This window comes from Idiomarina sp. UBA4520 (assembly GCF_002388365.1).
Lineage (GTDB): Bacteria > Pseudomonadota > Gammaproteobacteria > Enterobacterales > Alteromonadaceae > Idiomarina > Idiomarina zobellii.
On the sequence record NZ_DGMK01000011.1, the window covers coordinates 194,955 to 239,590 of the forward strand.

The window sequence follows — 44,636 nt, forward strand, 5'->3', positions numbered from 1 at the left end:
GTCGACTGGCGGTTACCAGGAATGGACGGGCTGACTTTGTGTGAGAAAATAACACAGACCTACGAGGCTGACGTACGACCTAAGCTAACATTAGCAACGGGTTACTACGCAGAGGAGCTCTCAGAAAAAGCCAAGCGTGCCGGCGTAAACGATATTTTATCGAAGCCGTTTACCGCCTCGACGCTTGGGCGCAGTTTAACGTCAACACTGCTCCATCGTGATATTGATGAAGACATGAGCTCTGAGTCAACTGAAGGCGTTCCTGATAACCTCACCGGTGCACCGGTGTTAGTCGTTGAAGACAACGAAATAAATCAGCAAGTTGCCCGAGAGATATTGAGCAGCCATAAGTTTCAGGTGGACATTGCCGAGAATGGCCAACTGGCGGTTGATGCTGTTCGCGAGAAAAAATACGCCATAGTGCTTATGGACATTCAAATGCCGGTAATGGATGGGCTGAAAGCTGCTCAACATATTCGCACTGAGTTTACCTACCAGCAACTGCCGATTCTAGCTATGACGGCTAACGCCATGAGTGGTGACAAAGAGCGCTCTTTAGCCGCCGGCATGCAAGGTCATATACCTAAGCCTATCGATGAAAAAGTGTTACTTAAGGCCATTGCCAAGTGGGCGGTCCCAGGGGACTACTCAGCCGATGACACCAATAATTACGTTGACTCAGCCGAACAGCAGCCAGAGCCTGCACAGAAAGCGCCGATAAAAATACCCCAGGTGAAAGGTATCGACTTTGAATCTGCCCTTGGCCGTCTGCAATACAATGTTGAATTGTACCTGAAGCTGGTAGAACAGCTTTATGAGAGCTACCAAGGCAGCGCAACCAAAGTCTCTGACTTTATTACTCGTGGCCAGCATGATAGTGCTAAGCGTTATTTCCATTCATTAAAAGGCGCTGCAGCTAACTTAGGTTTTACTCAGCTTAGAAATAAAGCCGCTGACTTAGAGGCATTCATGGCAGAAGGCGAAATTGATAAGGTTGCCGACCAAATTACCGAACTGGAAAAGCGTTTGCGTTTCGCTCATCAGGCGGCACAAGATTTAGAAACCATTCAGCAGCACCAATCTTAAAGGCCAATTATGATACGTTATTTCTTTTTAATTCCATTGCTGCTAAGCCTGCTTTGGTTGCTTTACCTTAAGACCAACGGCTGGACGATAAAGCAGGGATACAAAGGGTTTGTTTATATTGCGGTGATAAGTGCAGTCATCGCCGCTTTTTACACGGCGATGATGTTTATTACGGGGAGATAGTGTCTTAACTGTTAAACAAGAGCCAGCAAGACACCTGCAGCAACTGCTGAGCCCAGGACCCCGGCAACGTTTGGCCCCATTGCATGCATCAGCAGGAAGTTCTGCTGATTAGAGTCTAACCCAACCTTATTAACCACTCGCGCTGCCATAGGAACAGCCGAAACACCTGCAGCACCAATAAGCGGGTTGATTGGATCCTTACTAAACTTAGCCATTAATTTCGCCATAAGTACACCGCTTGCCGTACCTATAGAGAATGCCACAGCACCAAGCAGCAAAATACCCAACGTCTGGAAACTTAAGAACTGATCAGCCTGAAGTTTTGAACCTACCGCAAGGCCAAGGAAAATAGTGACAATATTAATAAGCTCGTTCTGAGTCGTTTTGGTTAAACGTTCAACGACTCCAGACTCACGCATTAGGTTACCTAAACAAAACATGCCAACCAACGGCGTTGCCGACGGTAAAAACAGTAGCGTTAAGGTAATAGCAATAAGCGGGAAAAACAGCTTTTCGCGACGCGCTACAGGTCGCAGCTGCTCCATTTTAACCTGACGCTCTTTTTCTGTTGTAAGCAGCTTCATAATTGGCGGCTGAATAATTGGCACCAACGCCATGTAAGAATAAGCTGCAACAGCAATTGCTCCCAGTAAATCCGGCGCTAACTTTGATGCCAAAAATATCGCTGTCGGTCCATCTGCGCCGCCAATAATGGAAATGGCAGCCGCATCTGACATTGAAAACTCAATACCTGGCACAATGTTCAAAGCAATAGCACCAAACAAAGTCGCAAAAATACCAAATTGCGCAGCGCCACCTAAGAACAACATTTTCGGGTTAGCCAATAACGGACCAAAGTCGGTTAATGCACCTACCCCCATAAAAATAAGTAACGGAAATACACCCGTGTCTATTCCCACAGAGTACACGTAATACAGCACACCACCCGGCTCGGTAAAGCCGGCCAGGGGAATATTAGCCAGTATCGCGCCAAAACCTATAGGTAAAAGCAGTAGTGGTTCAAACTTTTTCGCAATAGCTAAGTACAACAATAACCCGCCGACCAGTATCATACTAAACTGACCCAGCGTCATTGCGGAAATACCGGTGGTTTCCCACAAAGTCATTAACTTATCCATGTTAGCCCACCGTTACTAAGCTATCGCCAACTGTTACCGCATCGCCTTCTTTTACATGAATAGCATTGACGGTACCGTCACTTTCCGCCTTGATATCGGTTTCCATTTTCATGGCTTCCATAACCAAAACAACATCTCCGGCTTTAACCTGGCTGCCTTCTTTTGCAACGACTTTGAAAATATTCCCTGCTAATGGCGCTTTTATCGTTGTCCCTTCACCATTACTGGCGGGTTTAGATGCCTGCTGATCGTTACTTGAGCTTTGCGCTTGGACTGAATCAATTTGACCAGAAGGCCCCACTTTCACACTGAACTTTTGACCGTCAACTTCCACATCATAAAGCTCAACACCACCGCTAGACGAGGCCGCAGCAGATTCTTTTCCTGGTGTCTGACCAGAGCTTTCGCTTGGCTCTTCAGGCGCCGGTTCAAAAGCATCCGGATTGTCTCTATTTTTCAGGAATTTCAAACCAATTTGCGGGAATAGAGCATAAGTCAGAACATCATCTTCCACGTTGTCAGCCAGACGAATGTCCTGCTCTTTCGCTGTCTTCTTCAACTCATCGGTAAGAGCATCCATTTCATCATCGATTAAGTCAGCCGGACGACAGGTAATTGGCTCTGCGCCATCGAGCACGCGCTTTTGCAGCTCTTTATTCACTTCTGCAGCAGTCGACCCGTACTCACCTTTAAGAACAGCAGCGGTTTCTTTAGAAATGTTGGCATATCGTTCTCCACTCAATACATTAAGTACCGCCTGTGTACCTACAATTTGCGAAGTCGGTGTTACCAGTGGAATAAAGCCGAGATCTTCCCGAACCTTTGGAATTTCTTCCAGCACTTCATCAAACTTATCGATAGCGCCCTGCTCTTTTAGCTGGCTTTCCATGTTCGTCAGCATACCGCCAGGCACCTGAGCTAACAGAATTCTGGCATCCACGCCTTTCAGCGAGCCCTCGAACTGAGCATACTTCTTACGAACGTCGCGGAAGTATGAAGCAATTTCCGCTAAATCAGGTAAAGACAACCCGGTATCTCTGTCAGTACCTTCCGTCATTGCAACCAGTGTTTCTGTTGGCGAATGACCGTAAGTCATACTCATCGAAGAAATCGCTGTATCGAGCATATCAATGCCCGCATCAATGGCTTTTTGGTAGGTTGCGACACTTAGGCCTGTGGTTGCGTGGCACTGCATAGAAATAGGTAAGTCGGTCTTTTCTTTAAGCGCACTGACTAATTCATAAGCGTCATTCGGACGCAACAGGCCAGCCATGTCTTTAATAAATAATGAGTCACAACCCATGTCTTCAAGTTCTTGCGCCATCTCGACCCATTTATCCAATGTATGTACCGGACTTACGGTGTATGACAAGGTTCCCTGAGCGTGCCCTTCAACATCTTTAGCCGCCTTTATTGCAGTTTTTAAGTTGCGAACGTCGTTCATAGCATCAAAAATACGGAATACATCCACACCATTTTCTTTTGCTCGTTCGACAAAACGGCGAACAACGTCATCGGCGTAATGACGGTAGCCCAACAAATTCTGTCCTCGCAACAGCATTTGCTGACGGGTATTTGGCATTGCCTTGCTTAACTCTCGAATGCGCTCCCATGGATCTTCGCCCAGATAACGAATACAAGAATCAAAAGTGGCGCCCCCCCAGGACTCCATGGACCAATAGCCGACTTTGTCCAGCTTTTCGGCAATAGGTAACATATCGTCTAAGCGCATTCTGGTCGCTAGTAAAGACTGATGAGCATCTCTTAAAACAAGCTCAGTTAACAACAAAGGCTTACTCATTTAAACATCTCCTTATTTTCTGCGGCCGAATGGCTCTGACGGTACTGGTGCACAGCAGCAGTTATTGCTGCAATCACTTTTGGGGACTTCCCGGCGGGAGCGTCAGAACGGGTTTGACTGGGTGCCTCTGGTGCTGGAGTCGGTGTCGGTATTAACCGCTTCATAACGGCCATACACACAACCAATATACACAAAAAGACAATGACAGCGCCCATACCAACGAGCATGAGCTGTGCTGCTTGGGTAAGTAGTTCTTGCAAAAGACACCTCGGAACGACTGCAAATTGTTATAAATTTATTAAATACTATGGTAGCAAGTCGCGCAAGAATTTGCAGCGTCAAATAGTCGGTATTCAACAGCTAAATAAGGGAAATATGAGAATAAATAGCGAAAATAGGATGTATGGAAAAACAAAGAAATGGCGCGCCCGAGAGGAGTCGAACCTCTAACCGCCTGGTTCGTAGCCAGGTACTCTATCCAGTTGAGCTACGGGCGCATTGCCTGAAGTGTTTTGAAGTGAAAATGGCGCGCCCGAGAGGAGTCGAACCTCTAACCGCCTGGTTCGTAGCCAGGTACTCTATCCAGTTGAGCTACGGGCGCAAATTTTTCACTTAACGAATGGCGGAGAGGGAGGGATTCGAACCCTCGATAGGGCTACAAACCCTATACTCCCTTAGCAGGGGAGCGCCTTCAGCCACTCGGCCACCTCTCCAAATCGTTGTGGCGTGAATTCTAGCGATGTTGGCAATAATGTCAATTGGTTTTTTAAAAACAATGGTTCAAGTGTGGGATAATTGACCATCTCGTTGGATTTTTCCGCAAATTATGCGTTACGCATAAAAAAACCGGCGAATGCCGGTTTTTTCTAACTATTCTTTTTCGTCATGTTCATCGTCTTTTTCAGACTGAATGCGCATGTAAATTTCTTCTCGATGGACGGAAACATCCTTCGGGGCATTTACACCAATACGTACCTGGTTCCCTTTTACGCCAAGGACAGTGACCGAAACATCATCACCTATCATCAGTGTTTCACCTACACGGCGAGTCAAAATTAGCATAAATTGCTCCTTCAATACTGTCCCGATGTTACCGCAACGATCGAACATTTCCCTAAATGTGATGTAAGCAGTCTACCAATAATGGCAATGATTACACTATAACGAAACTCATAACCCTAAGTTACGATAGCTGCTGCTCTAACCAAGTTGTTGCCGTAGCCAAGGCTTCATTTAAATGTTCAGGCAGTGAACCCCCGGCTTGCGCCATATCGGGACGACCACCACCCTTGCCGCCGACTACATTAGCGGCCTGGTTGACTAAATCTCCTGCTTTGACTTTAGCGGTTAAATCGCCAGTAACGCCAGCGATTAAACTCACTTTGGAGCCATTGGCAGTTCCAAGTAATACGACACCAGAGCCAATTTGGTTCTTCAGATCATCAACTAATTCTCGCAGTGATTTAGGATCGGCTTGATCTAACTCAGCAACAATAGCTTTAACGCCTGCAATTTCAGCCGCTTGTGAAACCAAACCGCCCCCCGCTTGAGACGCCAGTTTTTTCTGAAGCTGCTCATTTTGGCGCTCTAGCTCACGCTGCTTCTGCAACACCTGCTGAATCTTCTCAATTAAATTATCAGGTTTCGCTTTAATCTCGGCCGCCACCTGATTAAGCATAGCTTGCTGGCCTTGTGTATAGCGAATAGCCGCTTCACCGGTAACCACTTCAATACGGCGCACGCCCGAGGCAATACCACCTTCAGAAGTAATACGGAATAAACCAATGTCACCGGTTGAACGAACGTGAGTACCGCCACATAACTCCATAGAGAAGTCACCCATGCGTACCACACGGACCTGCTCGTCATACTTTTCACCAAATAAGGCCATTGCGCCAGCAGCTTTTGCTTCTTCAATGTCCATTAACTGTGTTTCTAGCGACAAGTTCGCTCGAATTTGCGCATTCACTTCACGCTCAATTTGAGCTATTTGTTCAGCGGAAACAGGTTCAAAGTGTGAAAAGTCAAAACGCATTTTGTCCGCTTCTACCAGCGAGCCTTTCTGAGTAACGTGCTCACCTAACAGATTACGTAATGCAGCGTGCACCAGGTGTGTCGCAGAGTGATTCCGTTTAATATTTTCCCGGCGTTCAGCATCAATCTCAGCTTTCACTGAATCACTTAGCTGAATAGTCGCCGACGCCTTACCGTGATGTCCAATCGCTTTACCAATATATTGAGTATCGGTGACCTCAAAGACGCCGCTATTCGCTACTAATTTACCGGTATCACCAGTCTGGCCGCCGCTTTCTGCGTAAAAAGGAGTTTCGGACAAGACAATAATGCCGCTTTCACCCGCTTCTAAACGTTCAACCGCTTTACCTTCCTTGAAAAGCTCTACGACTTTAGCGTCACCATTAACCTGCTCGTAACCAGTAAATGCCGTTTTCTGCTCTGACTTAATTTGTTCGTTATAGTCCATACCGAACTGAGAGGCTTGCTGAGCTCGCTTGCGCTGTTCAGCCATTGCCTTTTCAAAGCCGGGTTCATCAACCGTTAGCTCTTGTTCGCGAGCTATGTCAGCGGTTAAATCAACCGGGAAACCGTATGTGTCATAAAGCTTAAAGACGACATCACCAGGAATAACAGTGCCATCAAGCTGCTTGATCTCATCGGAGAGAATTGCCAAGCCTCGTTCAAGCGTACGCGCAAACTGCTGTTCTTCACGCTCTAACGCATCTTTTATAATCGACTGTTTTTCTACCAGTTCCGGATACGCTTCGCCCATCTGGTTAACAAGTTCATCAACCAGCTGGAAGAAAAATGTTTCTTTAGCACCCAGTAAGTGACCATGTCGTACCGCACGGCGGATAATACGGCGCAACACATAACCGCGCCCTTCATTCGATGGCATTACGCCATCAGCAATTAAGAAAGAGCATGAACGGATATGGTCAGCAATAACACGCAATGACTTATTGTTAAGGTCGTCAGTACCAATGATTTTAGCCGCTGACTGAATCAGTGCCTGGAATAAGTCAATCTCGTAGTTACTGTGGACATTCTGCATAATGGCAGAAATACGCTCTAACCCCATGCCTGTATCTATTGAAGGGTTTGGCAATGGCTCAAGCGTACCGTCAGCCTGACGGTTGTACTGCATGAAAACCAAATTCCAAATTTCAATATAACGGTCACCGTCTTCTTCCGGTGTGCCCGGAGGACCGCCCCATACTTCAGGGCCATGGTCGTAGAAGACTTCTGAGCATGGCCCACACGGCCCTGTATCACCCATCGACCAGAAGTTATCTTTTTCGCCAATACGTGAAATACGATCTTCCGGTACACCAATATCTTTTGCCCAGATATCGTAAGCTTCGTCGTCTTCTGTAAAGACAGTCACCCACAGCTTTTCAGCCGGTAATTTCAATTCGTTGGTAAGAAAGTCCCACGCATATTCAATAGCTTGCTTTTTAAAGTAGTCACCAAAGCTGAAGTTACCCATCATTTCAAAAAATGTATGGTGTCTAGCCGTATACCCCACGTTTTCCAGGTCATTATGTTTGCCGCCAGCGCGCAGGCAACGCTGAGCAGAAGTTGCCTTGTCGTAACGACGCTTATCGCTCCCCAAAAAAACATCTTTAAACGGCACCATACCGGCATTAGTAAATAATAACGTTGGATCATTACCCGGTATCATTGATGCCGAAGGCACTCTTTCGTGTCCTCGTTTCGCAAAATAACTGAGAAATGTTTCACGAATTTGGGCACTGTTCATGCTCATAGTTTGTCCTACTTTTAGTTTGTCTAGTTTGTCCTGCTTGCTTTGCCAAAAGCCTATGGGTGTAATTGCTTATATACTGTTAGATTATCACGAAGTCGTTGCTCAGCCTAGCTTTCTGGTCGATTGACGCAAGCGAATATTTGTTCCGAATTAAAACCACGCTGTTGCAGAAAGCGTACTTGTTTCATCCACTGCTTTTGATCTGCCGGCGGCTCTTCACCAAAGCGTCGTTCCTTTAAATCGGCACATAAGCTAAACCAGTCTATGTCCATTTCATCCAGTAATCGCTCGACAAGCTCTACCGATAATCCTTTTTGCTGAGTTGCCTGAGCTAAAATTTTCAGCCGACCTTGTTTTTGCGATACCTTTTCACGTATGAAAATTTCGGCAAACCGCTCGTCGCTTTGCCAGCCTTTTTCTTTAAAGTCTTTTAACACTGCGTCAACCATGTCGTTGGGCCAACGCTTTTGAATCAATTTTCGGCGCAACTCCTGATAGCTTTGCTCACGACGCCCTAACAGGCGAAACACCGAGTCTCTCAATGCGCTTTCATCATATTCTTCTGAACTTTCACCCATGACCTATACTCCATAGCTAAGAGTTATGGGAATTCTATACAGGGACACTAATCATGACCAAGAGTTACTTAAAATCAAGCATTCTTTCGGTTTGTCTGTTAGTTCTTACAGCAGGCTTCCACCAAGTCTCACAAGCAACAGAGCAGCGCATTACGGCGACAGGCAACGGCAGCGTCAGTGCCGTGCCGGATTTAATGCGAATTACCTTCTGGATAGAAGAGCGCGGCAATAAACTCAGTTCGCAAAAGACCGTGGTCGACAATACAACTGAACGCTTACTAAACGACTTACTTAAAGAAGATGTTGCAGAAAAAGACATTCAGTCTTACCAGTTGCAAATTTACCCGCAGTACGAACAAGACTCCGACGGTAAAACCAAGCAGAGCGGCTTTATTGTCAGACGAGAGATAAAAGTGACTCTACGCAACCCTGAAAATTATGACAATGTGATTGATTTAGCTTTATCTAGAGGTGTTACCCGGGTTGGACAAATTCAGTTCGAAATTGGTGACCAACAGGCGCTTTATCAACAAGCATTAATTAATGCCTACAAACAAGCCCGGCAAAAAGCCGAACAGTTGGCGAGTACAGCCGGCCTTGATCTCACCGGTACCTTAAGTATTACTGAGCGCTCAATCTCGCGCCCATTTATGATGCAAATGGCAGAAGCCAGTGTACGTTCTGACAAGGTGTCGCTGCCGGGTCAACAAACCATCGAAGCCTCCGTTGAGGCTGTATTTAGTGTCGAAAACATACAAAACAAAGGCAATTAATTGATTGCGTCGGGACGCGAGTCAGGTAGAATAATTAGCAACATTTTATTAACAGAAAAGTAGCAATTGGTTTTTAAGTTGCGATTCATTTACATCGTATTGCTGTTACTGTCGTTGCCGCTCTTTGCACAAGAGTGGCAGCAGCAGCGTATTGACGCAAGCAGCAATCCGGACGAATGGATAACCAAAACCAATCAATGGATAAGCGAATACGATGAAGGTCGCGAATTCGAAAAGCTAGCACTCGCTTATGCCCTGCAATCTGAGGCCTACCGCTATTCCGGCAATGAAACCAAGCTTATTGAAACCGTTAAAGAAGGACTAAGATTCGCTAAATTAGCAGATTCTGAAGTCGCTTCCGCCCTGCTTCGTATCAATCAAACCTGGTATCAACTTCAGCGTGGTCAACTACAGCAAGCTAACGCCAGTGTCATTTATGCTATTGAAAACGCCAAAGCGTCGGGCAATGAAGACTTATTTATTGAAGCGGAGATACTTCACGCTCAAGTCATGCAACATGCCGGAGATATTGCTCAAGCACTAGAAATACTTGAAGAGGTAAACCGTGAAGCTTACAGCGCTATCCCCAAACTTCAGGTAGAGTTTCACGGGCTTATCGGCATTATCTACACCGATGTCGGTGCCTTTGATATCGCTATTGAACACACACTTGAAGCCTTAAAAGTTAGCAAGGAGCATCTTGGCCAGTGGGACACCTCGGTTCTAGAGTATAACCTTGCCAGAATTTATCATCAGGCGGGCCAGCCCAATAAAGCACGGCAACACTTTGAAAAAGCTCTGGAAATAAGCCGCGAAATAGAAGATGAACTCGGTGTCGCTTATGCGATGTTCCGTTTGGGAACATTAGAGCTGGATAATGAGAATTACCAAGCTGCCTTATCTAACTTTGAGCAAGCCTTGCCTCAGTTTCGGTCTGCCGGGGCACATCCCATGGAGGCCGAAACTCGACTCAGCCAGGTTGAAGTTTATTTGGCAACTCAGCAAGTAGAGGTCGCTCAACAAGAGCTTGAAGCCGCTACCTCATTAATCAATACACTTAACGATGACGGCCTGAAACAACGGCTTGAAAGCAAGTGGTCTCGCTATTACGAAAAAACCCAACAGTTTGAAAAGGCGCTAACACATTACAAAAGCTCGGTTGAGAAAATGAAAGCCGTGCAAGAGAACCTTCAGGACAAGCAAGTTCAGGAAGTTATGGTTCGCCTGGAGATTAAAGAGCAGGAAACAACGAACGAGCTTCTCAAAAAAGAAAACCAGATACAGCAACTAGCGTTACAAGAGCAGCAAAACTCTTATTATTTGCTCGTCTTGGCAATCATCACGGTTGCTTTGCTGGTTGTTATTATTTCTGGTTTCCTGCTCCAACAATGGCGAGCGCGTAAAAACTTTGCCGAGCTCGCTCTTAAAGACGATTTAACCCAGGCTCCTAACCGCCGAGCCATTGTGCAACGGTGCAAAAAAGAGTTAGAACAAGCTCAGGAACAAAACCGCAGCCTTGCCTTAGCAGTGGTCGACTTCGATTACTTCAAAAGTATCAACGACGAATTCGGACATGACGCCGGCGATCACGTATTACAAAGGTTTGCGAAGGTCGCCAATGAGTCCCTGCGGGAACAAGACAGTTACGGCCGTTTAGGCGGTGAGGAGTGGTTGCTGCTGTTCTTAGATGCCTCAAAAGAAGATGCCGAGCAGCTTTTCAAGCGACTTCAGGAAGGTTTGAACAGCCAACCGATAGAAGGCATTCCTGCAGACTATCAAATTACTTTTAGTATGGGCTTTACCGAAGCTCTGCCCGATGACTCCTTTGATGAACTCTACAAACGTGCCGATGACGTGCTTTACGACGCTAAAAACTCAGGGCGCCAGCGTTTAGTTATCGCTTAATTCTGCTAGGTTATGACTTATACAATGCAGTCCACCGCCGCCTAATACCAATTCCCGCGCAGGTACACTTAATACGGTTTTATCCGGGAGCACTTCTCGTATTATCGACAAGGCAATAGTGTCTTCCGGCAAGCCAAATTCCGGCACAACCACAAGAGCGTCAGTATGTAACACATTATTATAGCTGCACAGCAACGGAAGCTCTTCCGTTCCGTTTAAACTCGTCTGAAGCTGTTCCAGACTTTCTCGTTCAATCCGTGTCGGTCGCAATGGCTTAGGTAATGGAACGGCTACTTTCTGAATTGAATCAGGCAGCAGTTCAATAAGCTCCGCTAACCGCTTACAGGTTTTATAGTCGGGGTGGTTTTCGTCTTTAGTTAGCGCATAGATAAGAGTATTTTCATTAAGAAATAGCGCCATATTGTCCATATGTCCCTGAGTCTCATCAGCAGTCAGAGCGCCTTCAAAGAAAAACAACGACTCACCCGAAAAGCAGTCGTTTAGCTTATTCTTAATAACTTCTTTCGATAACGAGGGATTACGCTGAATAATGCTGGATAAGCCAACAAGCCATGTACCTTGACCATTATGAGTAAAGGTGCCCCCTTCTGTGACCAAATCACAGACTGATAACGAGCGTTCCAACTTTAACGACAGTTGTGAGGCTAAGGCTCTATCACACTCCACCGCTGACTGAACGCCGCCCCAACCATCAAATTGGAACACGATACCAGACGTCTGCCTCTTCTTTGAAAACCATAACGGCAGCGTGTCTCGTAGCCAAATATCATCGTATCGCTCGACGATAACAGAGCAGCAGTCATACAGCTTCTTTGGCACAGAATCTTGGTAGTTCGGATGAACCAGTAAAGTAACGGGAGTATAGTGACTGACCTGACGCGCCAGCTCAGCAATGACTTTGCGAGCGGGCAATGCATTGTCTCGCCAAACGTCCCGGCGGTAAGGCCAGGCTAAGAGTAAACGCTGGTTATCAGAAAAATCTGCTAACCAGCGCTTGGTAGAGCCTTTCATTATCTGCGACGCTTATCTGTCTTTTTGTATTCGCGGTGCTTTGCCGTCGCTCGGCGTATTTTAGCGAACTTACGCTGCCTGGACTCTTGATTCCGAGGGTCAATAAACGAACGCTCTTCAGGTGGCAGTTTCACCTGCTTTCTCAACGCATTCACTTGCTCCAGCGGCATTTCCGACCAGCCACCTTGCGGTAAGCCTTGCTCAAGAGGAATGTCACCGTAACGCACACGAATCAGTCGGCTCACCTGCACTTCCTGTGACTCCCACAAGCGGCGCACTTCACGGTTACGGCCTTCACTGATGGTTACGTGATACCAACGGTTCATGCCGTCACCACCAGCCGGCTTTATCGAATTAAAGTGCGCGGGGCCGTCTTCCAGCTGCACACCCTTTTTAAGACGACTCATCATTTTATCGTCGACTTCACCGAAAACACGCACTGCGTATTCGCGCTCAACCTGCTGGCTCGGATGCATTAACCGGTTGGCTAATTCGCCGTCGGTGGTAAATAACAACAAGCCTGAGGTATTTACATCAAGTCGACCAACAGCGACCCAACGCGCTCCGCTCATGCGCGGTAAACGGTCGTACACCGTTGGACGTCCTTCAGGATCTTTGCGTGTACACAACTCGCCTTCAGGCTTGTGGTACATCAAGACCCGGCAGATAACTTCTTTTTCAGGCTTTATTTCAACTTCATGACCATCAATGCGAACTTTTGCGTCTGCATCAACTCGCTCGCCCAGCTGCGCCACTTTTCCATTTACACGAATGCGTCCAGCAGCAATTTTGGCTTCAATTTCTCGTCTTGAGCCATGTCCTGAGCGGGCTAATACCTTTTGTAACTTTTCGGTCATTCTTACTGTTCTCTCTCGTTAATCGCTGTCTCAGCGGTACGTTCATCGTCTTCATCAAGCGTGTCGATATCCGGCAATTCGGACAAGTCACTTAAGTTAAAGTCATCTAAAAACTCTTTGGTGCTGGCGTACAGTTGCGGTCGCCCCGGTACTTCTTTATGGCCCACCACCTTTATCCAGTTTCTTTCCTGTAGTGTCTTAATAATATTACTACTGACACTCACACCCCGTATTTGTTCGATTTCACCCCGGGTAATAGGCTGTCTGTAAACAATCAAAGCCAGAGTTTCCAACAGGGCTTGAGAATACTTCTGAGGCTTTTCCTGCCATAACGAAGCGAGGCGCTGCCCAAGTTCCGCCCGTGTTTGAAACCGGTAACCAGAAGCCACCTTCACTAATTCAATACCACGCTCCTGGTAATCGGTTTGCAGTTCTTTCAGTAAGCCTTTAACCATAGTCAAAGAGGCTTCACCTTCGCTCAACAACAGTTGATGAAGCTGCTCTGCCGATAACGGCTGTGGATGGGCAAACAATGCCGCCTCTATTAGCTGTTTAAGCTGTAACTGATTCATCCTGCTGACGGTTTCTCAAACTGATGCGAATATCACTCATGGGTTCAACTTGCGACAATTCTATCATTGATTCCTTCACAAGTTCTAAAATTGCTAAAAAACTGACCACCGCACCTGCACGCCCCTCTGTGCGTTTAAACAACTGACTGAAAGCAACGTATTTTTTCTCAGACAACAATTCAATAACCTGACTCATACGTTGACGGGTCGACAGCTGCTCACGTTGAATATGATGATGGGCATTGAGTTCAACCTGCTGCAACACCCGGCTAAACGCGAGCGTTAAGTCTTCAATAGTCACTTCCGGTGGTGGTGTCGTCACATGCTCGCGCGCATCAGTTGCCACTTCGCTTAATAAAATATCCCGGCCAACCTGTGGTTGTGAATCAATATGCTCGGCACCCTCGCGTATCGCCTCATACTCTTTCAAGCGCCGCACCAGTTCTGCTCTTGGGTCTTCTTCCTCGTCGTCTTCCTGCGGTGGCTTCGGAAGCAGCAAGCGGCTTTTTATTTCCGCTAATATAGCCGCCATTACCAAATAGTCAGCCGCTAGCTCAAGCTTCAGCTCTTTCATCATTTCCACGTATTCGACGTACTGTCGGGTAATGGTGAGAATAGGCATATCGACAATATCGAGCTTTTGCTTGCGAATAAGGTATAAAAGCAAGTCCATAGGACCACTGAAGGTATCTAATATCACTTCCAGCGCGTCGGGCGGAATGTAGAGGTCTTCCGGTTTTTCAATAACCGGCTCTCCACGAACAAATCCCAGTGGTAACGACTGTTGTTCAGCCATTTAAGTCGCCTTAAAAATCAAAAGGTTCCGTCTCACCAGAGCCTTCACGACGTATCACCGGCGCTCCTTCTGACAGATCAACAACCGTAGTCGGTTGTTCGCCTAAGTGACCGCCATCAACAATTAAGTCGACTAATTTCTCAAGCTTATCGCGAATTTCTTCAGGGTCTGACTCAGCCAGTTCGCCATTTCCTAGAATAAGGCTGGTCGACATTAACGGCTCATTAAGCTCTTCTAAAAGCGCCATTGCAATACGGTTGGTTGGTACACGAATGCCGATAGTTTTCCGTTTTGGGTTCAACAGACGCTTCGGCACCTCTTTCGTGCCTTTTAAAATGAAGGTGTAAGGCCCCGGCGTGTTGTTTTTCAGTAACCGGAACGCATCGTTGTCGACGCGGGCAAAAGTTGATAACTCCGAGAGGTCACGGCACATCAACGTAAAGTTGTGTTCTTTATCGATATCACGAATACGGCAAATACGGTCTGCAGCCGCTTTATCGCCTATTTGGCAGCCAATGGCATACCCTGAGTCGGTTGGGTAAACCACAACCCCGCTTTGGCGAATAATTTGTACGGCTTGCTGAATTAAACGCGCCTGAGGATTTTCCGGATGAATTTCAAAAAATTGACTCATAACCTCCCCCAACCTTTTTCTACTGTGACCAATGCTCCCATATTGGCACACAGTCGGCTGGCAGACAAAGGTTTTTACCGAGCTCACGCCAATTGCCGGGGTAATGAAAATCAGACCCCTGAGACGCTTTTAAGCCATATTCCTGACTCATTTTAGCGAGCGCATCACGGTGTCCCGGTGACTGCTGGCTTAAACTGACTTCCATGCCATCAAGACCCCACTCCTTCCCCTCGACCAATAATCGACGCAGCCACTTATTCGACATTTTGTAGGCATGAGGATGTGCCAGTACAGCCTGGCCGCCGGCCTTATGAATAGCTTCAATGGCCTCAGGAATGTCGCACCACTGCGGCGTAACATAAGCGCTGTTGCCCTTTCCAATGTAATGATCGAACGCTTTTTGCGGATGGCTGACAATGCCTTTTTCGACCAGGGTATCGGCTATGTGTTTGCGGGTTGGCATGCCATCAACCTGACATTCCTCAGCAGACAACATGACACCACGCTTTTCCAGCTTTTCTAAAATGGCTGCAAAGCGGTCATAGCGCCGTTGCTGTTGTTGTGCCAACAAACCTTTTAAATGTTCGTTGTCAGGGTCAAAGTTCAAACCAACAATATGAATTTCAAAACTTTCCCAGCGACAGCTAATTTCCACGCCGTTAATAAACTGAAGCGGCAGCTGTTCTTTTTCGACCAACGCTCTTGCTTCAGCTATCCCTTCAACGCTGTCGTGGTCGGTTAACGCCAGTACATCGACGTTGTGCTCGCAGGCACGACGCAAAAGCTCCTCGACAGACAAGGAGCCATCTGAATGCGTGCTGTGACAATGCAGGTCGTATAAAGTCATTAAATCCTTGCTGCCAACTCGGTTCCCTGACGAATAGCGCGCTTCGCATCCAGCTCGGCCGCAACGTCAGCTCCACCAATTAAATGTACTGACTGACCGGCCGCTTCCAGAGCGTCGTGAAGTTCACGCTGAGGCACCTGACCGGCACAAATAACGATATTATCCACTTCCAACAACTGTTTTTCACCATTGCGCTCAATTTCTATGCCTTCCGGCACAATACGGTGGTAGGTGACACCGTTCCACATATTAACCGACTTACTTTTCAGCTCGTTGCGGTGCACCCAGCCGGATGTTTTACCCAAGCCTTTGCCGACTTTGCTCTCTTTACGTTGCAACAACCATACCTGACGCGGGCTTGGCTCTGGTTGCTGGGGTTTCAAGCCGCCACGATCGCTGTAGTCTTTGTCTATACCCCAGCGCTCGGACCACTCTTTTTCATCCAGCGTCAGTGACTTTTCGGTCGTTAAGTATTCAGAGACATCAAAACCAATACCACCGGCACCAATCACAGCCACTTTCTTACCCACAGCTTTGTGGTCGCGCAAAACATCTAAGTAGCCCAGAACATGCGGTAAATCGACACCAGGAATGTCGACCTTGCGAGGACTGACGCCGGTTGCCAGAACCACATCATCGTATTTTTCTGCCAGCAGGCCTTCACAACTTTGCTCTTTACCTAACTTAAGCTGCACACCAGTGTCTTCAATACGGTGTTTGAAGTAACGCAGCGTTTCATAGAATTCTTCTTTACCCGGAATTTGTTTCGCGTAGTTAAACTGACCGCCAATTTCCGCAGCTTTGTCATATAAGTCAACTTGGTGCCCCCTCTCTGCCGCATTGCAGGCAAAAGCTAAGCCCGCAGGCCCTGCGCCAATAACGGCCAGACGCTTTTTCTTATCAGCGGGCTTCATAACCAACTCTTGTTCATAGCAGGCTCTTGGGTTCACCAGACAAGAAGCTCGTTTATTCTCAAAGACATGATCTAAACACGCTTGGTTACAGGCAATGCAGGTATTAATGCGTTCAGACTGACCTTGTTCCGCTTTATTAACAAACTCTGGGTCAGCCAATAATGGCCGTGCCATAGACACCATGTCAGCCTGGTTACTTTCTAAAATATGCTCGGCAATTTCCGGCGTGTTGATACGATTAACAGCAACAACAGGTACCGACAACTCACGGCGCACGCGCTCAGTTATCCAGCTGAAGGCGCCACGTGGCACCGAGGTCACAATGGTTGGAACCCTTGCTTCGTGCCAGCCAATGCCGGTATTAATAATGGTCACGCCCGCCTGCTCCAGTAGCTTACCCAGCTGCAGCACTTCGTCCAGCTGATGTCCGTCTTCCACCAAATCCAGCATCGACAAGCGGAAAATAATAATCGATTTTTCACCCAAAGCGGCTCGCACGGCTTTAACAATTTCCAACGGAAAACGCATACGGTTTTCAAAGCTACCGCCCCAGTCGTCAGTGCGCTTATTGGTTCTTGGGCACAAAAACTGGTTAATCAGATAACCTTCCGAACCCATGATCTCAACACCATCATAACCGGCTTTCTGCGCTAACTTAGCGCCGCGGGCATAGTGTTTAATAGTTTTGAGAATTTGCCGTTCAGACATGGCTTTGGGTTTGAACGGGTTGATAGGCGCTTTTATCGCGCTGGGCGCTAACGAAAACGGATGGTAGCTGTAACGACCAGCGTGCAGAAGTTGCAGACAGATTTTACTGCCATACTTATGAACGGCATCGGTCACCTGGCGATGCTTACCAACATGCCAGGGCTTTGACATTTCACTGCCAAAGGGCGCTAAGCGTCCTCTAAAGTTTGGGCTAATGCCGCCTGTCACAATAAGCCCGACGCCACCTTTAGCACGCTCTTCATAAAAGCTGGCTAATTTACTAAAGCCATTTTTTTCTTCTTCCAGGCCAGTATGCATTGACCCCATCAGCACTCGGTTCTTTAACGTTGTAAAGCCAAGATCCAGGGGTTTTAGTAAATTTGGGTATGAATTTGCCACGCCAACCTCTTATTTTAAACGGGTGTTTAATTTTTCCTAACTGTACTGCGTAAACCCGTTTAACTCAAGATCAGAACGCCATAGCTTCACGCAATAAAAACCGTGAGAGCGCCATGCTGTCCACTTGCAGGCTCGAATTACCGCTTCGTACCTGCTCAACAACCTGATCTAAAATCGGCCAGAGTAATTCTTTCACCTGAGCATCAGGGTCTTGCATTGACTGTAAGTCGGTTAAAGCCAGCCCATCCACGTGAACACTGAGAATCGGTTCGCCTTTATCAAACAAATTAATAGTGACATTGTCCATCACCCATTCATCGACCTGCCAGCGAAGCGGTACCGAGTTTACTTTTTGCACTCTCATGTCACTCATTTGCTTTAAAAACTCATGCAAATTTGAGCGCCCTGTTCCGTAATAGGAAACCGTAAGCTGAGCATCTGACACCGCTATTTTAGAGATATCGACACGACTACTGCCTAACGCCTGCCAGTCTCCGGTCAAAACAAGCTGTTTCGCCAGCAATAACTGATTCTCTGGCTCTGATAATTCGTCAACACGGGTCGCAAGGCGAACTTTATTTGCTGTTAAGCCGTTGGTCAGTGAGTTTACCTGTAGCTCGCTAACCTCTAAATCTGCGTTTAGCTGCTCTGACGCCATAGTTTGTAAGCCATCTTTCATGGCGTCGGACAAGCTTTGAGCAAACACCGAAATGCTGCTCAGTGACAATAAAAGGCCACACCCCGCAGCCACTAGTTTGTTTTTCATCATAGTTAACCTCTAAAGTCCAATCTTTTAAAACCAGACTAAAAACGAGAGTCCAGTCGCAGGAATAAACCCAATAATCGCATAACCTTTGACTCTTTAAAGTAATTATTTGTTAATCTGAAGCGACATTATAAAAAACGGAGAACAATCTCATGCGAAAGAGTCTCGCTCTAATTGCTTCTTTGTCACTAATGGGTTGCTCTGTAGTATCTGCACCTGTTGTTGCCGAAGAGAGTTCAACGAATCATAAACGCATGTTGCCGGTCGACACCGAAGTAGTCACGGAACACAGCGTTGAAATTAAGGGAGAAACCGTCGACTATACAGCGACAGCCGGTACTCAACCAGTATGGGACGACGAAGGTAATCCAATCGCGTCACTATTCTATACCTACTATGAGCGTCAGGATGTCGATAATCGTGAATCTCGCCCTATTGTGTACTCATTCAATGGTGGTCCGGGCTCGGCATCGGTTTGGATGCACATTGCCTACACAGGTCCAAAAGTATTAAACCTGAGCGACGAAGGTTATCCAGTTCAGCCTTATGGCGTGCAGGACAACCCGCACTCTATTCTCGATGTCGCTGACATTGTTTTCATTAACCCGGTGAATACCGGTTACTCGCGCGTTCTGCCAAATGAAGACGGCAAAATGCCTTCGCGTGCAGAGCAAAAAGAAAAGTTCTTCGGCGTTAATGCCGACGTTAAATATCTTGCCGAGTGGATGAACACCTTTACTTCACGCATGAACCGCTGGCAGTCACCTAAGTACCTAATTGGCGAAAGCTATGGTACAACTCGTGTATCGGGTCTTGCACTGGAGCTGCAAAACAGCCAGTGGATGTACCTGAACGGCGTTATTCTGGTGTCACCAACTGATATTGGTATTGACCGCGACGGCCCGGTAAAACAAGCTAACCAGCTGCCTTATTTTGCTGCAGCCGCCTGGTATCACGATGCACTGCCAGACGCTTTGCAAAACAAAGATCTGGAAGAAATGCTACCAGAAGTTGAGCGTTTCGCACTTGAGCAATACCTGCCAGCATTAGCGAAAGGCGCTATGCTGACCGGTGAAGCCCGCGAGCAAATGGCTGAGCGTGTGGCCTATTACTCCGGGTTATCTAAGCAAGCGGTATTAGATAACAACCTAGCGCCGAGCACCTGGTATTTCTGGAAAGAACTCCTGCGTGAGCGTGACCGCACTATTGGCCGCCTTGACTCGCGCTATTTAGGTTTGGATGAAAAACGCTCAGGCGACCGTCCTGACTACAACGCTGAATTAACATCGTGGTTGCACTCGTTCACGCCAGCCATTAACTATTACCTGCGCGAAGAACTCAACTTCGAAACCGACATTAAATACAACATGTTTGGTCCGGTTCACCCGTGGGATCGCTCAAACAACAACACCGGCAAGCAGTTACGTCAGGCGATGGCTCAAAACCCTTACCTGAATGTGCTGATTCAGTCAGGCTACTTTGACGGCGCAACTAACTATTTCGATGCGAAGTACAACATGTGGCACTTAGATCCGAGTACGCAAATGAGCGACCGTATCGACTTTAAAGGCTACCGCAGTGGCCACATGATGTACTTACGTCGTGCCGACCTGGAGAAAGCCAATGACGATTTACGTGAGTTTATTCGTCAGTCTGACTCTAAAGGTCAGCCGGCTGAATATAAGTAACTATTTGCATACACAAGTCAAAACAACTGTTGACAGACTTCCGCACAAGCGTTAGTTTGTCAGCATTAACGCAAATTAAGAGAGCTATACAACTTATGTTTTTACGTACAACAACCCAACATTGGTGGTGGCACTTCCCGAACGAGCGGGTGGTGTAGTTGTGCGTGTAACGTAAATAGCTTCACTTTGAGAAACCCGCTCCTTTGAGCGGGTTTTTTATTGCCGTTTCACTGGAGCAGGTTTAAAAATCAACAAGAGAAAACGAGGTCTGAGGTGGACAACCTGACAACTGAACAAGACGGCAATTTGGAGACACTGAGAGTCTCACTGCCTTATCAAGCAGAGCCGCTGCAGGTTTACCAAAATACCTGCCAAACCAATGGTGCTCATTTATTGCTTGATTCGGCTGACATTGGTACCAAACAACAAGTCAAAAGCTTATTGCTGATTGATGCCGCGTTGCAGCTTACCTGTAACGAGCAACAAGTGACCATTCAGGCGTTGACAGATAATGGTAACGCCCTGCTTCCATGGATTCAGAAAAAACTGGAAAGCTGTGCAACCATTACTGCGCTCGGTAATGGCTTAGTCGCCGATTTCACCCTTGCCGCCCCGTCTCAAGGGGACGTGCCGGTAGATGAAGACTCCCGCTTGCGTCAAATCAGCAACATGGAGCCATTACGCATTCTTCAGCAGCAATTAATGAAAGCAAACGACACAGCTCAAAAGCACCCATTTTCAGTGTTTCTTGGCGGTGCCTTTGCCTATGACTTTGTTGCCAGCTACGAGCCGTTACCACAAGTTGAAGAAGGTGAGAACGACTGCCCTGATTACGTTTTTTACTTAGCTGAAACACTACTCATTATTGATCATCAAGCGCAAACCACCGAACTGCTTGGCAGTGTGTTTGGGGGCAAAGACCATGATAAGCGTTACCAGGCCATGAGTCAGCGTGTTGGTGAACTAGCGGCGCGCTGCCAGTTACCGGCAATAACACCGGAACCACTGCCGGTTGATGTCTCAGTAACCGCAACACCCTCGGCCGACGAGTTTGCTTCCATTGTTACCCAACTGAAAAAGAACATCGTCGCTGGAGATATTTTCCAGGTAGTGCCGTCGCGCCGGTTTAAAATGCCCTGCCCGGAGCCTCTGGCTGCCTACAATCAGTTAAAGAAGAACAATCCGTCGCCTTATATGTTTTTTATGAGTCACCCGGATTTCTGCCTGTTTGGCGCTTCACCTGAGTCCGCACTCAAGTACCAAAAAGATTCGAACCAAGTCGAGCTATATCCTATCGCCGGTACGCGCCCACGCGGCAAAAATGCGGACGGCAGTATTAATCTCGACTTAGACAGCCGTATGGAGTTGGAATTAAGACTCGACCAAAAGGAGCTGGCTGAACATTTAATGCTGGTGGACTTAGCCCGCAACGACCTCGCACGTATTAGTGAAACCGGCAGCCGTTATGTCGCCGATTTACTGCAAGTGGACCGTTACTCGCAAGTCATGCACCTAGTATCACGCGTGGTAGCGAAATTAAGAGACGACTGCGACGCTTTGCACGCTTATCGGGCTTGCATGAATATGGGCACCTTGGTTGGCGCTCCCAAAGTCAGCGCCGCGACATTAATTCGTCAGGTAGAAAAGCAGCGTCGCGGTAGTTACGGCGGAGCCGTTGGTTATCTTGCCGGAAATGGCGACATGGATACCTGCATTGTCATTCGCTCGGCGTTCGTTAAAAACGGCGAAGCCATAGTGCAGGCTGGTGCCGGCGTCGTTCACGATTCAAACCCTGACAGCGAAGTTGCAGAAACAGAAAGTAAAGCCAAAGCCGTTATTTTAGCGATTCAACAGGCGCATTCAGTTCAGGAGGATACGTTTCAACACAGCACGGTTCAACAAGGAGTGCAATCATGACGCAACCAACTCGTATTGTACTCATTGATAACGTCGACTCGTTTTCTTACAACCTGGTCGATGAACTAAGGCAACTGGGTTATCCGCTGGTGGTCTATCGTAATCAGCTGGCTGCTGAAGACGTCATAAGACAATTAGACAATTATCAGGGACAGCAACTGGTGTGTCTGTCTCCGGGGCCGGGTCACCCCGCTAATGCCGGTAATTTAATGGAGATTATTCGCTTTTGCAGCGGTCGTATTCCAATGCTGGGCATTTGTCTGGGCTTTCAGGCATTGGTTGAATACGCGGGTGGCCGAGTCGATACCTGTGGCGAAATCGTTCACGGTAAAACCGCCGTTGTTGACACGATTCAGCATAAAGTATTTACCAAGGCTACTGACAACAACCAATGTGTTGTCGCTCGTTATCATTCGTTAAGTGGTTACGACCTGCCGGACACCGTAAAGGTCATTGGGCAAATTAACGGTCCCGAAGGTGCTATTCCCATGGCGGCAGAGTTTCTTGATAGTCACGGCCATAGCGACGCTATTGGTTTTCAATTCCACCCCGAGTCGTTGCTAACGCCAAAGGGAAAACAATTACTCAGTAACAGCATTCATTATTTATTGGAAGGAGCACAGCCATGAAGGCCATACAAACTCTGATGTCCGGTGAGTCTCTGACACAAGGTCAAACCCGTGAGTTTTTCCAGCGCTTGATTAAAGGCGAGCTCAACGATACTCAAGTCACAGCCGCACTGATTGCCATGAAAATGCGTGGCGAAACGCCGGCTGAACTAGCCGGTGCCGCTGAAGCTATTTTGTCAGCAGCGAAGCCTTTTGTTCGCCCGGATTCAACCGTTATTGACAGCTGTGGTACCGGCGGCGATGGCAGTAACACTATGAATATCTCGACCACCGCCGCTTTGGTAGCAGCCAGCATGGGACTGGCGGTTGCTAAACACGGTAACCGCAGTGTGTCCTCGCGGTCAGGGTCTGCAGACGTTTTAGAGTCGTTAAAACTGCGCGTCAACTTAGACCCGTCTGACGCTTCTTCGCAACTGGCAGATAACGGTTTTTGCTTTCTGTTTGCGCCACACTATCACCCGGGTATTAAACACGCGATGCCGGTAAGACAAACCTTAAAAACACGGACTCTGTTTAATTTAATTGGACCACTGGTTAACCCGGCGCGCCCTGACGCACAGCTTCTGGGCGTGTACAGCGATGAATGGGTACAACCAATGGCTGAAACCCTGCAAAGGTTAGGTGTGAAGCGTGCTATGGTTGTCCACGGCAGTGGTTTGGATGAACTGGCTCTGCATGGACCAACCCGAATCATTGAACTACGTGATGGTGAGCTTAACGAGTATCAGGTAGAGCCCGCTGACTTCGGGGTACCATCGGCACCGCTCAGTGAATTAAAAGGTGGGGACGCTGACTTTAACGCTCGCATACTCGAAGATATTTTGGCCGGTGGAGGCAGTCCTGCACAGCGCCACTCTGTTGCCATGAATGTTGCTGCCCTGCTGTATTTAAGCGGACAATACGACAATATGAAAGCGGCCACAGCGGCGACCCTTGAGCATTTAGATACCGGGCAGGCGCTGTTGCACTTACGCCGTGTTCAGGACGCTCAGGAGACGTATCATGTCTAATGCAATATCACTGCAAAAAAACGTACTAAAAACCATTGTTGATCGCAAAGTTGAGCAAAACAAAGTCCAGTCTGAGCTTATGCCACTGAGTGAGATAAAGCCTCAACTAAGCCGCAGCGACAGAAGCTTATATGAAGCATTGAACGGTGAGCAGGCAGGCTTTATTCTGGAGTGCAAAAAGGCGTCTCCGTCAAAAGGTCTCATTCGTGCCAATTTTGACGCTCCTGAGCTGGCAAAGAGCTACGCACCCTACGCAGCTGCTATTTCGGTTCTCACAGAGCCGGAGTTTTTCCAGGGTCGCTTGGACTACCTGACAGCCGTTCGCCAGCAAGTGACTCAGCCAGTACTGTGCAAAGACTTTTTCATTGACGAAGAGCAGGTTTACCGTGCTCGCTACTTTGGCGCGGACGCCATTTTACTGATGTTGTCAGTGCTTAATGACGAACAATACACCGCGCTTCGCGATATCGCTGATTCACTTAGTATGGATGTTCTGACTGAGGTTGCTAACGAAGAAGAAATGCAGCGAGCGGTTAAATTAGATGCCCGTATTATTGGTATTAACCATCGCGATTTAACCGACTTAAGCATTGACCCGAACCGCAGTGCGGAGTTAGCACCGTTAGCACCGCAGGGTGCGCTGCTAGTCGCGGAATCAGGCTTTTCAACACATGCAGACATTCGCCGGGTTGCTCCTTACGTTAATGGCTTTTTAGTCGGCAGTGCCTTGAGCGCACAACCCAATGTCGATTTAGCCTGTCGCGAGCTGCTTTTTGGGCAAAACAAAGTTTGTGGTTTAACGCGCCCAGAAGATGCCATTAACGCACGCTCACAAGGTGCAGCCTACGGCGGTTTGATATTTGTCGAACATTCGGCTCGTTGCATTACTATCGAGAGCGCTCAGCAAATAACAACTGAAGTCAACGGCCTAAATTATGTTGGTATATTTGCCGACACCGCCTTGCAGAAAGTGATTGAAACCGTTTCTGAGGCAGGGTTGTCAGTGATTCAATTACACGGGCACGAAGACATCGATTACATCGTGCAACTGCGCCAGCAACTGCGTGAACAAGGTCTTAGTGCTGTAAAAATATGGAAGGCACTGGCTATTGAGACACCAACCCAATTACCTGACTTACCCGTCGATGGCTTTGTACTGGACAACCGCAAAGGCGGTAGTGGCCAGACATTTGACTGGTCATTATTAGAAAACTTAACGTCCGGGCAGCGTCAGCGTTGCCTATTGGCAGGCGGTATTGGTCCTGAAAGTATTGATGAGGCAATAACACTTGGCTTTGCCGGTGTCGATATGAACTCTCGTGTGGAATGGACGCCGGGCATTAAAAATAGCCAGAAAGTATCGCAAACATTCATGAAAATTCGCCAGTATGGGCGATTTTCAGATCAACAAGTTTCTAAACGCATTCAACAGGAGGCTGTATGAGTCAGTCATTACCCGCTTATTTTGGCGATTTCGGCGGCCAGTTTGTTCCTGAAATCTTATTACCGGCTCTTGAGCAGCTCGAGCAAGCTTTTATTGACGCGCAGCAAGACGAAGAGTTTCAGGCGGAGTTTCGGGGGTTGCTGAAAAACTACCTTGGCAGACCAACACCGCTGAGCCTATGCCGTAATTTGCCGCTGGAGAGCTCAAACAACACCAAAATTTATTTAAAACGTGAAGACTTACTTCACGGCGGAGCCCACAAAACCAACCAGGTGCTGGGACAGGCATTACTGGCTAAGCGCATGGGTAAAACACGTATTATTGCGGAAACCGGTGCCGGTCAGCACGGTACGGCAACGGCCCTTGCCTGCGCCCTGCTCGATTTAGAGTGCATTATTTACATGGGTAAAAAGGACGCCGAGCGCCAGCAACCCAATGTCTTTCGCATGGAGCTTATGGGGGCAACGGTTATTCCCGTCGATACCGGCAGCGGTACCCTGAAAGATGCAGTTAACGAAGCCTTGCGCGACTGGACGGCCAGCTACCCTAATACTCATTATTTGTTAGGAACAGCGGCGGGTGCACACCCTTTCCCAACCATTGTGCGCGAGTTCCATCGCATGATTGGTGAAGAGGCTAAAGCTCAAATTAAGGAGCAGGCAGGACGTTTACCCGACGAAGTCATTGCCTGCGTTGGTGGTGGCTCCAATGCTATTGGAATGTTTGCGGACTTCATTGACGAAGAAGGTGTTGATTTAGTCGGTGTCGAGCCTGCTGGTAAAGGGGTCGAAACCTCTCATCACGGTGCGACGCTTACCGCCGGCAAACCGGGTATTTTGCACGGTTGCCTGTCGTTCTTAATGCAGGACACCGAAGGCCAAATTGAAGAATCGTATTCGGTTTCAGCCGGCCTCGACTACCCGGGTGTTGGTCCGCAGCACGCACACTTAAAAGCTATTGGTCGCGCGCGCTACGAGTCCGTTACTGATGAGGAAGCGCTGGAGGCATTTAAGCTATTGTCGCGTCATGAAGGCATTATTCCAGCGCTGGAGTCAGCTCATGCATTAGCTTATGCATTAAAACGCGCCGCAGAGCCTGACGCTCCTGAAATTCTGCTTATTAATTTATCGGGGCGTGGTGACAAAGACATTGATCATGTTCGTCGTATTTTTAATGCCCAGGAAAAAGCCTCGGAGGGACAGCAATAATGAGCCGTTACAAAGACTGTTTTGCTAATTTAAAAGCCAATAATCAAGGCGCTTTTGTTCCTTTTGTTACGCTTGGTGACCCAACACCTGAGCAAAGCCTTGAAGTTATAAAGGCACTCATTGACGGTGGCGCTGACGCGCTGGAGTTAGGTTTGCCATTTTCCGATCCTGTCGCCGACGGACCAGTGATTCAGCGTGCCAACTTACGCGCACTGGATGCAGGCACTAACTTTAGTGATATTTTGAAGATTTTAAAAGCTGTTCGCGACTATTCACCACAAATACCCATAGGTTTACTCGTTTATGCGAACTTAATTTACGCCAAGGGTGTTCGTGAGTTTTATCAGCAAATGAAAGATGTTGGTGTCGATTCAGTACTTATTGCGGATGTTCCTACCAAAGAAGCTAAGCGATTTGCGGAAATTGCAAAAGACATTGGTATAGACGCTGTGTTCATTGCACCGCCTGACGCCAGCGATGCCCTACTGCAAACCATTGCAACGGAATGCTCGGGCTATGTGTATTTATTGAGTCGCTCAGGAGTTACCGGCGCAGAGACACAAATGCAAGCGCCCGCCTCAGAGCTTATCGATAAATTGAAAAACGCCGGGGCGCCCCCCATTTTGCTCGGCTTTGGCATATCGCAACCTGAGCATGTGCAAAAGGCTTTGGCTGCAGGAGCAAACGGTGCCATTAGCGGCTCAGCTGTGGTTGCGCTTATTGAGAAAAACCTCGACAATAACACGCAACAACTTGCGGACTTAAAAGCTTTTACGCAAAGCATGAAAGCCGCTACATCGCTGAAATAAAGAAAAACGAAACACCGGAGTAGTAGATGGCCCTGTTATTAGAATATATACCGATTATCGCCTTTTTTGTATTCTACAAAATGGCTGACATTTATGTCGCAACCGGTGTTTTAATGGCAGGGACTGTGGTCCAGTTTATTGGGTTGAAACTAATTAAGCATCCTATGACAACCCGACATTGGGTTTTACCCCTAGTCGTAATTGGTTTCGGTTCACTGACTCTGCTTCTGCATGATGACTGGTTCATAAAAATGAAAGTATCAGTTATTTACGCTGCTATAGCACTTTTTCTGGCAGGCAGCTTACTACTGAAAAAGAAAAACCCTATCCAGTCAATTAGAGGGCAGAACATCGAATTACCAAATTTTGTATGGATTCGGTTAACCTATTCCTGGATTGTTTACTGCCTTTTCCTTGCAGCTATTAACCTCTACATTGCTGAATTTTTGAGTCAGGAAGTATGGGTGAACTTCAAAGTCTTCGGGATTCTGATTGCAACATTTTTGTTTATTTTAGGTACTGAAATTTATATAAACAAATACGCAGAAGATGAGGAGAACACTCAATAATGTGGTTCGTTATTTTTGCAGAAGATCACCCGGACTCACTGGAAGCGCGCAAGCGAGCCCGCCCTGCTCATCTTGAGCGTCTAAAGGCATTACAAAACGACGGACGTTTGCTGGTTGCGGGTCCATGCCCTGCCATAGCCGAACTTGACCCGGGCGTACTGGGTTATACTGGCTCTGTGGTTATTGCTGAGTTCGACACTCTGCAAGACGCTGAGCAATGGGCAAATGACGATCCATACTGGGAAGCCGGGGTTTACAAAAAAGCGACGGTAAAACCCTTCAATGCCGTGCTCCCCAATTAATTGTCACTATGCCGACAAACATGAAAAGTATCGAGCTAACCGATAACAACCGCTACCTTCATTGCATTAAATTTGAGCCAGAGGCAGAAGCCAGAGCAACTATTGTTATCGCTGCCGCTCTTGGTGTGAAGCAACGCTTTTACCAACCCATAGCACGCTGGCTGAGCGAACAGGGTTATCGGGTCATTACCTTCGACTATTACGGTATTGGTCAGTCCGTAGACAAGCCGTTAAAGCAGATAAAGTCTGACATTATTGAATGGGCCGAGCTGGATATTAAAACCGTGCTCGACTATGCCCAGTCCTGCCAGCAAAATGAACCGCTCATTTGGCTGGCTCACAGCTTGGGGGGTCAGATAGTTGCCCTGGCACCTAACAGTGACTGCATCGACCAAATGGTGACAATTGCCAGCGGCACTGGTTATTGGTTAAAAGCCAGCAAACAAGTTCGTTGGACATCCTGGCTACTATGGTATTTTGCGGTGCCAATCAGTACCCCCATAGCAGGTTATTTTCCGGGTAAGCGCCTGAACATGGTGGGAGATATGCCGGCACCAGCCATGAAGCAATGGAGTCGTTGGTGCCGCAGCAAAAACTACTTATTCGATAACATTACTGACGAACAAAAAGCGCGCTACGATGACTTCAGCGCGCCCATTCGTGCGTTCCATATTACCGACGATGAATTACTTCAGCGATCAAATATTGAGGCGTTGTTAAGTCACTACCCGAACGCCGAAAAATCGTTAACTGACTTAACCCCTGACATGGCAAGCAGTGAGGGTATTGGTCACTTCAACTTCTTCCGCAGTCGGTTTAAAGAGTCTCTCTGGCGTAAAAGCTTGCTAGACGCCCTACAGGTCAACTAAAGTCTTTGTCTTGAGGATATATAAATAGAGACATTTAAAGCCAAGCGTTACAAATACGCCGCTTACATGATTTTAGCGGTTGTTCCCGGTTTGCTTTATGGCTTTTGGCACGTGCTTTAAAAGGAGGAGTTTTGCTGTCACTACCCAGTTATGAAGAAGTGGCTGCTGCCGCTGAACGCATCCGTCCATACGCTCATAAGACGCCGGTGCTAACGTCGCGTACAGCGAATGAAAAATTGGGCGCTGAGCTCTTTTTTAAATGTGAAAACTTCCAACGCATGGGCGCGTTTAAGTTTCGCGGCGCCATGAATGCACTGCTGCAGTTTAATGACGCTCAGAAGAAAGCCGGTGTCATTGCATTTTCCTCGGGGAATCACGCACAAGCGATAGCCTTAGCGGCTCAGTTGCTTGGTATTAAAGCGACCATTATCATGCCCGAAGACGCCCCCGTCGCGAAAGTGAACGCGACCCGCGGGTATGGTGCCGACGTTATTCACTATGACCGCTATACCGAAAATCGCGAAGAAATAGGCAGAGCGCTTGCTGAGAAGCACGGTTATACGCTCATACCGCCTTACGACCATCCGCACATTTTGTCAGGGCAAGGCACTGCCGCAAAAGAGCTGTTTGAGGAAGTCGAAGAGCTTGACGCTCTATTTGTGTGTCTAGGTGGCGGCGGATTGCTGTCCGGCTGTGCGTTAGCGGCGCGCCACTTCGCACCTGACTGCAAAGTTTATGGTGTCGAGCCCGAAGCCGGAAACGACGGCCAACAGTCGTTCTGTAAAGGGGAAATTGTCCGTATTGAAACGCCCAAAACCATTGCTGATGGCGCTCAAACACAGTATTTGGGCGAATATACCTTCCCTATTATTCAAAATAATGTCGATGATATTCTAACCGTCAGCGACTCAAGCTTAGTTGAATCCATGCGCTTTTTCGCCGAGCGAATGAAGATGGTTGTTGAACCGACGGGATGTCTCGGCTTCGCCGCTGTGGAGCAGCTTAAAGATGAGCTTCGAGGCAAACGAGTTGGCGTTATCATTAGCGGTGGCAATGTCGACATAAGCCGCTATGCAGAACTATTAAGCTCTTAAAAAGTCGGAGGATTAAATGACAGTACCTCAGTGGATAGATACCCTTGATACACCATATTTGCTGATTGATGAAGCCATTCTAAAGCGCAATATCGCGCATTTGAAAAACCGGGTTGAATCACTGGGAGGTCACCTACGTCCTCATCTGAAGACATTGCGCACGTTAGAGGCCGCCGATTACTTACTCGCGGACAAAACCAGGCCAGCCACAGTGTCAACACTGGCAGAAGCTGAAGCCTACGCAAACGCTGGCTACACCGACTTACTTTACGCCGTAGGCATTGCACCGGCAAAATTGGAACGCGTCGCTCAACTACGTAAGCGCGGTATTAACCTTCATATACTGCTCGATAATATGGCGCAGGCAAAGGCAGTGAGTGACTTTGCACAAAAACACCAACAGGACTTTTCTGTTTTCATTGAAATAGACAGTGATGATCACCGTGGCGGTATTAAGCCCGAAGCGCCTGAGCTTATTGATATTGCACAGCAACTTGGTCGACACTTTACCGGACTTATGACCCATGCCGGTGGCTCATACGGTTGTAATACCGCAGACGCTTTAAAAGCATTCGCTAAGCGAGAGTGTGATGCGGTTCGCAGCGCTAAAAGCCGATTGGAAGCGTCTAACATTCATTGTTCAATAACCAGCGTCGGTTCAACACCAACTGCGCATTATGGCGAAGACTTTAGTGAAATTACCGAAGTGCGTGCCGGCGTTTACACGACGTTCGATTTAGTCATGAAAAATATTGGTGTGTGCGACTTTTCTGACATCGCCATGTCGGTAGTGACAACCGTTATCGGGCACAATAAAGAAAAAGGCTGGGTACTGACAGACAGCGGTTGGATGGCTCTTTCCCGAGATCGCGGTACTGCCAGTCAAAGTCAGGATTTTGGCTACGGACAAGTCTGTAGACAAGACGGCTCTGTTTTAACTGAATTGTGCGTTAACAGCACATCGCAAGAGCACGGCGTTATCGAATTAACCGAAGCTTACCAACCAGAAGACTTTCCCGTTGGCTCGCAATTGCGCATATTGCCCAACCACGCCTGTGCAACCGCCGCCATGCATCCGCTTTACCATATACTGATGAGTGATGGTTCACATAACACTTGGCAACGGATTATGGGTTGGTGAAAAACACTACTCAACGATGTCATTTAAGCGCTTAATCAAATCTGCAAACTGATTAAGCTTAGCGCTCAATTCATCAAAGCTTGTTGTAACATCTAAAACTTCGCTCTCGTTATCGGTCGATAGTTTAGATACCGTTGCCACTGTAGTTTCAATTTCGGTAATTAATTCTGAATTTTCAGCGACAACATCTTCGATTTTTGTCGTTGATTCTGTCGTTCGAGCGGCTAACTCTCTTACTTCATCGGCTACAACGGCAAAGCCTCGGCCTGACTCGCCCGCTCTAGCCGCTTCTATTGCAGCGTTAAGCGCTAATAAATTAGTTTGACCCGCAATTCCGTTAATAACAGAAACAATGTCTTGAATGCCAGATGACTGATCACTTAAGCGCTCTGACAACTGTCTTATACGTTCAACAGATTCTCCTAAACGCTTTGTTGATTCCGTCGTATGTTTTAATCGGTCTTTTGAGTTTGAAGAAACTTTCTCCGTTTCACTTAATGTAGAGTCCGCCTCTTCCGTGACATTTTTAACGACCTTCACGCGCTCGGTAATATCCGATGCGAACTTGATCACTTTCTGGACTTTGCCGTCAACACCAACAATTGGGTTATAAGTTGCCTCTAACCAAACCTGTTCACCTGATTTCGTTTTTCGCTCAAAACGGCCAACAAAAAACTCACCGGACTGTAGCCTCTCCCAAAAATTAGGATTTTCATTATAAAAATCATCAAAACAGAATATTTTATGATGCTTACCAACCACCTCATCTAAGCTATAACCCACAACATTAAGAAAGTTGCTATTGGCAAATTCAATATATCCATCGGGTGAGAATTCAATCTCAGCCATTGAGTTATTAAGCGACGATATAAGCGCGGATTTCTGCTCTAAATTAATATGTTTATCGGTAACGTCTGCAGCTATTTTAACCACCCTAACTGTCACACCGTCATTATCTTTAACGGGAAAGTAGGAAGCATTAAACCAAATAGGCGAGCCATCCTTTTTTAATCTTTCGACTTCTCCCGACAAGGCTCTCCCACCTGATAAATCAGACCAGAAAGACTGATACTCGAGACTTTTACTAATAGAGTCAGGGCAAAGTTGGCTGTGATGTTTCCCTATCAACTCATCTTCCGAATAGCCAACCGCATCCAAAAAATGCTGATTCGCTTCCAATATGTCTCCATCAGGACTAAACACAACGAAAGCGACATTGCTTCTGATAGCTTCAAGTATCAAAGACTCGATACTGTTCTCTTTCTCACCTGCTAAGAGAGAGTCTGAGTTTTCGTTTTTCCATAGTTTGAACATATAAACGAACCCATCCAAAATAGAGCACTAACATACAGTTAACATAGTAGTAACATCGGAACATCTTGGGTAAACTAAAGTAAAATTATTGAAGTTAGTAAATAAAAGCTACTAAGTAGGAAAAATTATGTTCTTGCGGACTATGGTAGTGCTTTTTGTCACCTTAATGGCAACAACAGCACAAGCAAAAGAACTCATCGAGAATGAGCATTTCGAAGTTGTCGATACTAAAGCTACATCTGAACCTGAAATTATTGAATATTTCTCATTTTATTGCATAGCCTGTTATCGTTTTGAACCTATCGCAAAAGAATTGGCATCGACTTACCCCAGTGCTTTCAAAAAGTCACATACCTCAGGCTTAAGTCCTAAACCAGGCATGGGCAAGAAAATGACCCAAGCATATGCACTTGCCTTAATGTTGAACAAAGAGCAGGCCATTAGCGAAAGCATTTTTAAGCAACAATTCGGGCAACGTCAGTCCATTGACACACAGGACAAGCTCAAAGACATTTTTGTTCAAGCAGGAGTTTCTGAAAAAGACTTTGAGCGTGGCTATAACAGCTTTTCAGTTAAGGCCCGCGCAAGACAAATGGACAAAGACGCCCGCGATAAAAACATTACCGGCACACCAACGCTAATAGTAAATGGCAAATACAAAATTCTGATCAATGGATTCCGCGACAGCGATGATCTTATAGGTGATTTAAAACTCGCCATTGGGCAGCTAATGAAAAAATAAACGACCAGAGAAACCTAAAATAGGGTTACTCAACAACTTCAGTAGTCACTTCAATAATACCGACGTCCAAATCAGCGATTTCGCCAAACGCGGAGCGCGATAAGTCGATAATCCGGCCGTCAATAAAAGGTCCACGGTCGTTAATTTTGACCACGACGCTTTTGTTGTTAGCGATATTGGTGACTCGAACTTTGGTACCAAATGGCAACGTTCTGTGAGCGGCGGTGTCTGCGAAGTGGTTATACCGCTCACCGCTGGCTGTGGTTCTGAATTGGTACTTCATCGCGTAATAAGACGCCTTTCCGGACTCTTGTTTACCAACTAAGTTACCGGGACTCTTCGCCGGAATTGAGCTACAACCACTCAGCACCAGTATCAATAAACTGGCGCCGAACATGAGTTTTTTAACGGAGTGTGTGTTTTTTGTTTTCATTCCTTAATCTTACTGAGTTCCGAAAGCAGTGTCCGTTAAGGAAATAAAAAGACCCCGTAAAGATTTACACACTCACCTGAAAAGCTTCGCGCACCGTCGGATACTTAAACTCAAAACCATGATTGCGCAGTTTGTCCGGTACCACAGCTTGCCCCTCAAGTAGCATCGAAGACATTTCCCCCAAACCAAGTTTAAGCACAAATGCAGGCACTCTCATAAAGTGCGGTTTATTCAGTACCGACGCCAAAGTCCGGCTAAAAGCTTCATTGGCAACAGGGCCCGGAGCGGTCATGTTCACGGGGCCTGATAAATTATCGTGTTCTAACAAGTACTGTAGTGCCCGAATCATGTCCTCAAGCTGTATCCAGGACATCATTTGCTTACCTTCACCTAAAGGTCCGCCTAAACCGAATTTATAAGGCGGCAGCATTTTCGCTAACGCACCTTCACCTTTTGCCAGCACGACGCCTGTGCGAAGTAAAACAACGCGAGTGGCCTTTTCAGCCGCTAAAGCCCTGCGCTCCCACTCCTGACATAGCGTCACTGCAAAATCCGTATGCTCGGGCTTGCCCTCTTCGTTTACCGGCGAGGAGTCTCGCGGACCGTAATAACCAATTGCAGAGCCACTCAAAAATACTGGGGGTGGTGTTTTTGAACCATTAATTAAGGCTGCGAGTTTTTCGGTGACTTGCCAGCGGCTGTCCTTCAACGCTTGCTTGCGAGAGTCACTCCATCGCTTATCGGCAATGCCTTCCCCCTGCAAGTTAATAACAGCGTCAAATCGACCAATATCCGCCACCTCGTCGACCAAGGACAATAAAGTGACATCGTCGCCCAATAATTTTCGGGCACGATCTTTGTTGCGCGTGGTGACCGTAAACTTGTGCTCACTTTGGTACGTGCGAATAAACGCGGAGCCAATTAGGCCAGTACCTCCCGTCATCAAAATATTCATCGGTCACCTCCTGAGTCGATCTCTGGCGCAAACTTACGCGAGCTTGCGAATAAGTTGCGCTGTATTGCGTTTAATTAGGCGATAACATGACAAACGACCTAAAATAGCCACAGTCAAGGCTCCGCAAAGCGGTCCTACAAGCCATAGTTTCCAATGAATTACCGGCGTCATGTTAAACACCTGGTTTTGCAATATGAACAAGGATATTTCCATCGCCAACGTGGCTATTAACCCACTAATAGCCCCTAACACCAGGAATTCATAGGTAATACTGCGACTTAATAACTTACCGGGCGCGCCTAACGTGCGCAGAATCACTAGCTCTTTCTGGCGCTCTTCCATGCTGGCCTGTACTTGCGCCACTAGCACTAACGCACCAGCAATAATTACAAGCACCAGTACGAACACAATGGCTAAGCTCACCTGCCCAATGACTTCTCGTATCTGATCAATCATAGCGTCCAGATCAATCAACGACGTTTGTGGGAAAGGTTTAAAGAGCTCATAGAGTTCGCTTTTACGCTCCTCACCAAGTCTGAAGCTGGTGATATAAGTCGCCGGAAAGTCTTCTAGTGTCGACGTATTGAATATCATGTAAAAGTTAGGCTGTAAGGTATTCCAGTCGGCTTTTCGCAAACTGGTTACCGGCACCGTGAAGACTTCGCCACCTAAGTTAAAGCGTAGTTCATCACCCACTTTAATATCCAGTCGCTCCGATACATTCAATTCGACAGAGACCTGAGGTTTGGCGTCTTCTCCCCACCACTCACCGGCGGTTAACTCGTTGTTTGGTGGTAAGCTATCGCGCCAAGTCAGTGACAGCTCTCGACCAATACCTTCACGTCCTTCTGCTTCGTCTTCATCACGCTCTTCCTTGGTGACTTCATCTCGCAGCTTTTCACCATTAATGTGAGTTAAGCGACCAGGAACTATCGGGTACAAATCAGTCGACGGAATATTTTCGCGCTCGAACATTGCCTGCATATCATCCACATTGTCCTGGGCAATATTAATGGCAAAGTAGTTCGGAGCGTCTGCTGGCAACTGCCGTTTCCAGTCTTCCAGTAAGTCGTTGCGCAAAACAATGACTAATAACAGCAACATAATCGCCGTTGAAAAGCTCAACATTTGTACACTATTTTGCGCTGCCCGACGTTGCAGGCCAGCCATTGCGAGGCGCCAGCTGCTGCCTGCTTGCATACCCGCTTTGCGACTCGCAGATATGAATAAGCGTCCTAGTCCCAGTAAGATAACAGCAGCAACAGCGCCACCGGCAAACAAGGCCGTCGATAGCCACCACTGCTGACTGTAAATTACCAACAAGGCATAAATGGTGCCTCCGCTTAATACCCACTGCAGCCAACGAATGGCGTTACCCGCCGTTAACTGACGATGCAATACACGCAAAGGAGGAATCGAGACTAGCCTAAACAATGGGTACAGGGTAAACATAACCGCACTGATAACACCGGTCGCTCCGGCTAATGCGTAAGGCTGCCATCCGGCTTGAGGTAAGGTCGCATCCAATTTCTGTGCAACCCATTCAATAACCACATATTGAATGGCCCAGCCAAGCGCCATACCTACCGCCACACTGGCGGCTGTAAGCAGTAGCAAGTGAAGTAAAAAGATACGGCGAATCTGCTTTTTGTCTGCGCCCAGCGTTTTGAAAATGGCAACGACATCGTAGTTTCGCTGGCAATAACGTTGCGCAGCCACAGCAACAGCGGTAGCGGCTAACACCACGCCCAATAAGCTCGCCAACATCATGAAGCGCTCAGCACGGTTTAATGAACGTGACAACGGGCTATCACCATCTTCAATACTGCGCCAGCTATGCGTGTCGTCATTGAGTCGAGGTAACAGCCAGTATTCGTACGCGTCAATAGCCCCAGGTTCGCCGGCCATTAATACATTAAAGCGAACTCGGCTACCAGGTTGAATGAGCCCCGTTTCTTCTAGTTGAGAATGGCGAATAATGACATTTGGGCTGTCAGTAAAGACCGAGAAACCGACATCGGGCTCGTAAGTGACGACTTTAGTCACTTTAAAACTGCTGTTACCCACTTCAATGGAGTCACCAATATCCAGCTGTAAAGCCTGAAACAGCTGTGATGCCACCCAAGCCTCGCCAGCAGCAGGCAGTCCTTCAGCCACGTAACCTTGTCCAAACGGCTGGTCTGCGATTTCGAGCTCACCCCGTAACGGGTAACCGTCGCTGACAGCTTTGACATCGACCAAGGTCATGTTTTCGCCAGAAAACGCCATGGAGTTAAACACGACTTTCCAGGCAGTTTGCAGCTCCATTTGTCCGGCTTGGTCTAGCCATTCCTGAGGTATATCACGGCGAGAGCTCAATACACGATCAGCCGCTAAAAATTCACTGCTGCGCTCGGTGAGCCCGGCTTGTAAGCGATCACTGAATATAGAAAGAGACAATACGGCGGTCACCGACAAAATAATTGCCAGCGCCATAATTGTCAGCTCACCTCGTTTCAGCTCCTGCTTTAGCAAACGAAACGAAATTTTATGCCACATCCTGTGCTGCCTCCGATAACTGCCCTGCTTCCATTTGCAACACGCGCTGGCAGCGCTTCGCCAGCTGCTGATCGTGTGTCACCATAATCAGCGTTGTGCCGTAGTCTTTGTTGAGGTCGAATAATAATTCTTCGACCTTACCACCGGTTTTTGCATCAAGGTTACCGGTAGGTTCATCTGCAAACAGAATTTTCGGCTGGCCGACAAATGCCCGCGCAATGGCAACACGTTGCTGCTCACCACCTGACAGCTGGTTCGGGTAATGGTGCCAGCGATCTTCCAGCCCAACTTTGGCTAATAGTTCGCGGGCTTCCTTCTCTGCGCCTTTATGACCGGCCAGTTCAGCCGGTAGCATGACGTTTTCCAGAGCACTTAAACTTGGCACCAATAGGAACGACTGAAAAATAAAGCCAACTTTGTCAGCACGAACTTTCGCGCGCTGCTCCTCATCCAATTCGCTTAATTTTTCGTTCTCTATAAGAACCTCTCCGGAGGATGCGAGGTCTAACCCCGCAAGCAGCGACAATAACGTTGATTTACCGGAGCCTGACGCGCCGACAATGGCAACAGTCTCGCCAGCATTGATACTGACGTTAATTGGCTGCAAAATCTGTAATGGACCCTCAGAGGTGTCTACGGTTTTTTCCAGTTGTTGAGCTTGAATGAGCATAAAATGAAAAACTTCCTTTTGAAAACGTGTCTATTTTTATCACTGTTGTTAGTTATACGCAGTGTTTCCGCAAATGTCTCACTTGTCGTTTTAGGTGACAGCCTAAGCGCTGGTTACGGCCTTTCACAGGAGCAAACCTGGGTGGCCGAACTCGACCGCCGGTGGAACAGCTCTCACCCCGATATTAACATCATAAACGCCAGTATTAGTGGCGAAACCACTCGTGGTGGCTTAAGCCGCTTAGAAAGCGTTTTAGAGCGTCACCAACCCGATGCATTATTTATTGAATTAGGTGGTAACGATGGACTTAGAGGCTTTGACCTCAACACAGTTCGTTCAAACTTAAAACAAATGATCGATAAAGCGCAGCAACAAGGCGTTAAAGTGGCATTGAGTCAGGTTATGGTGCCACCGAATTATGGCCAGAGGTTTGCTGAACAGTTTCGCCAGGTATTTAAAGAGGTTGCAGAAGAAGAAGGGGTTAAATTAGTGCCCTTTTTTATGGAGCAGATAGCGACCAATCCAGATAATGTGCAGAACGATGGCATTCACCCAACCGCTGAAGCGCAGCCCAAAATTGCTGACTTTTTAGAGCCCTACTTATTGGAATTAGCAAAATAAAGGCACAAAAAAACCGCCTGCGGGCGGTTGGTGTGTTGTCCTTAAAAATGGCGTCCCCTAGGGGATTCGAACCCCTGTTACCGCCGTGAAAGGGCGGTGTCCTAGGCCTCTAGACGAAGGGGACCCTGGACTGTTTGGTGTGAGCTGTGATTCTCTTAAAAGAGATGGCGTCCCCTAGGGGATTCGAACCCCTGTTACCGCCGTGAAAGGGCGGTGTCCTAGGCCTCTAGACGAAGGGGACGCAATAATCACTTTGCATCACTGTATTTGAATGGCGTCCCCTAGGGGATTCGAACCCCTGTTACCGCCGTGAAAGGGCGGTGTCCTAGGCCTCTAGACGAAGGGGACGCAACCAAATACTTTTAACTACTGTCGGCGCTCTACCGAAAACAACTTGGTGGAGCTAAGCGGGATCGAACCGCTGACCTCTTGCATGCCATGCAAGCGCTCTCCCAGCTGAGCTATAGCCCCGCACCTGGCAATCACAGACTGCCTTGACAGCGGGGCGCATTCTATTTCGACCTGAGCTAATGTGTCAACTATTTTTTGAAAAAATGCGACCGTTTGACGATTTTTATGGCAATTCGCTCAGTTATTCATCAAAAACTATTTTTTCAGGCCGTCCGGCAGTTTTTGGTGATAAACATGATACACCTGCTCCAACCCTTCCCGACTGGAAACAGAAACATTCATGTCATTCACTAAACCATTATCCAAACGATACACCCAACCGTGTAAAGTCAGCGGTTGACCGCGGTCCCACGCTTCCTGAACCACGTTTGTCTTGGCGAGGTTTTTCACTTGTTCAATAACGTTGAGTTCACACAGACGATCAACTTTTTGCGACTCTTCCAGAGCCGCAATTTCATCGACATGCTCACGATAAACGTCGCGGATAGGATACAACCAGTGGTCAACCAAACCATGAGGTTTTGACTCCATGGCGGCTTTGACGCCACCACAGCCATAATGACCCACTACCAATACATGACGTACTTTGAGAGTTTCTATCGCAAACTGAATCACAGACAAACAGTTAAAATCTGTCTGAATGACTTGGTTTGCCACATTTCTGTGTACGAATAACTCACCAGGGTCCATACCAACAATCTGGTTGGCAGGCACTCGACTATCGGAGCAGCCTATCCACAAATACTCCGGCGCCTGCTGCCCTACCAAGCGCTTAAAAAAGTCAGGATCGTTCTGAACCTGCTCTTCCGCCCACGCTTTGTTGTTCTCAATCAAGTGCTTAATGTCTGGCATGATGTATCCTAAGGTCGTTTTAACGCTCTATTAAGCGCTCTCACGCTTAGCTATAAATTCTAAAGCAAGGTCAATTCGCGCCAAAACGGTTTTTTGGGGTATTAATTCAAGGGTTTCACCTAACGAAGGAGAGTTACCTCCACCGGTAGCAGCTACCCTTAAAGGCATACCTACTTTGCCCATACCCACATCCAGGTCAGCAGCGGTTTGATTAATAGCGGCTTGGATATTATCAGCATTCCAGTCGTTCACTGCTCCAAGCAGTTCTTTTGCCTTTAATAAAGGCTCTTTCGCTACCGGACGTAAATGCTTTTTCGCTGCTTTCTCATCAAACTCTTCAACCGACTCAAAGAAGTAACGGCTAATGGCAGCCATTTCTTTTAAGGTTTTTACCCTATCAGCCTGCAACGACACAACTTTCTCTAGCGCTGGACCATTGCTTGTGTCCACACTTATTTGGTCAAACTGCCATTGCAACTGCGGAGCAACTTTTTCCGCCGGTAACGTTTTCATGTAGTGCTGATTTAACCAATTAAGCTTTTCGGTATTAAACGCTGACGCTGCTTTGTTAACGTCATCCAGCTTAAAGTACTCAACCAGCTCTTCGCGGCTGAATATTTCCTGGTCACCATGAGACCAACCTAAACGCGCCAAATAGTTAACAACCGCTTCCGGCACATAACCGTCATCGCGATACTGCATAACGCTGACTGCACCATGACGTTTCGATAACTTCTTACCGTCGTCACCAAGAATCATCGACACATGAGCGTACTGAGGTACGGGCGCGCCCAAGGCTTTTAAGATATTAATCTGGCGCGGTGTGTTGTTAATGTGGTCTTCACCGCGAACAACGTGCGTAATGTCCATGTCCCAGTCATCAACCACCACACAGAAGTTATAGGTCGGTGTACCGTCAGTACGGGCAATGATCAAATCATCCAGCTCGGTATTAGCGAATTCAATACGGCCACGAATGTGATCATCGAAAACCACACTGCCCTCTTGCGGGTTACGAAAGCGAATAACGTATTTATCACCGCCAACATTCGGGTTGTCACGGCAATGTCCGTCGTAACGAGGCTTTTCTCCCGCTGCCATTTGCTCTTCACGCATTTTCTCTAAACGCTCAGCCGAGCAATAGCATTTATAGGCTTTGTCTTCTTCCAGAAGCTTATCAATAAGTTCTTTATAGCGGTCAAAACGCTGAGTCTGGTAGTATGGTCCGCGATCCCAGCTTAAGCCCAGCCATTCCATGCCCTCTAAAATGGCATCAATAGCAGGCTGTGTTGAGCGCTCACGGTCTGTGTCCTCAATACGTAATACGAACTCGCCACCCTGCGCCTTAGCAACTAACCAAGAATATAAAGCCGTACGAGCACCACCGACATGCAAATAACCTGTTGGACTGGGAGCAAAACGCGTTACCACACTCATGTTTCTTCCTTTCTGTTAAACCGGTCAAAATAATGGCGGCAAGTTTATCAAGACTGAGCGCTCAGCGCATCTGCTAATCGAAATGATTAAAATGTCAGCAAACGATACAAAGTTCGCAATTTTTATTTGACAGTTTTCATCTGATCCCTATAATGCCTCCTCGCAACGACGCAGAAGTGTCACAGTGAGAATGGTTGCTTAGCTCAGTTGGGAGAGCATCGCCCTTACAAGGCGAGGGTCACTGGTTCAAGCCCAGTAGCAACCACCACTTCTCTTCTTCCCCTTAGTTGCAGACCTTCAGGATGGTTGCTTAGCTCAGTTGGGAGAGCATCGCCCTTACAAGGCGAGGGTCACTGGTTCGAGCCCAGTAGCAACCACCATTTTTTTACTCCCAGTTACTTCAAATTTTCCAGTAAATAATCTAAAAGCACCCTAACTTTGGGAATAACCTGTCTGTTTTCCGGGTACAATGCCCAAATACCGTCATCCGCTTGCCTATAATCGGGTAATACTTCTTTAAGCTGACCACTTGCCAAGGCATCTGTGACGTAATAATCCGGTAACATCGCCAGGCCTAAGCCTTTTATCGCGGCATCTCTAAGCGCCAAGCCGTTGTTACAATGCAAATAAAGCTCTGGCCGGTAAGTTTCTGAGCGCCCGTCCACCTCAAACCGCCATTGTTTGACGGTACCGGTAAAGCAATTGTGCGCATCAAGATCATTAATACTATTAGGCTCACCAACACGTTCAAAGTAGCTCGGAGAACCCACGACATAATGACGTCGGCTACCAAGCTTGCGCGCTCTTAGCCTTGGGTTGCCTAACTGTCCAAGTCGAATAGCCACGTCATAACTGCCTTCAATCAGGTCAACCTGATCATTCGTCAGTTGCAAATCGAGGCGACAGTCTTCATAAACTTGCAGAAAGTCATTTAAAATCGGGGCTATAAAACGTTCACCATAATATACAGGCGCAGTAATTCTAATAAGCCCCTGAGGTTGCTGTGTGCGCTGCTGAATGGCCTGATCGGCATCTCTCAGGCTGGCGACTAAATGCTGGCAATGCGGCAAGTATAGCTTCCCTTCTTCTGTTAAGCTGACACTGCGGGTCGACCGGTAAAGCAGTTGCATATGCAGTCGACTCTCCAGCGCAGCTATATTCCGACTGACCTGTGCGACAGACAGCCCTAACTCTTGCGCTGCTGCGGTAAAGCTCTGCCGTTCAGCGACAGCGGCAAACTCACTAATTCCCTGCCAAGCTTTCATATCAACCTATTATTGCATTTATGAAAAAGTAATTTGTATAAACATAAGATTACCTGCTTATGAGAAAAAGTTAAACTTAAGCTATGCTTTTACGTAATTAAATTAACTATCTAAGAGGAAAAGGAAGCATCATGGAAACAATTAAGTCACGCGCTATGGTCGCCTGGGGTCCGGGCGAACCACTGAAAGAAGAAACAATTGACGTTGCACCACCGAAAAAAGGCGAAGTTCGCGTTCGTATTATTGCCACCGGTGTCTGCCACACCGACGCTTACACTTTGTCAGGTAAAGACCCTGAAGGCATTTTTCCTTCCGTATTAGGCCACGAAGGCGGCGGTATTGTTGAATCTGTCGGCGAAGGCGTTACCTCAGTTGAAGTCGGTGACCATGTTATTCCTTTATACACCGCAGAATGTGGTGAATGTAAGTTCTGTACCTCGGGTAAAACCAACCTGTGCCAGGCGGTTCGTGCTACTCAGGGTAAAGGTTTAATGCCGGACGGTACCAGCCGCTTCTCAAAAGACGGCGAGACCATTTATCACTACATGGGAACGTCGACTTTCTCTGAATACACCGTTCTACCAGAGATTTCACTGGCGAAAATTCCCAAAGAAGCACCGCTTGAAAAGGTGTGCCTGCTTGGCTGTGGTGTCACCACTGGCATGGGCGCGGTTAAAAACACCGCCAAAGTGCAGGAAGGCGACACGGTTGCGGTATTTGGCCTTGGTGGTATTGGTCTGGCGGTTATCATTGGTGCCGTACAAGCTAAAGCTTCCCGCATTATTGCCATTGATGTAAACGACGAAAAACAAACAATAGCCAAAGAGCTAGGCGCAACCGACTTCGTCAACCCAACCAAGCACGACAAGCCTATTCAGGAAGTCATTGTCGACATGACTGACGGCGGCGTAGACTTTTCGTTCGAGTGCATTGGTAACGTTGACGTTATGCGCGCCGCGTTAGAGTGCTGCCACAAAGGCTGGGGCGAATCCGTCATTATTGGTGTTGCCGGAGCCGGTGAAGAAATTTCTACCCGTCCGTTCCAGCTGGTTACTGGTCGCGTATGGCGTGGCAGCGCCTTTGGCGGCGTTAAAGGCCGTACCGAACTACCTGACTATGTTAAACAATACATGGACGGTAAGTTTGATTTGGATACCTTTATTACCCATACCATGCCGTTAGAAGACATTAATAAAGCGTTCGACCTAATGCACGAAGGTAAGTCGATTCGCTCAGTCATTCATTATTAATGGAGCCAGTGATGAAACAAGTTAGCGAAACCCGCTGTTTTGGCGGTCGTCAGCTGCGCTTTGAACATGACTCTGAAGTACTGAACTGCACTATGCAGTTCAGTGTCTTTTTGCCATTACGCGCAGAGAAAACAGAGGTTCCGGCGGTCTACTTTTTATCGGGCTTAACCTGCACTGACGAAAACTTTTCCACCAAAGCCGGTGCGCAGCGAGTGGCCACAGAGCTGGGTATTGCCTTAATTATTCCTGATACCAGCCCGCGTGGAGACGATGTAGCCGACGATGCAGACGGCGCTTACGACTTAGGTTTAGGTGCAGGCTTTTACGTCAACGCAACTGAAGAGCCGTGGAAGTCGAATTATCAAATGTACGACTACATTGTGAAAGAGCTGCCGGAATTGGTCGAAGCGGAACTGCCAGTTAATGACAAGCGCGCTATTGCAGGTCATTCCATGGGCGGACACGGGGCTTTAGTTATTGGCTTACGTAACAGCGACCGCTACACCAGCATTTCTGCATTCTCGCCGATTACCAACCCAACACAATGCCCCTGGGGTGAAAAAGCCTTTAGCGCGTATTTAGGCGATGATCGCGAACAATGGAAGCAATACGACGCTGTTGAGATCATCAAATCTAAAGGTCAGACACTTCCAATTCGAGTTGATCAGGGCTTAGCTGACGGATTTTTAGAAGA

Annotated in this window: 41 protein-coding genes, 9 tRNA genes and 1 other annotated feature (1 of these 51 only partly in view); of the genes, 21 read left to right on the top strand and 29 right to left on the bottom strand. The window is 47.5% G+C overall.

The genetic code is table 11. The features are described from left to right. Positions 1-1,086, top strand: partial view of a response regulator gene (locus tag B3850_RS04570; RefSeq protein ID WP_286911442.1) — the end only. It extends 1,521 nt beyond the left edge of the window; 1,086 of the gene's 2,607 nt are visible here — the last part of the coding sequence; its start codon lies off the left edge, out of view; the stop codon is at positions 1,084-1,086. Positions 1,087-1,280: 194 nt separating this feature from the next. Here B3850_RS04570 and B3850_RS04575 read toward each other — a convergent pair whose 3' ends face one another. The 9 genes from B3850_RS04575 to B3850_RS04615 all read right to left on the bottom strand — a co-directional run bounded on the left by B3850_RS04575 (position 1,281) and on the right by B3850_RS04615 (position 8,571). Beyond that, positions 1,281-2,408 carry a sodium ion-translocating decarboxylase subunit beta gene (locus tag B3850_RS04575; RefSeq protein WP_053952508.1) on the bottom strand — a complete coding sequence of 376 codons (1,128 nt, stop codon included), beginning with the start codon at positions 2,406-2,408 and terminating at the stop codon, positions 1,281-1,283. A 1-nt stretch (position 2,409) separates the two neighbouring features. Next, the gene (gene oadA / locus B3850_RS04580; protein WP_286911443.1) at positions 2,410-4,209 is read right to left on the bottom strand and encodes a sodium-extruding oxaloacetate decarboxylase subunit alpha; all 1,800 of its coding nucleotides are present in this window, start codon (positions 4,207-4,209) and stop codon (positions 2,410-2,412) included. Then, entirely contained in the window at positions 4,206-4,469 is a 264-nt protein-coding gene (locus B3850_RS04585) for an oxaloacetate decarboxylase subunit gamma (protein WP_286911444.1), read from the bottom strand. The genes oadA and B3850_RS04585 overlap by 4 nt, the downstream gene beginning before the upstream one ends. A gap of 160 nt (positions 4,470-4,629) precedes the next feature. After that, a tRNA-Arg gene (locus B3850_RS04590) sits at positions 4,630-4,706 on the bottom strand. A gap of 27 nt (positions 4,707-4,733) precedes the next feature. After that, a tRNA-Arg gene (locus B3850_RS04595) sits at positions 4,734-4,810 on the bottom strand. 19 nt (positions 4,811-4,829) lie between these two features. Then, positions 4,830-4,922 (bottom strand) — tRNA-Ser (locus B3850_RS04600). Between the two features lie 157 nt (positions 4,923-5,079). Continuing rightward, entirely contained in the window at positions 5,080-5,271 is a 192-nt protein-coding gene (csrA, locus tag B3850_RS04605) for a carbon storage regulator CsrA (RefSeq protein ID WP_053952511.1), read from the bottom strand. A 121-nt stretch (positions 5,272-5,392) separates the two neighbouring features. Then, positions 5,393-7,993 carry an alanine--tRNA ligase gene (gene alaS, locus B3850_RS04610; protein WP_286874155.1) on the bottom strand — a complete coding sequence of 867 codons (2,601 nt, stop codon included), beginning with the start codon at positions 7,991-7,993 and terminating at the stop codon, positions 5,393-5,395. A 107-nt stretch (positions 7,994-8,100) separates the two neighbouring features. After that, positions 8,101-8,571 carry a regulatory protein RecX gene (locus tag B3850_RS04615; protein ID WP_058578800.1) on the bottom strand — a complete coding sequence of 157 codons (471 nt, stop codon included), beginning with the start codon at positions 8,569-8,571 and terminating at the stop codon, positions 8,101-8,103. 53 nt (positions 8,572-8,624) lie between these two features. Here B3850_RS04615 and B3850_RS04620 point away from each other — a divergent pair, with 53 nt between their 5' ends. Beyond that, the gene (locus tag B3850_RS04620; RefSeq protein WP_053952514.1) at positions 8,625-9,344 is read left to right on the top strand and encodes an SIMPL domain-containing protein; all 720 of its coding nucleotides are present in this window, start codon (positions 8,625-8,627) and stop codon (positions 9,342-9,344) included. 78 nt (positions 9,345-9,422) lie between these two features. Next, the gene (locus B3850_RS04625) at positions 9,423-11,249 is read left to right on the top strand and encodes a tetratricopeptide repeat-containing diguanylate cyclase (protein ID WP_286911445.1); all 1,827 of its coding nucleotides are present in this window, start codon (positions 9,423-9,425) and stop codon (positions 11,247-11,249) included. On the opposite strand, the gene B3850_RS04630 is transcribed toward B3850_RS04625, so the two are convergent. The 8 genes from B3850_RS04630 to B3850_RS04665 all read right to left on the bottom strand — a co-directional run bounded on the left by B3850_RS04630 (position 11,235) and on the right by B3850_RS04665 (position 18,777). Continuing rightward, the gene (locus B3850_RS04630; RefSeq protein WP_286911446.1) at positions 11,235-12,281 is read right to left on the bottom strand and encodes an agmatine deiminase family protein; all 1,047 of its coding nucleotides are present in this window, start codon (positions 12,279-12,281) and stop codon (positions 11,235-11,237) included. The two genes, B3850_RS04625 and B3850_RS04630, sit on opposite strands and share 15 nt — an antisense overlap. After that, entirely contained in the window at positions 12,281-13,138 is an 858-nt protein-coding gene (gene rluB / locus B3850_RS04635; RefSeq protein ID WP_053952516.1) for a 23S rRNA pseudouridine(2605) synthase RluB, read from the bottom strand. The genes B3850_RS04630 and rluB overlap by 1 nt, the downstream gene beginning before the upstream one ends. Positions 13,139-13,140: 2 nt before the next feature. Beyond that, on the bottom strand, positions 13,141-13,710 hold the full coding sequence (gene scpB, locus B3850_RS04640; protein WP_053952517.1) for an SMC-Scp complex subunit ScpB: 570 nt from the start codon (positions 13,708-13,710) through the stop codon (positions 13,141-13,143). Then, the gene (locus B3850_RS04645; RefSeq protein WP_058578798.1) at positions 13,691-14,506 is read right to left on the bottom strand and encodes a segregation and condensation protein A; all 816 of its coding nucleotides are present in this window, start codon (positions 14,504-14,506) and stop codon (positions 13,691-13,693) included. The genes scpB and B3850_RS04645 overlap by 20 nt, the downstream gene beginning before the upstream one ends. Before the next feature lie 10 nt (positions 14,507-14,516). Then, a complete protein-coding gene (locus B3850_RS04650; protein WP_286874174.1) occupies positions 14,517-15,140 on the bottom strand; it encodes an L-threonylcarbamoyladenylate synthase in 624 nt (207 codons plus the stop codon). 19 nt (positions 15,141-15,159) lie between these two features. Further along, positions 15,160-15,987, bottom strand: a complete 828-nt coding sequence (locus tag B3850_RS04655) for a PHP domain-containing protein (protein ID WP_053952520.1) — start codon at positions 15,985-15,987, stop codon at positions 15,160-15,162. Further along, the gene (locus B3850_RS04660) at positions 15,987-18,008 is read right to left on the bottom strand and encodes an NADPH-dependent 2,4-dienoyl-CoA reductase (protein WP_053952521.1); all 2,022 of its coding nucleotides are present in this window, start codon (positions 18,006-18,008) and stop codon (positions 15,987-15,989) included. The genes B3850_RS04655 and B3850_RS04660 overlap by 1 nt, the downstream gene beginning before the upstream one ends. 70 nt (positions 18,009-18,078) lie before the next feature. Further along, positions 18,079-18,777 carry a hypothetical protein gene (locus tag B3850_RS04665; RefSeq protein WP_286874178.1) on the bottom strand — a complete coding sequence of 233 codons (699 nt, stop codon included), beginning with the start codon at positions 18,775-18,777 and terminating at the stop codon, positions 18,079-18,081. Positions 18,778-18,926: 149 nt separating this feature from the next. Here B3850_RS04665 and B3850_RS04670 point away from each other — a divergent pair, with 149 nt between their 5' ends. The 12 genes from B3850_RS04670 to B3850_RS04725 all read left to right on the top strand — a co-directional run bounded on the left by B3850_RS04670 (position 18,927) and on the right by B3850_RS04725 (position 31,454). Beyond that, complete coding sequence (locus tag B3850_RS04670; RefSeq protein ID WP_286911447.1) at positions 18,927-20,462, top strand: S10 family peptidase; 1,536 nt, start codon at positions 18,927-18,929, stop codon at positions 20,460-20,462. A gap of 116 nt (positions 20,463-20,578) precedes the next feature. Beyond that, positions 20,579-20,683, top strand: a sequence feature (Trp leader region). Between the two features lie 52 nt (positions 20,684-20,735). Continuing rightward, positions 20,736-22,379 (top strand): anthranilate synthase component 1, encoded by a 1,644-nt coding sequence (locus tag B3850_RS04675; protein WP_286911448.1) that lies wholly within the window; start codon positions 20,736-20,738, stop codon positions 22,377-22,379. Further along, a complete protein-coding gene (locus B3850_RS04680) occupies positions 22,376-23,008 on the top strand; it encodes an anthranilate synthase component II (RefSeq protein ID WP_286874354.1) in 633 nt (210 codons plus the stop codon). The genes B3850_RS04675 and B3850_RS04680 overlap by 4 nt, the downstream gene beginning before the upstream one ends. Beyond that, positions 23,005-24,018 carry an anthranilate phosphoribosyltransferase gene (gene trpD / locus B3850_RS04685; RefSeq protein ID WP_286874352.1) on the top strand — a complete coding sequence of 338 codons (1,014 nt, stop codon included), beginning with the start codon at positions 23,005-23,007 and terminating at the stop codon, positions 24,016-24,018. Before B3850_RS04680 ends, trpD begins: the two co-directional genes overlap by 4 nt. Continuing rightward, entirely contained in the window at positions 24,011-25,462 is a 1,452-nt protein-coding gene (gene trpCF / locus B3850_RS04690; RefSeq protein ID WP_286874350.1) for a bifunctional indole-3-glycerol-phosphate synthase TrpC/phosphoribosylanthranilate isomerase TrpF, read from the top strand. The genes trpD and trpCF overlap by 8 nt, the downstream gene beginning before the upstream one ends. Next, positions 25,459-26,670 carry a tryptophan synthase subunit beta gene (gene trpB, locus B3850_RS04695; RefSeq protein WP_286911449.1) on the top strand — a complete coding sequence of 404 codons (1,212 nt, stop codon included), beginning with the start codon at positions 25,459-25,461 and terminating at the stop codon, positions 26,668-26,670. The genes trpCF and trpB overlap by 4 nt, the downstream gene beginning before the upstream one ends. Then, complete coding sequence (trpA, locus tag B3850_RS04700; protein WP_286911451.1) at positions 26,670-27,479, top strand: tryptophan synthase subunit alpha; 810 nt, start codon at positions 26,670-26,672, stop codon at positions 27,477-27,479. The genes trpB and trpA overlap by 1 nt, the downstream gene beginning before the upstream one ends. A 26-nt stretch (positions 27,480-27,505) precedes the next feature. After that, entirely contained in the window at positions 27,506-28,048 is a 543-nt protein-coding gene (locus B3850_RS04705) for an inner membrane-spanning protein YciB (RefSeq protein WP_053952529.1), read from the top strand. After that, positions 28,048-28,350: a YciI family protein gene (locus B3850_RS04710; RefSeq protein ID WP_053952530.1), complete on the top strand. Its 303-nt coding sequence runs from the start codon at positions 28,048-28,050 to the stop codon at positions 28,348-28,350. The genes B3850_RS04705 and B3850_RS04710 overlap by 1 nt, the downstream gene beginning before the upstream one ends. 20 nt (positions 28,351-28,370) lie before the next feature. Further along, positions 28,371-29,219, top strand: a complete 849-nt coding sequence (locus tag B3850_RS04715; protein WP_286874343.1) for an alpha/beta fold hydrolase — start codon at positions 28,371-28,373, stop codon at positions 29,217-29,219. A 131-nt stretch (positions 29,220-29,350) separates the two neighbouring features. After that, positions 29,351-30,313, top strand: a complete 963-nt coding sequence (locus B3850_RS04720; protein WP_286874341.1) for a threo-3-hydroxy-L-aspartate ammonia-lyase — start codon at positions 29,351-29,353, stop codon at positions 30,311-30,313. A gap of 16 nt (positions 30,314-30,329) precedes the next feature. Continuing rightward, positions 30,330-31,454 carry a DSD1 family PLP-dependent enzyme gene (locus B3850_RS04725; protein WP_286911452.1) on the top strand — a complete coding sequence of 375 codons (1,125 nt, stop codon included), beginning with the start codon at positions 30,330-30,332 and terminating at the stop codon, positions 31,452-31,454. A 6-nt stretch (positions 31,455-31,460) separates the two neighbouring features. Here the strand turns inward: B3850_RS04725 and B3850_RS04730 are convergent, their stop codons facing one another. Beyond that, positions 31,461-32,768 (bottom strand): methyl-accepting chemotaxis protein, encoded by a 1,308-nt coding sequence (locus tag B3850_RS04730; RefSeq protein ID WP_286911453.1) that lies wholly within the window; start codon positions 32,766-32,768, stop codon positions 31,461-31,463. Between the two features lie 127 nt (positions 32,769-32,895). Between B3850_RS04730 and B3850_RS04735 the strand changes: the two genes are divergently transcribed. After that, a complete protein-coding gene (locus B3850_RS04735) occupies positions 32,896-33,510 on the top strand; it encodes a thiol:disulfide interchange protein DsbA/DsbL (protein WP_286911454.1) in 615 nt (204 codons plus the stop codon). A gap of 25 nt (positions 33,511-33,535) precedes the next feature. On the opposite strand, the gene B3850_RS04740 is transcribed toward B3850_RS04735, so the two are convergent. From B3850_RS04740 to B3850_RS04755, 4 genes are all read right to left on the bottom strand, one after another. Further along, positions 33,536-33,943 (bottom strand): septal ring lytic transglycosylase RlpA family protein, encoded by a 408-nt coding sequence (locus tag B3850_RS04740; protein ID WP_286874331.1) that lies wholly within the window; start codon positions 33,941-33,943, stop codon positions 33,536-33,538. Between the two features lie 64 nt (positions 33,944-34,007). Continuing rightward, entirely contained in the window at positions 34,008-34,898 is an 891-nt protein-coding gene (locus B3850_RS04745) for a TIGR01777 family oxidoreductase (RefSeq protein ID WP_286911455.1), read from the bottom strand. Positions 34,899-34,931: 33 nt separating this feature from the next. Next, a complete protein-coding gene (locus tag B3850_RS04750) occupies positions 34,932-37,436 on the bottom strand; it encodes an ABC transporter permease (protein ID WP_286874325.1) in 2,505 nt (834 codons plus the stop codon). Beyond that, complete coding sequence (locus B3850_RS04755; RefSeq protein WP_058578779.1) at positions 37,426-38,106, bottom strand: ABC transporter ATP-binding protein; 681 nt, start codon at positions 38,104-38,106, stop codon at positions 37,426-37,428. Before B3850_RS04755 ends, B3850_RS04750 begins: the two co-directional genes overlap by 11 nt. A 3-nt stretch (positions 38,107-38,109) precedes the next feature. Here B3850_RS04755 and B3850_RS04760 point away from each other — a divergent pair, with 3 nt between their 5' ends. Next, on the top strand, positions 38,110-38,727 hold the full coding sequence (locus B3850_RS04760; RefSeq protein ID WP_053952538.1) for an arylesterase: 618 nt from the start codon (positions 38,110-38,112) through the stop codon (positions 38,725-38,727). Between the two features lie 48 nt (positions 38,728-38,775). Here B3850_RS04760 and B3850_RS04765 read toward each other — a convergent pair. The 6 genes from B3850_RS04765 to gltX all read right to left on the bottom strand — a co-directional run bounded on the left by B3850_RS04765 (position 38,776) and on the right by gltX (position 41,427). Further along, positions 38,776-38,851 (bottom strand) — tRNA-Glu (locus tag B3850_RS04765). Positions 38,852-38,892: 41 nt separating this feature from the next. Continuing rightward, positions 38,893-38,968 (bottom strand) — tRNA-Glu (locus B3850_RS04770). 31 nt (positions 38,969-38,999) lie between these two features. After that, a tRNA-Glu gene (locus B3850_RS04775) sits at positions 39,000-39,075 on the bottom strand. Between the two features lie 47 nt (positions 39,076-39,122). Further along, positions 39,123-39,198: transfer RNA gene (locus tag B3850_RS04780), tRNA-Ala, on the bottom strand. 135 nt (positions 39,199-39,333) lie between these two features. Further along, complete coding sequence (gene can / locus B3850_RS04785) at positions 39,334-39,990, bottom strand: carbonate dehydratase (RefSeq protein ID WP_286872613.1); 657 nt, start codon at positions 39,988-39,990, stop codon at positions 39,334-39,336. A gap of 30 nt (positions 39,991-40,020) precedes the next feature. Continuing rightward, the gene (gene gltX / locus B3850_RS04790) at positions 40,021-41,427 is read right to left on the bottom strand and encodes a glutamate--tRNA ligase (RefSeq protein ID WP_053952540.1); all 1,407 of its coding nucleotides are present in this window, start codon (positions 41,425-41,427) and stop codon (positions 40,021-40,023) included. Between the two features lie 192 nt (positions 41,428-41,619). Between gltX and B3850_RS04795 the strand changes: the two genes are divergently transcribed. After that, positions 41,620-41,695 (top strand) — tRNA-Val (locus tag B3850_RS04795). A gap of 36 nt (positions 41,696-41,731) precedes the next feature. Then, positions 41,732-41,807 (top strand) — tRNA-Val (locus tag B3850_RS04800). 15 nt (positions 41,808-41,822) lie between these two features. Here the strand turns inward: B3850_RS04800 and B3850_RS04805 are convergent. Further along, entirely contained in the window at positions 41,823-42,692 is an 870-nt protein-coding gene (locus B3850_RS04805) for a LysR family transcriptional regulator (RefSeq protein ID WP_286872622.1), read from the bottom strand. A gap of 131 nt (positions 42,693-42,823) precedes the next feature. On the opposite strand from B3850_RS04805, the gene B3850_RS04810 reads away from it, so the two are divergent. Together B3850_RS04810 and fghA are read left to right on the top strand one after the other, a co-directional pair. Next, on the top strand, positions 42,824-43,942 hold the full coding sequence (locus B3850_RS04810; protein WP_053952542.1) for an S-(hydroxymethyl)glutathione dehydrogenase/class III alcohol dehydrogenase: 1,119 nt from the start codon (positions 42,824-42,826) through the stop codon (positions 43,940-43,942). 11 nt (positions 43,943-43,953) lie between these two features. Beyond that, positions 43,954-44,636: S-formylglutathione hydrolase (gene fghA, locus B3850_RS04815; RefSeq protein WP_286911456.1), on the top strand; the 683-nt coding region annotated here is incomplete at its 3' end.

Coding starts and splice junctions, on each gene's coding strand:
- B3850_RS04740 (WP_286874331.1), bottom strand. CDS start 33,943: ATGAAAACAAAAAACACACACTCCGTTAAAAAACTCATGTTCGGCGCC.
- scpB (WP_053952517.1), bottom strand. CDS start 13,710: ATGAATCAGTTACAGCTTAAACAGCTAATAGAGGCGGCATTGTTTGCC.
- B3850_RS04715 (WP_286874343.1), top strand. CDS start 28,371: ATGAAAAGTATCGAGCTAACCGATAACAACCGCTACCTTCATTGCATT.
- B3850_RS04575 (WP_053952508.1), bottom strand. CDS start 2,408: ATGGATAAGTTAATGACTTTGTGGGAAACCACCGGTATTTCCGCAATG.
- rluB (WP_053952516.1), bottom strand. CDS start 13,138: ATGACCGAAAAGTTACAAAAGGTATTAGCCCGCTCAGGACATGGCTCA.
- B3850_RS04650 (WP_286874174.1), bottom strand. CDS start 15,140: ATGAGTCAATTTTTTGAAATTCATCCGGAAAATCCTCAGGCGCGTTTA.
- can (WP_286872613.1), bottom strand. CDS start 39,990: ATGCCAGACATTAAGCACTTGATTGAGAACAACAAAGCGTGGGCGGAA.
- B3850_RS04730 (WP_286911453.1), bottom strand. CDS start 32,768: ATGTTCAAACTATGGAAAAACGAAAACTCAGACTCTCTCTTAGCAGGT.
- csrA (WP_053952511.1), bottom strand. CDS start 5,271: ATGCTAATTTTGACTCGCCGTGTAGGTGAAACACTGATGATAGGTGAT.
- B3850_RS04750 (WP_286874325.1), bottom strand. CDS start 37,436: ATGTGGCATAAAATTTCGTTTCGTTTGCTAAAGCAGGAGCTGAAACGA.
- B3850_RS04620 (WP_053952514.1), top strand. CDS start 8,625: ATGACCAAGAGTTACTTAAAATCAAGCATTCTTTCGGTTTGTCTGTTA.
- alaS (WP_286874155.1), bottom strand. CDS start 7,993: ATGAGCATGAACAGTGCCCAAATTCGTGAAACATTTCTCAGTTATTTT.
- trpD (WP_286874352.1), top strand. CDS start 23,005: ATGAAGGCCATACAAACTCTGATGTCCGGTGAGTCTCTGACACAAGGT.
- B3850_RS04615 (WP_058578800.1), bottom strand. CDS start 8,571: ATGGGTGAAAGTTCAGAAGAATATGATGAAAGCGCATTGAGAGACTCG.
- B3850_RS04670 (WP_286911447.1), top strand. CDS start 18,927: ATGCGAAAGAGTCTCGCTCTAATTGCTTCTTTGTCACTAATGGGTTGC.
- B3850_RS04655 (WP_053952520.1), bottom strand. CDS start 15,987: ATGACTTTATACGACCTGCATTGTCACAGCACGCATTCAGATGGCTCC.
- trpCF (WP_286874350.1), top strand. CDS start 24,011: ATGTCTAATGCAATATCACTGCAAAAAAACGTACTAAAAACCATTGTT.
- B3850_RS04735 (WP_286911454.1), top strand. CDS start 32,896: ATGTTCTTGCGGACTATGGTAGTGCTTTTTGTCACCTTAATGGCAACA.
- B3850_RS04645 (WP_058578798.1), bottom strand. CDS start 14,506: ATGGCTGAACAACAGTCGTTACCACTGGGATTTGTTCGTGGAGAGCCG.
- trpB (WP_286911449.1), top strand. CDS start 25,459: ATGAGTCAGTCATTACCCGCTTATTTTGGCGATTTCGGCGGCCAGTTT.
- trpA (WP_286911451.1), top strand. CDS start 26,670: ATGAGCCGTTACAAAGACTGTTTTGCTAATTTAAAAGCCAATAATCAA.
- B3850_RS04805 (WP_286872622.1), bottom strand. CDS start 42,692: ATGAAAGCTTGGCAGGGAATTAGTGAGTTTGCCGCTGTCGCTGAACGG.
- B3850_RS04705 (WP_053952529.1), top strand. CDS start 27,506: ATGGCCCTGTTATTAGAATATATACCGATTATCGCCTTTTTTGTATTC.
- B3850_RS04760 (WP_053952538.1), top strand. CDS start 38,110: ATGAAAAACTTCCTTTTGAAAACGTGTCTATTTTTATCACTGTTGTTA.
- B3850_RS04725 (WP_286911452.1), top strand. CDS start 30,330: ATGACAGTACCTCAGTGGATAGATACCCTTGATACACCATATTTGCTG.
- oadA (WP_286911443.1), bottom strand. CDS start 4,209: ATGAGTAAGCCTTTGTTGTTAACTGAGCTTGTTTTAAGAGATGCTCAT.
- B3850_RS04630 (WP_286911446.1), bottom strand. CDS start 12,281: ATGAAAGGCTCTACCAAGCGCTGGTTAGCAGATTTTTCTGATAACCAG.
- B3850_RS04665 (WP_286874178.1), bottom strand. CDS start 18,777: ATGATGAAAAACAAACTAGTGGCTGCGGGGTGTGGCCTTTTATTGTCA.
- B3850_RS04710 (WP_053952530.1), top strand. CDS start 28,048: ATGTGGTTCGTTATTTTTGCAGAAGATCACCCGGACTCACTGGAAGCG.
- gltX (WP_053952540.1), bottom strand. CDS start 41,427: ATGAGTGTGGTAACGCGTTTTGCTCCCAGTCCAACAGGTTATTTGCAT.
- B3850_RS04810 (WP_053952542.1), top strand. CDS start 42,824: ATGGAAACAATTAAGTCACGCGCTATGGTCGCCTGGGGTCCGGGCGAA.
- B3850_RS04680 (WP_286874354.1), top strand. CDS start 22,376: ATGACGCAACCAACTCGTATTGTACTCATTGATAACGTCGACTCGTTT.
- B3850_RS04745 (WP_286911455.1), bottom strand. CDS start 34,898: ATGAATATTTTGATGACGGGAGGTACTGGCCTAATTGGCTCCGCGTTT.
- B3850_RS04755 (WP_058578779.1), bottom strand. CDS start 38,106: ATGCTCATTCAAGCTCAACAACTGGAAAAAACCGTAGACACCTCTGAG.